This window comes from Algoriphagus sp. AK58 (assembly GCF_014324365.1).
Taxonomy (GTDB): Bacteria; Bacteroidota; Bacteroidia; order Cytophagales; family Cyclobacteriaceae; genus Algoriphagus.
In genome coordinates this window covers 1-57,671 of sequence record NZ_QEIG01000011.1, presented here as the reverse complement: position 1 = coordinate 57,671, position 57,671 = coordinate 1, and the positions used below count along the sequence as shown (strand labels likewise).

35 protein-coding genes and 1 tRNA gene (1 of these 36 running past the window's edge) are annotated in these 57,671 nt (G+C 45.5%); 18 read left to right on the top strand and 18 right to left on the bottom strand.

Going from position 1 to position 57,671, the window contains the following annotated elements:
- Nucleotides 1-500: the 3' portion of a DUF4397 domain-containing protein gene (locus DDT91_RS11960; protein ID WP_187176424.1), read on the top strand. Its footprint begins 220 nt before the window's first position; only the last 500 of its 720 coding nucleotides appear in the window; the start codon falls outside the window, past its left edge; its stop codon occupies nucleotides 498-500.
- A 441-nt stretch (nucleotides 501-941) separates the two neighbouring features.
- On the opposite strand, the gene DDT91_RS11955 is transcribed toward DDT91_RS11960, so the two are convergent.
- The 9 genes from DDT91_RS11955 to DDT91_RS11915 form a co-directional block, all read right to left on the bottom strand.
- The gene (locus tag DDT91_RS11955) at nucleotides 942-2,249 is read right to left on the bottom strand and encodes a hypothetical protein (RefSeq protein ID WP_187176423.1); all 1,308 of its coding nucleotides are present in this window, start codon (nucleotides 2,247-2,249) and stop codon (nucleotides 942-944) included.
- The gene (locus DDT91_RS11950) at nucleotides 2,236-2,784 is read right to left on the bottom strand and encodes an RNA polymerase sigma factor (RefSeq protein ID WP_187176422.1); all 549 of its coding nucleotides are present in this window, start codon (nucleotides 2,782-2,784) and stop codon (nucleotides 2,236-2,238) included. Before DDT91_RS11950 ends, DDT91_RS11955 begins: the two co-directional genes overlap by 14 nt.
- Before the next feature lie 144 nt (nucleotides 2,785-2,928).
- The gene (gene priA / locus DDT91_RS11945; RefSeq protein ID WP_187176421.1) at nucleotides 2,929-5,448 is read right to left on the bottom strand and encodes a primosomal protein N'; all 2,520 of its coding nucleotides are present in this window, start codon (nucleotides 5,446-5,448) and stop codon (nucleotides 2,929-2,931) included.
- 4 nt (nucleotides 5,449-5,452) lie between these two features.
- Nucleotides 5,453-7,477 (bottom strand): thioredoxin domain-containing protein, encoded by a 2,025-nt coding sequence (locus DDT91_RS11940; RefSeq protein ID WP_187176420.1) that lies wholly within the window; start codon nucleotides 7,475-7,477, stop codon nucleotides 5,453-5,455.
- Nucleotides 7,478-7,692: 215 nt separating this feature from the next.
- Entirely contained in the window at nucleotides 7,693-8,667 is a 975-nt protein-coding gene (locus tag DDT91_RS11935) for a GSCFA domain-containing protein (protein WP_187176419.1), read from the bottom strand.
- Between the two features lie 118 nt (nucleotides 8,668-8,785).
- Nucleotides 8,786-9,529: a DUF1835 domain-containing protein gene (locus DDT91_RS11930; RefSeq protein WP_187176418.1), complete on the bottom strand. Its 744-nt coding sequence runs from the start codon at nucleotides 9,527-9,529 to the stop codon at nucleotides 8,786-8,788.
- Nucleotides 9,526-9,951: a DUF1801 domain-containing protein gene (locus DDT91_RS11925; protein ID WP_187176417.1), complete on the bottom strand. Its 426-nt coding sequence runs from the start codon at nucleotides 9,949-9,951 to the stop codon at nucleotides 9,526-9,528. Before DDT91_RS11925 ends, DDT91_RS11930 begins: the two co-directional genes overlap by 4 nt.
- Before the next feature lie 2 nt (nucleotides 9,952-9,953).
- Entirely contained in the window at nucleotides 9,954-10,343 is a 390-nt protein-coding gene (locus DDT91_RS11920) for a VOC family protein (RefSeq protein WP_187176416.1), read from the bottom strand.
- A gap of 274 nt (nucleotides 10,344-10,617) precedes the next feature.
- Nucleotides 10,618-12,834 carry a sodium-translocating pyrophosphatase gene (locus tag DDT91_RS11915; protein ID WP_187176415.1) on the bottom strand — a complete coding sequence of 739 codons (2,217 nt, stop codon included), beginning with the start codon at nucleotides 12,832-12,834 and terminating at the stop codon, nucleotides 10,618-10,620.
- 359 nt (nucleotides 12,835-13,193) lie between these two features.
- On the opposite strand from DDT91_RS11915, the gene DDT91_RS11910 reads away from it, so the two are divergent.
- Entirely contained in the window at nucleotides 13,194-13,469 is a 276-nt protein-coding gene (locus tag DDT91_RS11910; RefSeq protein ID WP_187176414.1) for a hypothetical protein, read from the top strand.
- Nucleotides 13,470-13,591: 122 nt separating this feature from the next.
- Here the strand turns inward: DDT91_RS11910 and DDT91_RS11905 are convergent, their stop codons facing one another.
- The 7 genes from DDT91_RS11905 to DDT91_RS20825 form a co-directional block, all read right to left on the bottom strand.
- Complete coding sequence (locus tag DDT91_RS11905) at nucleotides 13,592-16,234, bottom strand: hypothetical protein (protein WP_255502095.1); 2,643 nt, start codon at nucleotides 16,232-16,234, stop codon at nucleotides 13,592-13,594.
- Between the two features lie 59 nt (nucleotides 16,235-16,293).
- Complete coding sequence (locus tag DDT91_RS11900; protein WP_187176413.1) at nucleotides 16,294-17,124, bottom strand: hypothetical protein; 831 nt, start codon at nucleotides 17,122-17,124, stop codon at nucleotides 16,294-16,296.
- Between the two features lie 51 nt (nucleotides 17,125-17,175).
- Nucleotides 17,176-17,736, bottom strand: a complete 561-nt coding sequence (locus DDT91_RS11895; RefSeq protein ID WP_187176412.1) for a DUF4402 domain-containing protein — start codon at nucleotides 17,734-17,736, stop codon at nucleotides 17,176-17,178.
- A gap of 170 nt (nucleotides 17,737-17,906) precedes the next feature.
- Nucleotides 17,907-18,353 (bottom strand): hypothetical protein, encoded by a 447-nt coding sequence (locus tag DDT91_RS11890; RefSeq protein WP_187176411.1) that lies wholly within the window; start codon nucleotides 18,351-18,353, stop codon nucleotides 17,907-17,909.
- Nucleotides 18,346-18,981 (bottom strand): hypothetical protein, encoded by a 636-nt coding sequence (locus tag DDT91_RS11885; RefSeq protein ID WP_222718637.1) that lies wholly within the window; start codon nucleotides 18,979-18,981, stop codon nucleotides 18,346-18,348. Before DDT91_RS11885 ends, DDT91_RS11890 begins: the two co-directional genes overlap by 8 nt.
- Nucleotides 18,981-19,496 (bottom strand): hypothetical protein, encoded by a 516-nt coding sequence (locus tag DDT91_RS11880; RefSeq protein ID WP_187176410.1) that lies wholly within the window; start codon nucleotides 19,494-19,496, stop codon nucleotides 18,981-18,983. Before DDT91_RS11880 ends, DDT91_RS11885 begins: the two co-directional genes overlap by 1 nt.
- Nucleotides 19,496-21,952, bottom strand: a complete 2,457-nt coding sequence (locus tag DDT91_RS20825) for a T9SS type A sorting domain-containing protein (RefSeq protein WP_187176409.1) — start codon at nucleotides 21,950-21,952, stop codon at nucleotides 19,496-19,498. The genes DDT91_RS11880 and DDT91_RS20825 overlap by 1 nt, the downstream gene beginning before the upstream one ends.
- Nucleotides 21,953-23,022: 1,070 nt before the next feature.
- On the opposite strand from DDT91_RS20825, the gene DDT91_RS11870 reads away from it, so the two are divergent.
- From DDT91_RS11870 to DDT91_RS11860, 3 genes are all read left to right on the top strand, one after another.
- Nucleotides 23,023-23,427, top strand: a complete 405-nt coding sequence (locus DDT91_RS11870) for a DUF4174 domain-containing protein (protein ID WP_187176408.1) — start codon at nucleotides 23,023-23,025, stop codon at nucleotides 23,425-23,427.
- Nucleotides 23,428-23,532: 105 nt separating this feature from the next.
- Nucleotides 23,533-23,769 (top strand): hypothetical protein, encoded by a 237-nt coding sequence (locus DDT91_RS11865; protein WP_187176407.1) that lies wholly within the window; start codon nucleotides 23,533-23,535, stop codon nucleotides 23,767-23,769.
- A 106-nt stretch (nucleotides 23,770-23,875) separates the two neighbouring features.
- Nucleotides 23,876-23,950, top strand: a tRNA-Pro gene (locus tag DDT91_RS11860).
- A 104-nt stretch (nucleotides 23,951-24,054) separates the two neighbouring features.
- Here the strand turns inward: DDT91_RS11860 and DDT91_RS11855 are convergent.
- Nucleotides 24,055-24,891: an alpha/beta hydrolase gene (locus DDT91_RS11855; protein WP_187176406.1), complete on the bottom strand. Its 837-nt coding sequence runs from the start codon at nucleotides 24,889-24,891 to the stop codon at nucleotides 24,055-24,057.
- A 76-nt stretch (nucleotides 24,892-24,967) separates the two neighbouring features.
- Between DDT91_RS11855 and DDT91_RS11850 the strand changes: the two genes are divergently transcribed.
- The 13 genes from DDT91_RS11850 to DDT91_RS11790 all read left to right on the top strand — a co-directional run bounded on the left by DDT91_RS11850 (nucleotide 24,968) and on the right by DDT91_RS11790 (nucleotide 56,420).
- Nucleotides 24,968-26,173, top strand: a complete 1,206-nt coding sequence (locus tag DDT91_RS11850) for a serine hydrolase (RefSeq protein ID WP_187176405.1) — start codon at nucleotides 24,968-24,970, stop codon at nucleotides 26,171-26,173.
- A 98-nt stretch (nucleotides 26,174-26,271) separates the two neighbouring features.
- Nucleotides 26,272-27,387 carry an efflux RND transporter periplasmic adaptor subunit gene (locus DDT91_RS11845; protein ID WP_187176404.1) on the top strand — a complete coding sequence of 372 codons (1,116 nt, stop codon included), beginning with the start codon at nucleotides 26,272-26,274 and terminating at the stop codon, nucleotides 27,385-27,387.
- Nucleotides 27,384-28,640, top strand: a complete 1,257-nt coding sequence (locus DDT91_RS11840; RefSeq protein WP_187176403.1) for an FtsX-like permease family protein — start codon at nucleotides 27,384-27,386, stop codon at nucleotides 28,638-28,640. Before DDT91_RS11845 ends, DDT91_RS11840 begins: the two co-directional genes overlap by 4 nt.
- Nucleotides 28,637-29,329 carry an ABC transporter ATP-binding protein gene (locus DDT91_RS11835; RefSeq protein ID WP_187176402.1) on the top strand — a complete coding sequence of 231 codons (693 nt, stop codon included), beginning with the start codon at nucleotides 28,637-28,639 and terminating at the stop codon, nucleotides 29,327-29,329. The genes DDT91_RS11840 and DDT91_RS11835 overlap by 4 nt, the downstream gene beginning before the upstream one ends.
- Before the next feature lie 430 nt (nucleotides 29,330-29,759).
- A complete protein-coding gene (locus tag DDT91_RS11830) occupies nucleotides 29,760-31,973 on the top strand; it encodes a histidine kinase dimerization/phosphoacceptor domain -containing protein (RefSeq protein ID WP_187176401.1) in 2,214 nt (737 codons plus the stop codon).
- A 69-nt stretch (nucleotides 31,974-32,042) separates the two neighbouring features.
- A complete protein-coding gene (locus DDT91_RS11825) occupies nucleotides 32,043-34,259 on the top strand; it encodes a histidine kinase dimerization/phosphoacceptor domain -containing protein (RefSeq protein ID WP_187176400.1) in 2,217 nt (738 codons plus the stop codon).
- A 182-nt stretch (nucleotides 34,260-34,441) separates the two neighbouring features.
- Nucleotides 34,442-35,176, top strand: coding sequence for a LytTR family DNA-binding domain-containing protein (locus DDT91_RS11820; protein WP_187176399.1), 735 nt, complete (start codon nucleotides 34,442-34,444; stop codon nucleotides 35,174-35,176).
- Nucleotides 35,177-35,433: 257 nt separating this feature from the next.
- On the top strand, nucleotides 35,434-35,622 hold the full coding sequence (locus DDT91_RS11815; protein WP_187176398.1) for a hypothetical protein: 189 nt from the start codon (nucleotides 35,434-35,436) through the stop codon (nucleotides 35,620-35,622).
- 123 nt (nucleotides 35,623-35,745) lie between these two features.
- Nucleotides 35,746-36,471 carry a LytTR family DNA-binding domain-containing protein gene (locus tag DDT91_RS20820; RefSeq protein WP_187176397.1) on the top strand — a complete coding sequence of 242 codons (726 nt, stop codon included), beginning with the start codon at nucleotides 35,746-35,748 and terminating at the stop codon, nucleotides 36,469-36,471.
- A gap of 279 nt (nucleotides 36,472-36,750) precedes the next feature.
- Complete coding sequence (locus DDT91_RS11805; RefSeq protein WP_187176396.1) at nucleotides 36,751-51,882, top strand: non-ribosomal peptide synthetase; 15,132 nt, start codon at nucleotides 36,751-36,753, stop codon at nucleotides 51,880-51,882.
- A gap of 44 nt (nucleotides 51,883-51,926) precedes the next feature.
- Nucleotides 51,927-54,368, top strand: a complete 2,442-nt coding sequence (locus DDT91_RS11800) for a TonB-dependent receptor domain-containing protein (protein WP_187176395.1) — start codon at nucleotides 51,927-51,929, stop codon at nucleotides 54,366-54,368.
- A complete protein-coding gene (locus DDT91_RS11795) occupies nucleotides 54,368-55,756 on the top strand; it encodes an MATE family efflux transporter (RefSeq protein ID WP_187176394.1) in 1,389 nt (462 codons plus the stop codon). The genes DDT91_RS11800 and DDT91_RS11795 overlap by 1 nt, the downstream gene beginning before the upstream one ends.
- 10 nt (nucleotides 55,757-55,766) lie before the next feature.
- Nucleotides 55,767-56,420, top strand: coding sequence for a 4'-phosphopantetheinyl transferase superfamily protein (locus tag DDT91_RS11790; protein ID WP_187176393.1), 654 nt, complete (start codon nucleotides 55,767-55,769; stop codon nucleotides 56,418-56,420).
- A gap of 169 nt (nucleotides 56,421-56,589) precedes the next feature.
- Here DDT91_RS11790 and DDT91_RS11785 read toward each other — a convergent pair whose 3' ends face one another.
- Nucleotides 56,590-57,432, bottom strand: a complete 843-nt coding sequence (locus DDT91_RS11785) for an alpha/beta hydrolase (protein ID WP_187176392.1) — start codon at nucleotides 57,430-57,432, stop codon at nucleotides 56,590-56,592.
- Nucleotides 57,433-57,671 lie beyond the last annotated feature (239 nt).

The window sequence follows — 57,671 nt, the reverse complement described above, 5'->3', positions numbered from 1 at the left end:
TATTGGCGTACAGTGCCTTTTATCCCGGTGAAAGAAATTTCCGAATCGCTCCTTTCAATTCGGCCACTTCATTGGTGGAAAAACAATTCAAATTGGCAGCCGATTCGGTTTACTCCATGTTTGTAGTCAATCAAGCTCCTGCGATCGATGCCCTTATTGTAAAGGATGTGTGGACCGAGCCTGCCACCAACAAAATCCAACTTAGGGTAGTGAATCTTTCTCCGGACGCAGGTCCGATCAATGTTTCTGTTGGGGGTACTGCTGGAAACCTTTTTACCGGATTGAGCTTCAAAGGTGTCTCTGAATTTAAAGAATTACAGTCCGGCAATATGACCTTCACTGTCTTAGACCAATCAGGAGGGGCGCCATTGCTCACCTCCGGCAGTCTGGAACTCAAAGGCAGAAGAGTCTATACGCTCATTGTCCGCGGCTTAAAAAGTGTGAATAGTGGTGACAAAAAGCTGGATCTTCAGCTGATCACCAACTACATCTATTTCTAAGGATTTGCCTCAATTTTTTAGACTATCTGATTCCCGAAGCCTGGGGTGGGCTTCGGGATTTTTTTTGACCCTAACTTTACCAAAGTTTAACACTTTGGTAAAGTTTTAATTTGCCTTCCCTTTGCGACATTCCCGACTTTGCAGTTAGAAAAATTGGGATTTAAAAAAGAGAGATTACGGTAATTTACCCAAAAAGCAGGATTGTAGTCACCATGAGCACTTGAGAGACGAGAATTTCGAAATTGAAGGATCCTCGACTCCGCTCGGACTGACACCCTTTTCGCTTCTAAAATAAATCTGTCATTGGTAGAAAATAAAGCTTTAAAACTTCTTTTGAATCTAGTTAACCTGAGTCCCTTCAACTTTGGAAAAGTATTGTCACAAAAAAACCACCCCAGATCACTCCGGGGTGGCTCGTTGGTTTGGTTTTCAAAAGGATCCTTATTTTTTGATTGCTCCAAAGTTGACTTTGAAAGCAGCCCCTACTACACCCGGGTTTTGGCCTATACCGGATATGTCTTGAATGGGGTAATTGTAGAAAGGCATTACCAAGTAGCTGGTCTTTCGGGACTCATACACCCGGATATTTACCCCCAGATTGGCTGTAGCCAAAGGGAAAAACCGCTGGGAAGGCACATTCAGGTCGGATGTTTGGGAAAGTTGCTCTGTTTTTAGGGTAAATGCGTTGGAAGAACTGTTCAGCGCATCCGCAACATACACTTGGCGAGTAAAAGACACCACCTGCTCGGCCTGCTGATTGAAGGTGATCAGGTTGGAAAAACCAGCTTGAAGGGAAATGGAATTATCCCTGGTCACCGGATAGCGCACATAAAGCGGAATATCTACCTGCACCTGCTGTACCTGCTGAGTCTCTTTGACGGCAGATGAAAATCCTGCTACCTGAGCATAGTCTTGACTCTGGCTGGATTGGTTGAGGTAATTTATACCGAGCCCCGATCCAAGGGATAGCTTCTCTCCAACTTTCAAATCATAATTTACCCCCAAACCCAAACTGGAACCGGAGGTGGCAATGTTATTTTGGGTGCTGTTTCCAAATCCCGGCCCAAAGCCCAAAATCAAAGAGGAATAAGTTTCTTCCTCGGTCACCTCCTCTTTCATCTCTTCCCCGATTTGTGCCAAAAGCTTGGCCTTAGCCTCTTCTTCGGTCATTGCTGGCGCAACAGTCTTCTCCTCCTGAGGCTCAGGTTTTTGCTCCACCTGTGCCAAAGATCCAACCAAAGCAGTTGGATTTTCCGGTTGGGATAGCTGATTTTCTCCTAGCTTGCTGGCTGGTTCTTCAGCATTAGCCAACACCAATTCCTGCTTTGGATTCGAGCTAGTTACCCGACTGCTTTGGACTTTTTCAGTCAGCTGAGAAAGCGTTTTTCCTTGGGAATCCGCCAGCAGATCCCCGGATTTACCTTCTGAAGCAGGAGCAATCCCCAAAGTCTGTTCCTTGACTTCCTCGGATTGAGAAATGGCTTCAGGCAACTTTTGGGTGACTTCTGCAACATCCTTCAGGTCACCTGAAGGATCACCTGAGGAAGAAAACCACAGGTTTCCTACCAGAAAAAGCGCTGCCAGAGAGGCTGCTATCCCACTGATCCAATAAAACATGGGAGAAATTCCCCCAGCTTTTCTTCTTTTCTCGAAAGCCTCCCAGGCTCCCGGTTCGTAAGGAAGAGGGCTGTCCTCCTGCTGCTTTCGCAGAGATTCAGCCAGACGTTTGCTCCAATTATCTTCCTGCATATTCTTTGAAATGAATGTGTATCAACTGACGGAGCTTGTTTTTAGCCCTTGTCAGATAAACTCTCGAGGAGCTCTCGGTGATTTCCAGCCGTTCGGCAACCTCTTTATGACTGTAACCCTCCACCTCGTAGAGGTTAAATACCAGCTGATGATCTTCAGGCAGCTGGTAAAGCAGTTTCAAAATCTCCTCATACGCCAACTGATCAGGGGCGTATTCGGCATCGAAGACCGGAGTTTCCCCGGTGGCTTCCTCATGATTTTGAAACTTTCGATGTCGGCGATAATAATCAATGGCGGTATTGACAGTGATTCTTCTCAGCCAAGGCTTGACGGAAGGGGTATCTTCCAGCTTTTTGACTGAATCGAAAAACTTTAAAAATGCGTCATGGGTGATTTCCTGTGCCAAATCCCTGCTTTTGGAATAAGACATACTGATCCCCATGACATAGCCATAGTATTTTTTGAAAAAAAACTCTTCGTGCTTCCTTGACCGACGTTTGCAACCGTCGATCAACTCTTCGTCAGATAGGGTCAACGCTAAGGTGTATTATTCAGAACTGAATTTTTACTTTGGATTTAAGGAAAAGCCGCTTTGGCCAAGCTTCGCAATTCAGCATGCTTCTCTCTAATCAAGTTTAAAACGGATAGAATTAAAGATACGCTACAAGTGCATAAAAAATTAACTCGGATCCACATCCACCATCCACCTCACGGATCGGAATTCGGGAACGGATTGGAGCTCTTCGATGATTTTTGCCAGACTTTCTTTGAAGACGGCTTGGGTATTTCCCTGCTTATCGAGCTTAATCAATGACTCAAACTGGTATTGGTTTTTGATTCGGGCGATGATTCCTTTTTCGGGTCCCAGGACGATCTTTTTCACGGCGATATTCGCCATCTGATGATGCAGCGCATGGGCGGCTTTCTGGGCTATCTTGGCGTCTGCATGACGGGTAGTGATTTTGACCAGCTTGACAAAGGGTGGGTAATAGTATTTTTTCCGATCGATCATCTCCTGTCGGAAAAACTCAAAATAATCGCCCCTGATCACTTTCTCAAAAAGATCATTTTCAGGATTTCGGGTTTGGATGACCACCTGCCCTTGGATGTCTCTTCGTCCTGCGCGACCGGCTACTTGGGTAATCTGCTGATAAGCCCTTTCCCCTGCCCTGAAATCCGGGAAGTTCAAAATCCGGTCACCATCCCAAATCCCCACCACGGTCACTTTGCCAAAGTCCAGTCCTTTGGTAATCATCTGCGTACCCACCAAAATGTCAATCTGGCCTGCGGCAAACTCATCCAACAAGCGCTGATAGCCATACTTGTTGCGTGTAGTATCCAAATCCATCCGACCCAATCGGGCTTCGGGAAAAAGCAAACTCAAAGACTCTTCGATCCGCTCGGTACCCATGCCTTGAGTGGTAAGCTGAGAACTCCCACAAGCCGGACAGGCTTGGGGAATCTTTTCTTTGTAGCCGCAGTAATGGCAGCGCAGCTCTTCGGCAAACTGATGGTAGGTCAAACTCACATCACACTGCACACACTGCCCGGTCCAGCTGCAATCCTCGCACTGTACATAAGGCGAGTAACCACGACGGTTTTGGAAAATGATTACCTGCTGCTGGTTTTCCAGCGCATGTTGAATTTTCTCCCTGAGCAGTCGAGTCGAGTCTAATTTGAGCAGGTTCTTTTTCCGATCTGCGGAAATATGGGCTAAATGATATTCCGGCAAACTGGCATCTCCAAAGCGATGCGTGATTTCCACGTAACCGTATTTGCCTTGGGTGGCATTGAAGTAGGATTCAAAGGATGGGGTTGCAGAACCCAACAGTGTCCTGGCCTGATGAAAATAAGCCAACATAATGGCCGCATCCCGGGCATGGAAGCGCGGTGCCGGATCAAACTGCTTGAAGCTCGGTTCGTGCTCCTCATCCACGATCACCAAACCCAAACTGTCGAAAGGAAGGAAAATTGAAGAACGCACGCCCACCACAAAGGAAAACCGTCCGCTGAGCACCCCATTCCAGACTTCCACCCGCTCATTGTCGGAGTATTTGGAATGGTACACACCCATCTGTGAACCAAAAACCTGCTTCAGCCTTCCCACGATTTGGGTGGTAAGGGCGATTTCCGGCAAAAGCAAAAGTACCTGCGAACCGCTTTCCAAGACTTCCTGAATCAGCTTGATGTAGATTTCGGTTTTGCCTGATCCTGTCACTCCGTGCAAAAGCACGGTTTGTTTGGCCTCAAAGTGGGTTTTGATTTCTTCGAAAGCAGCCTGCTGGGTTGAAGAAAGTGGGGAAGCTTCCCGCTCGGCGGCCTCCTCTTCGATGCGATTGACCACGTGCTTGAAGGTCTCAAACACTCCGTTTTTGATCAGGGTCTTGAGCGAACTTTCAGAGTCTCCTTCTTCAAGGAGTGTGGCTTTATCTACCCCTTTTTCATTGAGTTGGGGTCGCTGAAAAACAGGAACATCCCGAAGAAATTTCAACAGAATGGATTCCTGTTTCGGCTTTCCTTGGACTGCTTCAAACACCGCTTCCAGGGCAGCTTTGCTAGCCACAATGTTGGGATGAAGGCGAACCCTCGTTTCTACTTTCGGAGTGTACTTTTCCTGTACTTTTTCAAAAATCAGGATGGCTTCCTTGGCCACCAAACTTTTCAGAATAGGGTGAATGGTCTTCACTCCTAAAATCTGCTCGCAATCCTCATAACTGAGTTCGTCTTTTTTCTCCAGTGCTTCCAGGATTTTCTCTTCCCGTACATCGAGAGGATACTTGCTCATTTCCGCATCAAAATTGGGATTGAGCTGAATTTTACTTTCCGAAGATAGTCTTAAACCCGAAGGAAAAGCGGCAAACATCACCTCCCCGATATGGCAAAAATAGTACTCTGCCATCCACACCCAAAAACGAATTTGGAGTGGATTCACACTTGGCTGATGATCCAAGATATCCAGGATCGGCTTGGCTTCATAGGCCTGAGGGGGCTTATTGTGCACCTTGCCAATGATACCGGTGAGCACTTTTTTCTTCCCAAACTGCACAATCACCCTCAGTCCGATCTGAATCTGGGGCTGGAGATTTTTGGGGATTTTATAAGTAAACATCCGCGGAATCGGCACGGGTAGGATGATATCCGCGAAGTTGTTTCCGCTGGATTTGTCCAAAAAATCATGGTCCGCAAACAGAGATTCCACTAAATCAGGATAAATGAGGGAGTTGAGCCAAAGCTTCTTCCACCGAACCTACCGGCCTGCGGCAAGCGCGATCGAAGCAGACGTAAATTAAGGCATTTCCTGTCGGATCGGCGGTTTTTCCCAAAAGAATCGGGACGTTTTCTGTCGGAGTTTCGGACCAAGCCAGGACCAGATTGGGTGAAAATCGCTGCTGAAGTTCCATGGCTTTTGCTTTTGCACCCTTCCCGACGATGGCGATTTCGGCAGTGGGCACAAAACTTTCCAGATAGAAATTGGCCCAATTACAAAGGAACCCAGGTTCTTTGAGTATCAGTTCCTTCATTCCTCCCAGCATTTTTTGGGCGATTTGGCCATACTTTTCTTCGTACGTCAAAAGGGAAAGTCGATGAAATGCCCGGGCCAAAATCGAATTGGAAGCCGGAATCACATTGTCAAAGAGTTCCTTTTTGTTGGCAATCAGCTTTTCGGCTTTAGGATTATTGAAGAAGAAAAAGCCATCACTCTCATCGTAAAACTGATCCAGACAGAAATCCGCAAACCGCTGGGCCACTTCCAATAACTCCCTCTCACCACTGGCCTCAAAAGCCATCAGGTTGGCTTTGATCAAGGCGGCATAATCTTCCAAAAATGCCGGGGTATAAGCTTGACCGTTTTTGTAGGAGCGATGCAAAATGCAATTTACCACCATTTTTTCCTGAACAAACCGGAGGTTTGCCAAGGCTAACTCCAATAAACCCGAATCTCCCGTAGCATAAAATGCCTGAATCAAACCCGCATCGAGAAGACCGTTCCAACCCGCCAGGATTTTATCGTCCTTCCCTGGAAATATCCGCTGATTCCGTACTTCCAGGAGCTTGGATTTAACTATCCTAAGCTTCTCCTTCAACTCGTTTTCCTCCATCCCAAACTCAGCAGCAATCTCTTCATAAGACCGGGTTTGAAAAAGAATATTCACCCCATCTTCCCAGTTGCCGTTGGGCTTGAGGTTATAGAGTTTGCTCAGCCAAGGGAGCTCTTCGGCGACCAAAGATTGCAATTCGGAATAAGTCCAGGTGTAAAATTTCCCCTCCACCCCTTCACTGTCGGCATCTTGGGCGGAATGAAAACCGCCTTCTTCCTGAAGCATTTCGGCTTTCAGCCATTCGTTGGTTTCGGTTACTTTTTCGAGAAAAAAGGCATCTCCGCTGGCTTGGTACGCTTTGGCATAGAGCTCGAGCAGTTGTCCATTGTCGTAGCCCATTTTCTCAAAATGCGGAGCAAACCATTCTCCGTCGACTGAATAGCGAGCAAAACCTCCACGCAGGTGATCGTAGATGCCTCCCATTCCGATTTTTTTCAGGGTGAAAAAGACCTTTTCCTTGAGGGATTCATTTTTTGAAAGAACCGCATAGTCCAAGACAAACAGCCAAATCGCCGGCATGGGGAATTTTGGAATGCGGTTCATGCCTCCCCACTCGGGATCAAACTGGGAAGAAAGCTTGGTAATGATCTCCACCAATTCGTCCAGATCGAGCTCAGATTCACCTGCTGAAATCCCGTATTTCTCCGTTTCTTTCCGACTGAGACTTCTCCCAAAGCCCTCTGCACTCTCGGCCAACTGATCCTCATGCTTGGCAAAGGCATCGGCGATGTTGGCGAGGAGTTGTTTCCACTTCAGATTGGGAAAATAGGTACCTCCGTAAAATGGCTTTTGGTTGGGCATCAGGAAGACATTAAGTGGCCAGCCTCCGTGAATCCCCATCGCCTGCACGGCATCCATGTAGATGTTGTCGATATCGGGACGCTCTTCTCGATCAATCTTGATGCAGACAAAGTGCTCGTTCATCAAGTCGGCCGTCACGGGATCCTCAAAACTCTCCCGCTCCATCACGTGACACCAATGGCAAGCCGAATACCCGATCGAAACCAAAATCGGCTTGTTTTCCACTTCAGCTTTTCGCAGCGCCTCAGGGCCCCAAGGATACCAATCCACGGGATTGTGCGCATGCTGGAGAAGATAGGGACTTTGGGAATGGATGAGGCGGTTCATGGGTGAGAGGTATGGGAGTTAGGGAGCTTGGAGGTTGTCGAGTTGTCAGCTTCGCGTTGTCGAGTTATCTGGTTGTCAAGTTATCGGGTTGTGGGGATTGTTTAAGTTGTCCAGTTATCACTTCGCGTTGTCGATGTTACCAGGACACCTAAGTTTCAAGTCTTGTGTATTTTCTTCAATCTGAAGTCTAGCGTCTTGTGTCTTGATTCTTGCATCTATCGTTTAATTCGACTCTCCACTTCAGCAAGTTCCCTTGAAAAATCAAATTCTTTATTCAATCGTTCCACCTTGACGAGTAAGTTTTGGAGAAATTTTCGGTGGGCTTCGGTGTCGGGATTGAATTGGCGATGGGTGAGCTCAGCTAGGACTTTTTGGATTTCGGATACTTTTTCGCGGGTAGACACTGGGAAAATAGCCTGTTGCCACTTTTGCCAGATATAGTCTTCTGCCTCTTCGGAAGGATGAATCAGGTCAGACTTGTAGAAGCGGTAATCCCGGAGCTCGTCCATGATGATTTCATAAGCTGGAAAGTAGCTAACCGAACTGATTCTCTGCTCCAGATTGGCGCAAAGCACGCGCAGGAGGCTTTTGCTTAACTGGTTTTCAGCTACTCCATCTTTGATATGTCGCACCGGACTGAGGGTAAGGATAATTTTCAGATTGGGAAAAGCACGGGAGAAATTATCGAGCACAGACCAAAGTCCCATTTCCATTTCTTCCAAGCTCAACAGCCTTTTCTCAAACATTTTTTGTGGCTGCTTGTGGCAATTGGCAACCCGCCCGAAAGTCTCATGCACATAAATCCAGGCCGTACCCAAGGTCAGAATCAAGTGCGTTCCCTGTTCGAGGTAAGATCGGGTCAGCCTAAGCTTTTGAGAATAAATTTCGGTGAGTTCTTCGGGAGACTTACCTGCTATATCCGAATGGGTAGAATAGTGAAGAAATAGCCCGTCTCGTTCCAACATCCCTTCCTGATCCAATGGATCCTGAAATAAGGCATGATCCAGCAAATCAGCCAGATTGAGGGGATGAAAGAGTGTGCCGAAGGGATTGACTAAGACGTCAAACTTGGCGTTTTTCATCTTTTGCCCGATCGTCTGTGCAAAGCAGGAGCCCATGCTGAGGATTTTACTCCGATGAGAGATGGGAAAAGGCGATTCGTGAATGGGAAAGTCAATGGACCAGCGCATGAGGTGAAGTTAAAATGAAAAGGTTAGCTGCAAAAAACCAAAACCAACGGTTTGCGATTTAAAGCTCCAAAATCTTATCGGTTTTCTCCGCAATATTCAATACACAACGCTTTTAAAATCATATAATTCCCAGCTCTAGACACATCCTTTTCACCTGCCTATCGCTGAAGCCGTATTCAGGAAGCTGTTTTTGAAATTCCCGGAAAATCAAGCTAAAATCCATGGCTTGGAAGGAGATATTGATCTGCTTGAGTGTCTCTTTGGGCTTCCCCTCATAATCCCCAATGGGCATCATATCTCTCCAAGCATTTACCGCAGGGAGTATAAAAGGGAATCGCTCTATGAATTTTTGAGCAATTTGAGTGGCCTCCAACACCTCCTCTTTTTGAAAATGAGTCCATAATTCGCCTAATACTTCTCTTTCGCGTGGAGAAAGAGAATGAGCTTTATGATAAAATGCATTTTCCAATTCCTTAGGAGGTAGGGTGGAAAAATGATAGGGAGAATCCGGATAAGGAAGCACCAAAAACACCTCTGAAGGATGGGTTTTGAGATAGTTCAATACAAACCAAAGATTGACCTGACAAAACAGATCCTCTTCAAACCAGCAATAAATTTGGTCTTCAGATGTAATTGATTTGATTTTCAGAATCTCATCTCTTACCTGTGTTTGGTAAATCACTTGCTGTTGATCAGGGTAAGTTGCCGATAGATAGTCTTCTCTATTTTTCCAGAATTCTTCTCCTGTATTGGCATTCACAGGCCCTTCGATCAGACATTCTCTAAAAACAATCCGCTCTCCCGGGATAGCATCAGGAAGTTTGAAAGCTAACTCGTCTCCGTTTAGAATATGATAGATCATGCAGTTGGATACTTGGTTTTCATGAATTGGTAGGATTGTTTGATGAGTTCACGGAGGACCGTTTCATTCACATCCGAAAGCTTGTTAATGTAGACGCAGGAAGCCCCTGTCTTGTGTTTGCCGAGTTGAGCAAAAAGGTCCTCAAACTTGGTTTCCATGCATCCCATGAGGTAAAGCGAAAGCGCGGCCTTTCGGGGAGCAAATCCGGCGATGAGGAATTCGCCTTTTCTTCCGCTTTCGTAGTGGTACTTATATTTCCCAAAACCCACAATCGAATCTCCCCACATCACCGCTTTTTCTCCGGTCACTTCTTCCATGATTCTTTTCAACTTGAACGCATCTTCCTTCATTTTTGGGGATGGAGTGGCTTCAAGAAAAGCATCTACTGAAGCGTTTGTGGGTTGGGTTTTATTATCAGCCATGGTCAGTATTGATAAAGTTCGATAGGCAAGTCATCCGGATCTGAGAAAAAGGTGAATTTCTTTCCTGTATACTCATCCACCCGGATAGGTTCGGCCAGAATTCCCAAGTTAGCCAAAGTTTGTGCTTCCTTTTGGATATCCTCTACGGCAAAAGCCAAATGCCGGAGGCCACAGGCTTCCGGTCGGGAGACTCTTTGGGGTGGATTTGGGAAAGAAAAGAGTTCGATCAGATAGGTTCCATTAAGCGCCAAGTCCAACTTGTACGATTGCCTTTCGGCACGATATACTTCCTGAATCGGTTGGAATCCGAGGATTTCAGTGTAAAAGTTTTTGGATCGCTCATAGTCCGAGCAAATGATGGCGATGTGGTGGAGTGCAGAAAGTTGAAGCATTTGGGGTACTGGAAAAGAGGAAATCTAAGTTAAAAATCTTGGCTCTACTTAGATCCTTGAAAGAATAAAAAGACCTGTAAACTCTCATGAGTAAAATTTCATCTTAGTCTGTCCAGATTGAAGTTCCAAATTGGGCAATTCCCCCATGAAGAGGGAATCGCATCAAATTGATCTTCAATCCTAAAACCAAAAATTTGCCTTATTTTGTAATATTCTTCAACAAAAAAGCCATCCAGAAATTCTGAATGGCTTTTAGTAAGAGTTGAAGGGTTGATTATTTGGTAATTGTAATCGTTTCGGTTTCTATCTTTTTACCGTCTACAATCTTGATTTCTTTCTTCACTTCCTTCTTGATCACGTCTGCATCAGCTACCGCAGAATGGTCTTTTTCGGAAATATGAGGAGCAATCACCAAGGCTACGATCGACATCAATTTGATCAGAATATTCATCGAAGGACCAGAAGTATCTTTGAATGGATCACCTACGGTGTCACCGGTTACAGAGGCTTTGTGCGGCTCTGACTTTTTGTAATAAGTCTCTCCGTTGATTACCACGCCTTTTTCGAAAGACTTCTTGGCATTGTCCCATGCACCACCGGCATTGGACTGGAACATTCCCATTAACACACCGGATACCGTCACACCGGCAAGCATACCGCCAAGAACTTCAGGACCGAAGGCAAAACCCACGATCAAAGGTGAAATCAAAGCAATTGCACCCGGAGCGATCATCTCACGGATAGAAGCTTTGGTAGAAATCTCCACGCATTTTTCATACTCAGGCTTAGCCTTATACTCCATGATGCCCGGAATCTCGCGGAACTGACGTCTTACTTCATTGACCATGTCCATAGCTGCACGACCTACCGCCGCAATCGCCAAAGAAGAGAAAATAAACGGAATCATACCTCCGACAAACAAGCCGGCAAGTACATCTGCTTTGTAAATATCAATTGCATCAATGCCCGCAATACCTACGAAAGCCGCAAAAAGCGCCAAGGAAGTCAATGCTGCAGAAGCAATCGCAAAGCCTTTTCCGGTAGCAGCTGTAGTGTTACCTACGGCATCCAAAATATCGGTACGGCCACGAACCTCCTCAGGAAGCTGGCTCATTTCAGCGATACCACCAGCGTTATCCGCAATCGGTCCGAAGGCATCGATCGCCAACTGCATCGCAGTAGTAGCCATCATACCTGCAGCAGCAATCGCCACACCGTACAAACCGGCAAACTCATACGCACCATAGATACCTCCTGCCAATACTAGGATAGGAAGTACAGTAGATTCCATCCCTACAGAAAGACCCCCGATAATATTGGTCGCATGACCTGTACCGGACTGCTTCACGATAGAAAGAACCGGACGCTTACCCATGGCAGTGTAATATTCGGTGATGATGGACATCAAGGTACCGACGACCAAACCTAGGATAATGGCATAAAACACATCCATATTGGTGAACTCATACCCACGGATCGACAAGGTCTCAGGAAGCATGTACATTACTACAAAGTAGGAAGCTATGCCTGTGAAAATAATGGAAGACCAGTTGCCCATGTTCAAGGCTTTCTGCACGTCACCTTTGTCATCTTTTACCGTCACAAAAGCCATCCCCATGATGGAGAAAATGATGCCCAAACCTGCCAACACCATGGGCAACAAAATTGGCGCAATACCACCAAAATTATCCAAGGAAACGATCTCACGACCCAAAACCATGGTAGCCAAAATCGTCGCCACATAGGAACCAAACAAGTCAGCACCCATACCGGCTACGTCACCGACGTTGTCACCCACGTTGTCCGCGATGGTGGCAGGGTTACGCACGTCGTCTTCAGGAATCCCTGCTTCTACTTTACCTACGAGGTCAGCACCCACGTCAGCAGCTTTGGTATAAATACCTCCTCCTACTCGGGCAAAAAGGGCGATGGATTCAGCACCCAAGGAGAATCCTGCAAGTACTTCCAGGGCTTTCTCCATTTCCAGTCCATTCACTCCTGCTCCTACAGACACCACATAGACTTGATAAAATACGATAAACAAAGCGCCAAGACCCAAAACGGCCAATCCTGCTACACCAAGACCCATTACCGAACCTCCGGTGAAAGAAACTTTAAGCGCTTGTTTTAAGCTGGTTCGCGCTGCCTGTGTAGTTCTCACATTGGCTTTTGTGGCGATCTTCATTCCGATATAACCTGCCAACGCAGAGAAAAAGGCCCCGATCACAAAGGAAATAGCGATTACCGGACTGGATGTCTCTACCATCGTACCTGACCAAGCCAACAAAAGGCCTGCGATCACAGCGAAATAGCCAAGAATTTTCCATTCTGCCTTCAAAAAGGCCATCGCTCCATCGGCGATATAGCCTGAGAGTTCCACCATGTTTTTATCCCCTGTGGCCTGCTTGTTGACCCAGGCGGATTTGACTGCCATGGCGAGCAGCCCTACCAGTCCCAGCGCAGGGACTACGTAAATCAGCGCTTGTTCCATATTATATGATGATTCGATTTGGGTTTGTGAAATTAGTTGGGCAAAGATAGAATTTATCGCCTACCTGCCAACTTTGATTTCAAAAGCTTGATTTTGAGAAAATGAAGAAAAGAAAATTGGGATCAATCCAAAAAGTACAAATAGGCAAAAAAGGGCCTCCGGACCTAGATGAGCGTGTTTTTGAATACGCTTATCAACCCCAGAAAAGAGAAAAATCATATTCCTAAAGTCCCAAAATCAATCCCCATTTCTCTTAGAAAGTTTTTCTACTTTGATTCATAGAATTACTGTGTCTTCAGCACCCTGTTTTAGAAATGCGTTTGCTACAATATTTTTGACCCTATCATTCCTCTCCAACCATGACAATAGACGAGTTTAAAAATTTAGCCTCTCCTTCCGGAGATTTTTCACCGGAGCTGAAAGCACTTTGGTATGACTTCAAAAAAGACTGGACCAAAGCCCATGATCAAGTGGATCACTTGGATGGAAAATCAGCAGCCAGAGTACATGCCTATCTACACCGTAAGGAGGGAGATCAATGGAATGCAGACTATTGGTACCGGAGAGCGGGTGAAAAAAAGCCCGCTGTTTCTTTGGATCAAGAATGGGAAGAACTCGTAGGGAGGTATTTGTAAATCTGCGTTCGCTATTCCATGTTCGAGGTTCGAAATTCGACGTTCCTGATTCCGCATCCTACGGAACACTGAATAATGAAGGAAGAATAGCGAAGTAAACGGGTCTAAGTAGTAGCACCTGACTACTCCTTTTTCACCAATACCAAGTTCAATCCCTCCAAATAATCACCATCGGCCAAGGCTTTGATTTCAAACTCCAACTCTCCTGGGACAGATTCTACTTGCATGAATTCCAACTGCTTGGCATCGACTCTGAGCATGTACCTTCCCGGCAACAAACCGTAGGCATAGAAACTTCCGTCAGAAAAAGTACGGAGGATTTCAAAAGGCTCGGAATCTCCTTCTCTTTTCAGTTCCAATCTTAAGCCTCCCTGGCCTTGCTGAACCCCATTTTTCTCTATAAGAACAAATCCATCAATGATTCCTGTCTGATACAAGGGTATATCAATCTGCCGGAATCTGTTGGGTTCCGCTACAAAAGAGAAGCTCTTCAGTTTTGGAGCCAAATTGGGATTGGGAAGGGCAGCCACATCGATGTCTAACCTATACTTCCAGTAGCTTTGGAGCTGGGTGATCCTTAGAATTCCATCTGAACCGATCAATATATTAGCGGAGCGATCCAATCTCACTGCTTTGGCCGGCACTACTTCTTCCCCTTCATCATACACTCCATTTTCATTGGTGTCCACAAAAAGCCGAACTGTAGCTCCGGATCGGGTAATCTGATCACGGTTACTTGGAATCAAAGCTCCGCCTGCAGGATCATAAGCAACCGAACCGCTAAATCCTTGCTGGAAAGCATATCCCTTGGTTCTTTTGGAAAACTGGGTAGACGTCCTCAGGGAATTGAAATCATACAAAAATCCAACCTGAAACTGAGAGAGATTGCGTAATAATTCTTTGTCATATCCCAGGGTAAATCGACCGTTTTTGAAAAGAGTCTGGGACAAAAGAAAACTAACCGATTCTCCCCTGTCAAAAAGGGTTGAATACCTGAATTGTCCACGAAGGAAAAGGCCCCTTACATAGACAGGTATTCCAGGAGAACGGGGTAAAGTATAAGTTAAAGAGCTGGTAAAAAGACCAAACTGGTTTTGGGCAGGATTCTCCGGATCACTGACAAAACCTCTTGCTCCTCCCCGGTAGTTGAATCGGAGAATGACGCGGTTGATCTGGGTATTAAAATCCAGTTGGTAATTATTGACTCCTAAACCGGTGTTGAACCAAATCCTTTCTCCGGTCGCCCTGAACCCTGAAAACTTACCGGCTATTTTGAAAGGATAAAAAACATTGAGGTTGGCATCACGGGTTTGCCCTCTGAAGTTGAATGCCGAATTGGGATTGTATTCTGTAAACTGGGCATTGATACTGGTATTGTCTGCATAGAAGACACTTGCATTGGCGCGGTAGTATCGATCAGGAAGGGCGTCTACATTGAGCAGGTATTGCTGGAAAAGTCTGGCTGAAAGTCCAAAAACCGGATAAATACTTTTTTCTCCGAAAATTTCTCCCTGATCTGCGCCAGCCCGTACAGTCAGGGCATTGGAAATCCCATAGGAAATATCTGCATGGGTAGCCAAACTGGTCCCTAGGCTATCCAATGTGAACTGGGGCAACCCAGCCTGAATATTGTATCCTACAAATCCTTTTGGCAAAAACGTGAACGGGACCTGAATCTGCCTGTCTTGCATGATCACCTCTCCCTGAGGAGTATAAATTCTGGTACTTAGCCGAACTGTGCCATAGGTCACAGGAGCATTGAAACGGTAATAACCCACTTCATCTGCACGGGTAAAATCCACCAGCTGCCCGCCAATCAAAAGCTCTACTTCGGAATCAGGAACCGTCGTTCCATCGATCACAAATACATCTAGGTCCAGTCGGGGAATTACCGGATTGTTGGTAACAGAAATCCCCACCAGGTTGGCGGAATTGGTAAAACTCGTGGTAGAAATCTGTCCCGCCGAAATACTCGCCAAACCAACATTCTTTTCCGGAGTCATACCTCCGGGAAGGACGTACCTCCATCGGAGTCCTGAAAAATTATTCAGAAGGTTCCTATTGTTGACATTGCCCACATAGTTACCCTGAAGATCTCCTCCCAAAAACTCCATCCCCGCGTTGAAACTCATCCCCAAATTATTGCCTAAGTTGGTGGCGGTATAGTTCACATTGTAATCCAAAACCCCCAAGCTCAAGGCTTTTCTTTCGCGGTCATACAGCATTGGAGCTGCTAAAGCTCCTTGACTGGATCGCTGCTGGAGTTGCTTTCGGATAGCTTCTCTTTTTCTCCGCTCCTCGACAGGAAGAGTAAAATCGGATTTCATACTTACGCTCAAGGCATAGGTATTAATCGTAAAAGTGATTCCAAAGATCCGTTGGAAATAATCAGGATGAAGAAAAAGATCCAACTCACCTAAATAGTACTTATCCGCTTCCAGCGTTTCAGATTTTCCTTTGATGGTCAATTGGTTAGTCACCGGGTCAATTGACCAAATATCATTTTTGAAGGGATATGCTCCCTTCAGACCTTTTCCGCTTGGCGTTCTTTCAGTTGGGATATAAAGTAAGCTGAGTACTTCCCCAAGCGGTAGAAATGCCACATCCCCAAAAAACACCCCATTCAGGTACACGTTTCCGACTGCAGGGTAATTGAAATTAAGCAAAACCTCCCCATCCGGCTCTTGCTGGGCAAAAACAGGCTTAAAGGCTCCTGCCATGATTATCAGCAGAATACCTGAAAGAAGTACCTTCAGAGAGTTCAAGCGTCTCAGGAGATTTTATCCTTTGGGTGATGGAGAAGGAAAAAGATCATCCAAACCGATTATTGAATAACCAGACTTACCGATTGGGTGACCAGAGGAGCCTGAACCAAATCAGAGGATGGGATGTCAGATCTCTTGGTCTCGTAGGTCAGTAAGACATTATAAGTGCCTGCCGCAAGATTTTCAGGAAGCTTCAATTCTACTGCTCTTTTTCCGGAGAAATACAATGCAACGGTCTGCTGATTTTCTGCTATCACCTGATTCTGTGAATTTCTCAAGGTGGCGGTTACGCTTCCCAGATAAGGCGAATTTCCCGTTACCTTAAATTCCGGAATTACACGAACCACGCCGTCTTTAACTTGGGCAGCGATCGGGCCAAATTCCAGTCCAGTAGATACTGCACCCACTTTCTGAAATGCGGCAATAACTTGATCAAATTTGAAGTTGACTTGGGTGGACACTCCTTCCGTGGTTGTTTGCTCTACATCGGCAGTTTGTGCATTGGAAGTGATTTTGACACGAGTAAAATATGTGCCTGCTGCCAAAGTCCGGTCCGGTCTCACCTGAAGTCGGACAGTCTGCTGCTGCTGAGGAGTGAGGATAAACGTGCGAGGAAAGGCCCGAAGTCGATCGCCCATACCAAACTGCTTTTCGCTGAGACTGTCACCATAGACCATGGTCAGATTTCCAGCCTCATCATTTCCCGGATAGCCAAACAGAAAACTTACATTGATTTCCTGAGGGGTATCTCCCGGATTGGTGATGAAAAGGGTTCCTATCCCATTTTGGTCAATAAAAACAGTGGTAGGAGCAATTGATATTTGGGCCAAGGCTGAAAAGGAACCAAGACAGAGAAAGAGTGCAGAAATAACTGATAGGATATGTTTCATGATTCTAAAATTTGAAAAAGCCGACAGAGAATTCTGCCGGCTTTTGTAAGATTAATTGTATTCAACACTAATGTTGAATACTCCCGTGTATAAACCGGTAGCTTGGCCAGAAAGTGCAGGAATCGTACCGCCAACCCAGATGAAATATATCGGATCAACCGCTGGGGTTGTGTCAGGATTGTCAACTAAGGTAATGGTAGAGTTATTAGGAACGGGTAATGCTCCTGACTGAGCAGTGGATACTGCAGCTCCTACCACCTCTGGAGTCATGATCATTGTAGCTGGAGTTGGATCCCCATTGGCTAGCTCCACGGTCGCACTATAGGATACCGTTACACTGGCTGCTGCACCTGCCAAATCAAATCGGGCGACATTGGTAATAGTACCTGTATTTGCATTATCGGTTCCATTGGCATCCAGAACTATGGCACCAGGAGTAGAAGCAGAGATGTTACCAAATGCAATTTCATCCTGAGTTCCATCCAAAGTGATGGTCAAATCCGCCAAAATTGTCGCTGAGGCCGGAGCCGTTGCAGTTTTTTGAGCATTTGCTGCCAATCCCAAACCTGCTGCCAGGCCCAGGGTGAGTACTGATTTTAGAATTGTTTTCATGTGTTTGTTTGTAATTGTTTGTTTGTAATTGTTTGTTTTTGAAATAAATAGGTAAAATAATTCTTGTAAAATCTTGAGTTGCTTAGGACATCCTAATAGTCCTTCGCAGGTAGGCTTCATTGTTTTTTCATAGGCGTGAGATTCTTGATTTTGAAGGTTTTCGGTTTATTTTAAGGGTATTCGATTTTGATGCTCATTCCTTGGATGACTGGCAGGCCTAACCAAGCTTTTAAATAAATTGGCCTCGGCGTGATATTCCTGATCAGACTCGACTTATCGCTTATCTTGAGTTGGTGAATACCGGAGGTAAGTCGGTTGGCCCGTTCAAAGTCAGCGCTTCCGTCATTTAGAAAATAAGCCGTCGGAGCAGGAAGGATTTCCTTTTGAGGGAAAGATACATCCACCAAAAAGGTTAAATTTTCCTGAGCCTGCATGCCTACCCACACTTTAGCCATACTATTTTCCCAAGTTCCTCCATCCCTAGATTCTGCTACCTCTGAGTTAAATTGAATCCCGGCCGGGATTTCCAGACGAATGTTGACATACTGAGCTTCCACATGCCCTGTGACCAGCATCAGCAAAAGAACCGGGACCATATTTACCCACTGCTTAGTCATTACTTGTGAAGTAGACATTGATGGTGACATCCCCCAAATACTGACCCGCATTGACCTGACCGATCGGCCCAAGTTCTCCGTAGAGAAATAGCCAAGCGGTAGACTTGGGACGGACATAATCTCCGGAAACCGGCGTCGGTGGCGGGCCGGGAGCTCCTGCTGATCTTCTACTGACAGGAAAGGATACATTATAAAAACCAACCGGAAGCTGTACTGCACCAGCCTTTGCACTCATTTCGTCTCCCGCCAATAGATTATTGTAAGCCATACCAATTCGGAAAGGCACGGTCTCCTCGGAATCTGTTCCGATTCCATTCAAACTCAAGAAAGTAGGTGCATCTACCTCGACAGTAAGGTCAAATCCATCCGGAGCTTCAATCCGAAAAGCAACGGCCTGATTATCGGAAAGATTGATTGTGACTGCCGGACTATTGATTGAAATATTTGCTTGCTTTTGATTGAAATTCAGGGTAGGGCTCGCCAAAACCGGTGTAATCACAATATCATCGCTTCCCGTCCAGGTGCTGAAATTGATTCGCTGGGCAAAGCCATTCCCGGAAGACCAAAGAACTCCCAGGGAAACCAGCAGGATCCCAATCCGTTTTGGATATGTCAGCCCTTTGATCATCAGATGTATTCCAGTTCGATGATAAATTCGGACAAATACAAGCCCGGTGTTGCCTTGTCTAAATCCAGGTTGGCACCAAGCCATAAAAAAAGTACTCCCTGATCACTTAGCCTCACATTGGCTTCCCCGACCTGCAGCAGAGTACTTTGAAATTGGGTATCTTCAAAAGCTTCGCTGACAAAGTATTGAGCAGAGACTTCTCCCAGCCCTTCATTCTGTTCTTTTAAGATTTCATTCTGAAGAAAGGTAACCCTAACTCTAGCCCGGGGATTCCCAAGGATTTTAAACATTCCCGCAAAACCACTACTGATCGGTGAAACCACAATCTTATTATCAATAATTAAAGGACTGATCAAATCGAGATTTCGGATGGTCAGCATTTGAAGATTGTCAGTTACTGTTGCAGAGGCTCGAACCGAAAGAGTGGCCTTTCGGGTATCGTCCACCTGAGCCTTGGAACTTATTGCCCAAAAACAGATGAGAAGGAATAAAATGATGGGTAAAGAATGCTTCATCAGTTTTTGATCAGTTTTTGGGTGAATTGTCCTGAGGATGTAGTTAGGCGAATGATATACATCCCAGTTTGGAGGTCAATGGCTGAGGGCGTCCAAACCAGCTCCTGTATACCTGCTTCATACACTTGGGCAGGGAATTTGGCAACCTCCTGCCCCATAAGGTTGTAAATAACCAATTCGGCCATTTCAGGAGAGGGCAGATAAAAACGGATTTTCGTCTCTTTGCTAAACGGATTGGGGGAGGGTGCAAATAGCTTAGGAAGTTCAGGCAAATATTCCACTTGACCATTAGGGAATGAACCGATATAAATGGAGAAAGGCCTTCTTGGTTTGGTGCTCGATGTACTTCTGGAGTGAATCAGGTTTGGAGACACCTCCTCTTCCTGGCCAATTTCATAGGGTGTCTGAAAGACCACTGCTTGTGGAATAGACATACCATTTGAATTTTTTCGGGAGTTGAACAGGGGAAGTTTTGGGGCTTCGAAATTGAAGGAATAGAGGTTTTCTTTCCTCATATCAATCGCTTTTTGGTTGATATGATCCATCAGGACGATTTCGGTCTCCGGATTCCAGTCCAACGGCAGTTTCCAATCCATCAGGTAGGTCCCCTTGAATGGTTCTCCTTTTTTCGAAGCAGCTAAATGGAGAGGAATAATTCGACTTTGACCTTCCGCAAGCTGAGGCTGGTGGTTGATAACCAAAGGACTCTTTGTCTTGGTGGAACCAAATGAATAGAGCAAAAGCCAATTTTCTGCGAGCGATTCCAATTGGTAGGCATCCTTGGGATCAGCTCCTTCTTTTCCATCCTGTCCAAAGGAGATTAAGGATTGGGCTCTCAATCCTTCTCCAGCCACATTCAATTCGAGGACGGGATTGGAATCTTCCATTTTTCGACCGTAAAAACCAGCTGAAATGAAAGATTTCGCACCATTGCCTGTAAGCCTCAGAATTGGAGATGGAGCATTTGCTTTCACCCAAAAGGCCTGAAAAGGCTGAATCCTCCCATGTCCTAAAGTCCCGGTGGATCCATTCCAAGTAAGGAATTCCCCTACCGAAGGATCCCAGACATAAATTGTCTGGTCAATATTGGTTTTGTTCCAGCCGCTAGATGCGTAAAAATCAATCACACTGGCGGTTGGATTGGCAATGAGATTAAACCCTTCATTGGCTTGGTTTACCTCAATCAACGTATCCGCCTGAGCCACTAAATTGCTGTCTTTGGGAGTATATGTGACACCGAAATCAAAAAATGAAGAAGCCAAATTCACCTCTGTCCCCGTCACAGAGATGTTTTTTGGCAATGCGTCACTGTAATTGCCCCCTCCGGGTTTGGTATCACCATTGAACACATAAAAATAGTGCCCTCTTCCGGCAGGAACCGTATTGGAAAGATTAGTCGGTTGTCTCCATGACTGAAGGCTTGTTCCCTTGTCTGTTTCATCCCACCAGAGAAGATTGGGCTGAAGGGTTGGATTGGTAGATCCGGGAAACCCCTGAGTTTCAAATCCTGAAGTAAAAGCAGAATAAGTGGACGACACGGGTGATCCAATCATCCGCCATCCTCTGTTTCCTGTTAGGTTTTGCCTGACTTCAAGGGTGGGATTGGACGAACTTCTATTGATGTAAAGTGACCCAGGCTGAAGAATAATGCGTCCGGATCCAGTGCTTACTGAACCTGAAGCATTGACTTCCATGGACCTTCCTGTGGAAAGTGTCAGAGTACTTGAACCGCTAAAGACTAGTGCAGTGGCTACTTGCTGAATATTCCCTGTTGGACTCAAGTTGGAGGCTATGGTTTTTGTACCCAATCCACCAAAGGAAATAGTAAAAAAGTCACCCGTACCGGAATTGGTAATCGTTCCGGGACTTGGACCGGCAAAATTAAAGGTAGAAGTACCCGCGTTAAAGGTTCCTTGGTTAGTCCAGTTACCTCCGACCTGATGTGAGAATGCTCCTGCGGAAAAAGAAGTGCCTGTTCCTATGGTTAAATTACCTCCGATAGTCAATCCAACTACCGCTGTAGTAATAGCCGTGCCGGAAAGCGTGAAATTAGAGCAGATGGCGGTAGTGCTGGTTTGAAGCGTCTTAATACCCGATCCGCTCAGGATCAGATTGCCGTAATTAAAGGCTCGAACGGTCTGATTGCCCGAAAAGTTGTAGTTGACCGTACTGGTACAATTCAGCGTGGTCAAACTGTAATTGGTTGGAAAATTGGTGCCATCCTCACCTCCAACCAACATGCCTGCGTTTGCCCCCATAGAAAAGGTTCCTCCGGCCGAAGCCCTATTGACGGTAAAAGTTCCCAAATCCAGAATCCCCGAGATCACACTCAAGTCAGTGGCTATTAATGTATTTCCGACTGGGGTCACTGTATTATTTCCTACCAGTCCTGTGTTACTGATAGTTAGACTATTGACCGTGCCCGGGAGTCCGTTGCCAAATATCTGATTTGACACTCCTGAGTACTGATAGTTGGCTCCTATATTGAAACTCCTTGTTGTTGTCCGGATATTCCCTGTTAGAGCCGGCGTGGCACTTATCCCCTCGGCTGACCCAATGCGGATTGTAGAACCTGCCTCTGTGGTAAAATAGGCTGAATTCGATGTGTTTTGAATTAGACCATTTGGTCCTAAGGAAAGAGCCCCCCTATTAATTACCCCTTGTTCACCAGGATTATTTCGTCCTGAAAGGTTAATTATACCAAAAACATTTGAACTACAATTTACTCCAAATTCTAAACTCAGTCGTCGCTGACCAGTTCCAGGATTAATTTGAAGGGTTCTACCTGCCAACAAGGACAGCGAAGAAGAAATTACCAAGAAATTCTCTGAATTATTGCCTCCCGCTGAGAAAGTAAGGGTTCCACTGGTTCCCTGAATTTCGATACTGTTGACAGTTAGACCTGGAATATTAGAAACATTAGTTACATTAGAAGGTATTATTACGTTATCCTGGCTTCCTGGAACACCACTTGGACTCCAATTAGACGCATTTGTCCATTCCCCATTAGTTACAACAAAAGTTCTGGTTGTTTGCCCCCAACTTACTCCATACACCAACACCAAAAGCCCGACTAACAGGCTCTTATTAATTTTGATAAGATGTACAAACGAGTGTAAAGCTTGACTCATTAATCAGGGTAATATTATTTTTTACTAGCTAATAACTAGCTACTCCAGGGGTGATTGGGCGAAAAAGCATTTATATATATATGAAATACTTTTTATGTTTATTGTACAGTTCAATTATCGATCCATTTTTATTCAATTGGGATAGAAACAAGAGAAAAACCCGTCTTTCCCCAATTTTTCCAATTAAATCAAGTGTAAAAAAATGTAAATAATTTGAATCTTCAAATGGATGGGCGGTTTTTAATTTATCCAAAAAGTAGTTTGTGAAAATTGATTAGTAGGAAATCGATTTCCTACGACATCTTTATAAAAATGATTACTTCAAAATTTCAGATGGATTAAAACATAACTAAAAATTGACAAAACTATTTTCTTCATAAACTGTTGAAAAGAATATGTATTGGATAATCTTCTTTATACTGCTCGTGAATCCAAAAACAGATACCGATCCTTCTACATTTGTTTGGAAGAACAGAATTATTATATATTCCGGAGAAAATGATTTTTCCACTTGGTTATCTGATGGTTATTCAAATGAGATTTCTGATAGGAAACTCCTTTTTTTTCATTTTCATAAAGACAAACTGATCTCCACAAATTATCCGGGAAGTATTGATCAGAAGTCATTTCTAAAGAAACTTTATCCTGACAAGGATAGGCTGGAGAAATGGGTCTTGGTAGGTCTAGATGGTGAAGTCAAAAACAGCGGATACGGAAAGCCTTCACCGACTGAAATTTTTAAGATAATTGATGCTATGCCCATGAGACAGTCAGAACTCCGACAGGGAAAAAACAGGTAATTATTTGGGTTTTCTATAAAAAAACTTCCAAAAAATACCCGATATAGGGTATGTTTTAGAAGTTTAAGCTTTTCTACATTTAGCGGTGTTTATCCCCTCCATTGTATGAAATTCTTTTACCTATCCTCCAAACCCAATTCACAGGGAGAATTTGAAATCCACGACAAAGAATGTCAACACATTCCCGATTCACTGGATCGAGATTACCTAGGCCCTTTTAACAACGGCCTAGAAGCATTGAGGAAAGCCGAACAACTCAAACCCACTGTATCACTTTGCAAAAAATGCTGTCAATCCACCTTTCAGGCTGTTTTCTTCAAATCGAAAGATTCTAAAGACTAAGTCCTTTATTTTCATCTGAAAACCAATAAGATGAAAGAAGATTCTTGGAAAACCTGAGAATAAAATGGCAAAAATTCGAGAAAGTTATAATTTCGCCCTCCTGAATCGGGGTGTGGCGCAGTCCGGTTAGCGTACACGTCTGGGGGGCGTGTGGTCGCAGGTTCAAATCCTGTCACCCCGACTTGATTATCAAGGAGTTACGAGATACAAAATCGTAACTCCTTTTTTATTTGCTTAAAATTTGCCTAAAAAGTCACTTGATTTCGCCCACTTTTACCTCTTAACTCACATCCTCTCCTTCACCCAATCCACCACCGTTTGGATCAGTTCCTCTCGATCAAGGTCATGAATCAACTCATGATACCCACCCGGAAACAGCCTTAGGGTCTTATCCTCGCTTTGTGCCTTCTGGACAAGAAGCTCAGAGCCTTTGGGATTGGTGAGACCATCCTCCGTACCATGCACCACGAGAACCGGCAGCTCAAAGGAGGCCGCATCGGCCTGTATCACTTGCATCATCTGATACACCTCATGGGCTGTGCGGGCAGGAATGGCCTGGGTATAGTTGAGCGGGTCGGAAAGGTAAGACTGTACCTCTTCTGGGATTCTCGAGATCCGCGTAGCGTCAAGTTTGAGGGCTTTTAGCCGAGGTAGCCACTTGCTTATAATTCCCGACACCGCGATCAGGAACTTGGAGGTGCCTTCGGCCTCCTTAATCGCAGGGGAGCTGAGTATCACCCCTGCTGCCTTGGGCTGATACTTGATCACATAGGCGGCCGCCATTCCTCCTCCCATGCTGTGCCCATACAGAAACGTAGGCAGGCCGGGCAAGTAGGCACACACCTTTCCATACAGAGCATCGATATCCTCCAGGTAGTCTTGATAGGAAGCAAAGTAGGCGTCAGGCTTCCAGTCTACCGACCGACCATGACCCCGTCCGTCAAAGGTGAAGACGGCGATTCCTTCGGCCACGAGCTTTTCCACCAAAGGGGCATATCGCCCGCTATGCTCTCCCATGCCATGAATCAGTAAAAGTCCGGCCTTCGGCGCATCAGGCAGCCAGGCCTGAAGGAAGAGTTTGAGTCCGTCGTGGGTCAGGTAGGAGGTTTCGAGGTGCTTCATAGGTATGGATTGATCCTCTGAAAATAAAAATTTGATTTGGATAAAAACTATCTTGAAGCAAAATCAATCTGTACCAATGCTCAACCCAAAATCTCTACTTAGTACTATTTTTACCTTTTTGGTAATCTTCTCCACTTTTAGTCAAGCTAAGGTCTCATCTGAACGCTTGCAGCGCTATGATGCCTATTTTAAAAAAGAAATCGAGTCGGGCCGACTTCCCGGAGTGGTGACCCTGCTCTACCGACATGGAGAAAAAGTCCACGAATCGGCTTTGGGCTACAGTGACCTCTCGGCCAAGACGCCCATGCAGACAAACCAAATCTTTTTTATCCAATCCATGACCAAACCCATCATCAGTACGGCTTTTATGATGCTCTATGAGGAGGGGTACTTTTTCTTGAGCGATCCGGTTGCCAACTACCTACCCGAATTCAAAGAGATGCGGGTACTACTCGATCCGGAAAAAGGCTCTGCTGGCGGCACAGAGCCTGCCAAATCCCCTATCACCATCGCCCAAGTCTTGAGCCACACGGCGGGTTTTCTCCATGGCATCGGCGGCACCAAACTGGACCGTGAAGTTGCCGAGGCGATCTACATGTCCCAACCTAAAACAATAGAGGAGCGGGTAAAAGCACTTGCTACCCAACCCCTAGCCAGTCATCCGGGAGAAAAGTGGAACTACTCTGCCTCTCCCGATATCCTTGCCCGCCTGATCGAAGTATTTACGGGAATGACAGCGGAGGAATTTCTGAAAACACGGCTTTTTGAGCCCCTAGGAATGAAAGACACCGGCTACAACCTCAGCGATGCCCAAAAATCCCGAATGGTCCAACTTCACAACTTCAATGACACGGGTGTACTCGTCAAATCTGCCCGACAAACCCCGACCTCGGGCAATACGGTATTTGGAGGCACCCATGGACTGTTTTCCACCGTGCAGGATTATTCGCTCTTTGCGAGAATGCTCTTGAATGGAGGAGAGTGGAACGGAAAGCGCTACCTCAGCCCAAAAACCATTGAAATCATGGCCATGGATCAGACAAACGGACTTTTCCAGGATCCTGGGAAAGGATTTGGGTTAGGTTTTGCCGTAGTGGATAACTTGGCAGACTCCAAATCATTAGGTTCCGAAGGTACCTTCTACTGGAGCGGAGCGTATTGCACCTATTTTTTTATCGACCCCAAGGAAGAACTCGTTGCGATATTCATGACTCAAGTCAATCCTTTCAGTTCGCATTATGAAAACAAGTTTAGGCAGATGGTCTACCAAGCCATCGAGTGAAATCCAAAAACTGGTCTAAACTCCCCTCCTTCCTGATTTTTCTCAGTATTTTCAGGAAAGTAATGTCATTACTTTGCAATCATTCAGGCTTCTTTCTTATGCGGAAAAATAGTTCATCAAATGCCAGATTGGGTACAGTTCAAGTACTGATACTTTTGTCTCTTGGGCTTTTTTCCTGCAGAAAAACAGCAGAAGAAGTCACCTATCCCGAGAAAAAATCCCTAACCGAATCGGTCTATGCCTCAGGATTGGTCAAAGCCAAAGATCAATATGAGGCTTTTACTCTGGCGAGCGGCCCCATTCAAGAAATCTACCTCGAAGAAGGGGATTCGGTCAAAGTGGGAACTCCGATTCTGCAGGTATTCAGTGAACGGGAAAAACTGGGCCGGGAAAACGCACAACTTTCCCAGGCTTTTGCGGACCAACGAGAAAACCAAAGCCGAATCCGGGATCTCGAGCTCGCCATTGACTTGGCCAAAAGCAAAAAACAAAACGATTCCCTTCTCCTTGTCCGTCAGAGGCGACTTTGGGCACAGGGAATAGGATCAGCGGTAGAACTGGAGCAGCGGGAGCTTAATTTTCAAAACTCCAAAACCGCCTACGAATCCTCCCTACTCCGCTACCGGGATCTGAAGCGGGAGATCGAATTCAACTCCAAAAGTGCCTCCAAGAATCTGGCAATAAGTGATGTCCTACTGAGTGATTATGTCCTAAAAAGCAAGATTGATGGTGTGGTGTATTCGATACTAAAAGAAAAAGGAGAAATGGTCAGCCCACAAACTCCTCTTGCCATCATCGGAAGCGCAGGTGACTTTTTACTGGAACTTCAAGTGGATGAATACGACATTTCCAAAGTGGAAGTCGGTCAGCGGGTTTTGGTCAATATGGACAGTTTCAAGGATCAGGTGTTTGAAGCCAAAATCAGCCGAATCTATCCTATCATGGATTCCAAGAGTAAGAGTTTCACGGTCGAAGCCGTTTTCACCAAGGCACCGCCCAAGCTTTTTCCCAATCTCACCCTGGAAGCCAACATCCTAACTCAGGTAAAGGAAGAAACCTTGGTCATCCCAAGAAACTACCTCTTGCCTGAAGATAGAGTCATACTCGAAAACGGAGACACAGTTTCCGTCAAATCCGGGATCAAAACTTATCAGTTTGCCGAAATTCTGGAAGGGATCGATGAAAAAACCGCCTTAAAAAACCCCATTCAATGACCTGGCAGCTGATCATCGAAATCGCCAAAGCACTCATGATGGCCCGGAAAAAGCAAACCCTGATTGCTGCCACAGGGGTCATGTTCAGCATCACGATGTTTGTGGCGTTGTTGGGTTTCATGAATGGTCTTAATACCATGCTGGACAGCTTGGTACTCAATCGGACTCCACACATCCGTTTTTACAACGAAATACGGCCCAATCCCAATCAACCGATTGACCAAAGTGTAGAATTTGGCCAATCACTAAATGTCATCCGATCCATCAAGCCCAGCACCAGCCGCCTTGCAATTCATAATAGCGCCTCTATCATCCGGGATCTGAAGGCAGATCCCAGAGTCCACGGAGTCAGTGCCAAAATCTTCAGCCAAGTGTTTTTCAACGTAGGTACCATCGACCTCACCGGTGTGGTAAATGGCATCGAGGTAGAGAAAGAGGCCGAACTTTTCGCTTTTACCGACTATGTGACTGCCGGCAACTATGCCGATCTGAACCAGACCAATACCGTCATACTCGGCAAAGGCGCCGCTGACCGAATGATGGCCAATATAGGAGATGTGATCCAGGTGACTACCGCCCAAGGCAACAGAGTGCAGCTAAAAGTGGTGGGGTATTTCCAAAGTGGACTGGGAGATTTTGACAACGTCAACAGCTATGCTTCTCTGACCACTGTCCAAAAAATGCTCGGAGAGTCCCCCTCCTACGTCACCGATATTCAAGTCAAGCTCCATGACCTCAACCTCGCACCTCCCATGGCTCGGGAACTGGAAAGCATCTACCAAATCGATGCCGACGATATCCAAACGGTCAATGCTCAGTTTGAAACCGGTACCCAAATCCGCACCCTGATCAGCTATGCGGTGGGTATTACGCTCTTGGTGGTATCCGGCTTTGGGATTTACAATATCCTGAATATGATGATCTACGAAAAACTCGACACCATCGCCATACTCAAGGCCATTGGGTTCAGCAGCCGGGATGTGAACCGGATTTTCATCGCAATCGCTCTGACCATTGGAATCATCGGAGGAGTTTTCGGTTTGATTTTCGGATATCTTGCGGGACTCACGATTGATCAAATCCCTTTTGAAACACAAGCTTTACCTACGATCAAGACTTTCCCTGTGGACTATAATCCCAAATACTACATTATTGGGGGCACCTTCAGTCTGATCACCACCTATTTCGCAGGATTCTTTCCTGCCCGTAAAGCCAGTATTGTCGATCCAGTAGAAATCATCCGGGGAAAATGAACCATCACGATCCCATTGTGCTCGAGGCGAAAAACATCGATAAGTTTTTCTACAACCCCACCGAAACCCAAGTGCTCAAGCAGGTCAGTTTCCAGATCATGCGCGGAGAATTTGTCTCGGTTGTGGGAAAATCAGGATGTGGAAAGTCAACCCTGCTTTACATCCTTTCCACCATGGATACTGACTACCAGGGAGAGCTATACTTGGACGGAGAGTTGATCACAGGTAAATCCTCTACCTACCTTTCTCAGCTCCGAAATGAGAAAATTGGGTTCGTTTTCCAGTTTCACTACTTGCTTCATGAGTTTTCCACTTTGGAAAATGTGATGATTCCCGCCTTGAAACTAGGTAAATATACAAGAGAAGAGATCGAGCATCGTGCCATGGAAAAACTGCGGATCTTTGACATGCAAGATCATGCGCTGAAAAAGGCCAACCAACTTTCCGGTGGACAAAAGCAGCGTGTAGCCATCGCCAGAGCCCTGATTAATGATCCCCTGCTGATCATGGGAGACGAACCTACGGGAAACCTGGACAAGAAAAACTCGGACATTGTATACAACAAATTCAGAGAGTTAGCCAAAGACTTTGGGCAGACGATGCTGATTGTGACACACGACCCAGAGTTTGCTGCCGGCACCGACCGGACGATCGAGATGGAGGATGGACGCGTGGTGAGTTTTGAGTAGGCACGTCACTGCGAGGAGGCACGAGGAAGCAGTCTCCCAATCGGAAACGTCACTGCGAGGAGGCACGACGAAGCAGTCTCCATATTTTTATTCTCCTCATCGAGACTGCTTCGGGCCAGTTAAGACTGAATTCTATTTTTTTTTCTTCCAAAACGCTCCACGCTATGACGGTCGCTTTACCGCGAACGAACCCTATTTTATGTGATTTATTTTCTACAATATCACCACTTATGCATCAAGTAAAACTCATAGATGGCCAAAATAAAAGTATGAGACCAACCTGAAATCTTAAAGATTATTCTCCTCGGCCTGTTTCAAAATCTGATTGAAGATGTTTACTTTCGAAAAGATTGGTGAACATCATTTTTAACTGATTTATCAGCAAATGACTGTTTAAAGATTCACCAGGCTTCATTTTATAGACCTTGTTATGAAACATTTGATTAAGACCTTGTTCTTTTTGGCAGGGATTTTTACCGTAAACACGTCCTTTGCTTTCCAAAATACTTGGGCGAAAGATTCCTTAGCCTTCTACGAGAAGCAGTTTTGGAAACTAGTGAATGCCAAAAAAAGCGAAGAAGCTCAAAAAATAATTTTCCTTATCGAAGACAAAGCACTGGAAAACCTTGATAGTAAGTACTTTGACTTTTATGAATCTACTTTAAAAAAAGAAAATGAAATTCCTTACCCTGAGCTCCTCGGTGATCTACAACGTGCCCGGGGGACTATGGAATTTTACAGAGGCGATATCCTAGCCTCCAAAAGCGCATTCAAAAAGGCACGAATGCATTATGAAAAAGCCAAACTATCAAATAGAGTGGCGGGCATGACCATGAATATAGGCATCATGCAGGAAAAGGGAGGCTTTTTTGACTCTGCTATCCTGAACTACCGGGAAGCACTCCCGATTTTTGAAAAAGAAAAAGACATCCCTTCCTTGGCAAGCGTTAATGAAAACATAGGATTGGCTTATATCCAAATATCTGAAAATCAGAAAGCACTCGACTATTTCATGAAAGCTGATTCACTCCTCAACACCTATCTAGACTCTATGGACAACCGGTGGATTGGACTGTATCTAAATAAACAAATAGCGCTGAGTTACCTAAACCGACAAGATGAAGGTTTGAAAGTGTTATTGAAAGGGCTAAGGATAGCCGAACACAACAAAAATGATCAAGGAATCGGCAAAATACACTACAAATTGGCTGTGGTCTACCAGTATAAAGGGGAAAAGGAAAAACAATACAAGGCCTTATTGACTGGCAAATCTTACCTTAACAAAACTCAAAACCTCCTGGATATTGCCAATGTCAATTCAGCCTTGGCCCTGTACCATCTCGGCTCCTCCTATTTGGATTCAGCGGTCTATTACACCATGGAGTGTCTTAGCTATTTTGAACCTCAAGGCTTTACACAAGAAGTCGGTACTTCCTATGGGACGTTAGGAAACGTAGAGTTTGAAAGGAAAAATTACGATCAGGCGATCACTTACTTCAGAAAGGCTTTGGAAAAATTCAACAAAGAATCCCAAGATTATGCGGGCTATCTTTTTAACATTGGTTTTGCCTATAACAAATTAGGCAATACTGCTTCCGCACTTGACTATCTCGAACGGTCCCTTGCCATTAGAAAAAAACTCAATATCCCGGTGGATCTTCGGGAGTCTTATCAGGGATTGGCCGAAACCTATCAGAGGAGCGGCGATTATAAAAAAGCGTTCGAAAATCTCACCCTCTTTCAGGCGTACAACGATTCCGTTTTCAATGAGACTAAAAATAAACAACTGGCAGAATTGGAGACACTCTACGAAACGGAGAAAAAAGATAAGGCCATCGCAGATTTGGAACAGGAAAAAGAACTTCAAAATCTACGTGCAGAAAAGCAACAGGCACAAATTTACCTAAGTGCTGGTGGATTGGTGATTTTGCTGGGTGTATCCGGATTGTTTTTCAGACAAGCAACTATGCGTAAAAAGCATAATCAAGAACTTGAGATCAAAAACACGGAAATCGCCAAGCAAAATGCAGAGAGGGAATTGCTACTGAAGGAAATTCACCATCGGGTAAAAAACAACCTTCAGATTATTTCCAGCTTGCTGAGTATGCAAACACGTGGCTTGAAGGATGAAAAAATGAAAGATGCGATGAAAGAAAGTCAAAGCAGGGTCAAAACCATGGCCTTGATCCACGAAAAGCTCTACCAGTATGAAAACCTTTCCAAGATCAATATGCAGGAGTACATCCAGCAGCTCAGTGACTTTTTGACCCAAACCTATCGGTCTGACAAAGAAATCAAAATCACCATTGAGGCGACAGATGTCAATTTGGATATGGATATGGCCATTCCTTTGGGATTGATCACCAATGAACTCCTGTCCAACTCACTCAAATATGCCTTTGAGGAACAGAATCATGGAGAAATCATCATTCATTTTACACAAAAACTACCTGGCTCTTATTCTCTGCTGATTAAAGATTCAGGCAAAGGACTCGCCGAAAATCTGGACATTGAAAATGCAAAATCTCTTGGATTGAAACTGGTAAAGACGCTAACCAGACAGATCAATGGTCAACTCAGAATTGTACCCCAGCCGGGTGCTTCTTTTGAGATTGAGTTTACAGAGCAGGCTTTGGCTGCCTGAGGTCATAGAGGCGGCATGCATGATACCCAAAAAGTTTACCGGATTTTCTTAAATCATTTTGTCCCAATTATGAACCAGTGTATCAAAATTTGTTTTGTCTTTCTTGGTCTATTTCAATTAACTAATGGCTATTCCCAAAGAAGTACTTGGGCCAAAGACTCGTTGGCTTATTATGAAAAAATCTTTTGGTCTCAAATCAAAGCTCAAAAACATTTAGATGCAAGAAATACGATTAAGGACATAGTCAATAATGCCTCTGAGGATCTTGATCCTATGGTATTTGATTTTTTGAAGGTTACTTTAAAAAAATCCAAGGAAATCCGAGATGCTGATGTTTTGGGCAATTTGGAAATGGGACTTGGTACGTTGGAATATTACAGGGGGGATATCACAGCTGCAAAGGAAGCATTTAAGAGAGCTAAAACTATTTATTCCAATGCCAAAATGCTAAATGAAAAAGCCGGAATGGCCATGAATATTGGTGTTATGCAGGAGAAGGGGGGATTTTATGATTCGGCTATTTTAAACTATCAAGAGGCCCTTCCTATATTTCAGCAGGAAAAGGATACCCTATCTATGGCAAGTGTAAACGAAAATATAGGACTAGCCTTTGTCAAAAGATCCCAATACCAGAAGGCACTAGAATTTTTTACCAAAGCGGATTCCTTAATTGCCACTTACTTGGATTCTTTGGAAAATAGGTGGATAGGCCTTTACATCAATACAAATCTCGCTTGGATCGGCTTAAACCGACAAGACGAGGCACTCAAAGTGCTGCTGAAAGCACTACGAGTGGCTGAACATAACAAGAACAAGGTAGCAATCGGAAAAATCAATTATAGATTAGCTGGCATCTACGAATTTTTGGGAGATGATCAAAAGAGGTATAAAGCCTTAATGACGAGTAAAACCAATTTTAAAGACAATCAAAATTTACTTGATATTGCCAATCTCAATTCCTACTTACTTGAATACCACTTTGATTCAAAAGATTTAGACTCAGCTGTAGTCTATGCACAGAAATGTCTGGAGTTCTACGAACCCAATGGTTTTACTTTAGATGCGGGAATCATCTACGGCATGTTGGGAAATGTTGAAATGGAGAAAGAAAATCATAAAGAAGCAATTGGTTATTTCAAAAGGGCCTTGGATAATTTTGGAGATGAAAATCCTCAAGAATCAGCTGGATACCTTTTCAATATTGGCATAGCTTTTAATAAAATAGGAGACTATAAATCTGCCCTGGAATTCATTGAACGCTCTCTTGCAATCAGAAAAAACCTCAATATCCCTGCTGATCTCCAAGAGTCTTATCAGGGTCTGGCTGAAACCTATCAGCTAATGGGCAATTATCAAAAAGCATTCGAAAACTTGACCCTCTATCAAGCCTACAAAGACTCTGTATTCAATGAAACTAAAAACAAACAATTAGCTGAACTGGAAACTCAGTATGAAACAGAAAAAAAGGACAAAGCAATAGCTGATCTGGAACAAGAAAAAGAACTTCAGAATTTAAGATCCGAAAAGCAGCAAGCACAAATCTATCTCAGTGTAGGCGGGCTGGTAATTCTCTTTGGGATAGCAGGATTATTTTTTAGACAATCCACCATCCGCAAAAAATACAATGATGAGCTGGAAACCAAAAACGGAGAAATCGCCAAACAAAGTGCAGAACGAGAACTATTGCTGAAAGAAATTCACCATCGGGTAAAAAACAACCTTCAGATTATTTCCAGCTTGCTGAGTATGCAAACACGTGGCTTGAAGGATGATAAAATGAAAGATGCGATGAAAGAAAGTCAAAGCAGGGTCAAAACCATGGCCTTGATCCACGAAAAGCTCTATCAGTATGAAAACCTTTCCAAGATCAATATGCAGGAGTACATCCAGCAGCTCAGTGACTTTTTGACCCAAACCTATCGGTCTGATAAAGACATCAAAATCACCATTGAGGCGACAGATGTCAATTTGGATATGGATATGGCCATTCCTTTGGGATTGATCACCAATGAACTCCTGTCCAACTCACTCAAATATGCTTTTGAAGAACAGAATCATGGAGAAATCATCATTCATTTTACACAAAAACTACCTGGCTCTTATTCTCTGCTGATCAAAGATTCAGGCAAAGGACTCAGCGAAAATCTGGATATTGAAAATGCAAAATCTCTTGGATTGAAGCTGGTAAAGACGCTGACTAGACAAATCAACGGAAAACTCAAAATTGTACCTCAGCCGGGTGCTTCTTTTGAGATTGACTTCTCAGACCAACCCATAGCTGCCTAAATCAATTTGACTCCTAAGAATTTTTCAACCCACGAACAAAATTATCCGGAAGTTCTTGAAGAGTCGAAGATGAAATTTTATAACCAAAACTGATCAGTCCATCTGCCATAAACTTGATCCACAGCAAAATCAAATCAGAAAGAAAAGGAAATCAAATATTCTAATAAACCATACCCAAGAAATTGAGCAAGTTGAAAATATTGATCGTGGAAGATGAACTGGTCATTGCAGAAGACCTGAAAGAAATCCTGGAAGAACTGGGCTATGAAGTATGCGGAATCGCCATCAGCAGTCGGGAAGCCTTGGCCCTGATCGATGAAAAATCCCCTGATCTCGCACTGTTGGATATTCAGATAAAAGGTGGCAAAGACGGCATAGAACTGGCGGCAGAAATCAACGAAAATTACCATCTGCCCTTTATCATGCTGACTTCCCATGCAGATATCCATACCATCAACCGAGCCAAGGAAGTAAATCCCTACGGATACTTGGTAAAACCATTCAATGAAAAAGAAATCTTGGCTGGGATCGAACTGGCCATGGCCAACTTTGCCAAGGATCAGACGAGAAAAAAGGAAGAAGAAAATTCACAGGATTTTGTACTTAGCGATAGTCTTTTTATCCGTACCAATGGGATGCTGGTCAAGCTTAAGCTTCAAGACATCATCTACCTGGAAGCGGATGCCAACTATACCCAGGTCCATTCCAAAGACAAGAAGTTTGTGATCAGGTCTACCCTGAAGGAACTGGAAGGAAAGTTGGACCCAAACCGATTTGTACGAGTTCATAAATCCTTTTTAATCAACCTGGCAGAAATAGACAGTATTCAGGCAGAGTCGGTCCACATCTCTGGGAAAGAGATTCCTATCAGCCGAAATCAATACAGCTGGCTTCTCCAGCAAATCAAAATGCTGTAAGTGGCAGATTGACATTTTTTCACCTTTCTTTCACATTCTTTGTGTATTACTCCCTGAAAAGGTTACACTTATCCGGATTGGAAATAGATTCGATTGCTTTGAAAGATTAAATCAATTGAATCATGAAAATTCCAAAATCTATTTTGAAAAAGAGGTTCTGACCTCTTTGTGATGAGATCCAACTTGTGGTTTGAACTACACCTTAGTTGAGAAGGGACGCCAGACTTCTTTTGCTTTTCCTAAAAAGCTGATAGCTCTTGAATCCCGGAGACAGATTCTTCCCTCCAATTCGCTTTGACGGAGGGATGGCTCTCCAGAAAATGGAACCAAAAGATGGCATACAAACAGGATCATTTTTGACTTCTTCCTTTTGGATGGAGAAAGCTTGGGCCATGCTCGAAAGTAAAGTAGGTATCAGACCTTGGTATGTTTTTGCATCAGGTTAAATGGGCATTAAGGAAGATCATTAAAAGGTTTAATTCTTAAAACACATAAAAACAACCTAATATTTTACTGATAAACAATCACTTAGCATCTAATTCATCTAACTCAGTCCAAAATTGAAAGCAGTGAAGATTTTTATTCTTGAACATGAAATTCCTCAAGCCGACCGAATCAAAATTCTGTTGGAATCCTCAGGATATGACGTAACATGGACTATTCTGAGCAAAAAGGAAACCCAAAAGACCTTAAGTCAAAACATCAACACTTGTAAAGTTTTGTCAGTTGAGGTTGATGGAAATCAAAAAGTAAAAGGAATTTTGGACATCCCAAAAACAGCGCATCAAGAGGGTGTACTTCCGTGCAAATCGACCCCATTGAAAGGAGTCATTGATGGTGAATACAACCCTTTTGGTTCTACTGCCAAAGAGAAGGATTTGGAATCGGATGAACCTGATAACACAAGAAAAGTCTTCAGCTCCAGCAAAACCAAACAGGGCTTTTTTCCAACAGGAATCCAGTCCTCACATAGCTTCATTTTCGAAGACAGTTTTTTTATTCGATCCAACAGTGCCTTGGTAAAACTCAAATTTGAGGACATCATCTATTTGGAGGCAGATGCCAATTATACCCAGATTTTCACAAGTGGAAAGAAATATAGTATTCGTGCGTCCTTAAAAGAGCTGGAGGAGAAAATCAAAGATAAACGATTCGCGAGAGTGCATAAATCGTTCTTGATCAATTTGGAAAAAATAGAAAGCATACACGCTGAATCAATCCAAATTGACAACAGAGAAATCCCAATAGGAAGGCAACAATACAGATGGCTTCTAAGCCAAATCAAAATCCTGTAATCTTCCAGATTGACATTTTTTAGCACTTCTTCGACAAGAAATGTAAGTTCTTCCCAAGGCCAAAATACAGGCTAGTATTGAGGGTAAATTCAGTCAAATGAAAACGATTTGACTATGAAATTTAAATCATCCTTTTCTCAATCAGCATTCTGGGCCTCTATTCCAAGATTTTTTACCTAACCCTCTGGCTGATCCTCGGTCCTGGATTGGCCAAACTTGTCAATCCTATGTATTCAGAATTCCTCTTATCAACACAAACCCTTGATTAGAACTTTTAACATGCTTTTCGACTCCATAAATACCGAAAAAACCGCTACCCATCAGCTCTTTGAACAGGTCGCTGATCAATACTCCAATCACACCGCACTGGTCTTTGAACACAAGGCTTGGACCTATGCACAAGTCAACCAGCAGGCCAATCAGCTTGCACATTGCCTCATGGCCAACGGAATCGGAACAGAAAGCCTCGTCGGTATCTGCATGGACCGGTCTCCGGAACTTATCATCTCCATCCTTGCCGTCTGGAAGGCCGGAGCTGCCTATCTCCCCCTCGATCCCGATTACCCTACTGACAGACTACACTTCATGATTCAGGATGCTAATCCTAAGCTGATCCTAACCCATTTTCAAGTTCAGAATTCCAAGTCCCCTTTGGAGCTCTTCTCGGGAAAGATCCTTGTTTGGGAAGAATTCCTCGGAAACAGCTTCCTCTTCTCCGACCAAAACCCCAATCGCCAAACCTCCCTCTCCGACCTCGCCTACGTCATCTATACGTCCGGTTCCACCGGAAAACCAAAAGGTGTCCTACTCGAGCACCGGGGACTGGCCAATCTCATCCCAGCTCAGACCAAGCGATTCAGGGTCACGCCCGAATCCAGATTCCTCCAGTTTGCCTCCCTAAGCTTTGACACCTCCCTATGGGAAATCCTCCTGCCGCTCGCATCCGGCGCCACTCTCGTCATTGCCAAAGCAGATCAGCTCCTCCCCGATCTGCCTCTTTCTCATACCCTCAACACCTATCAAATCACCCACTTCACTGCACCTCCTTCCGTACTCGCTCTACTCGACCCTTCAGGCTTACCCGAGCTTCAGGTCGTCGTCTCCGGTGGTGAAGCTCTCCGAAAAGAAATCGCCCAAAGATGGGTCAAACACACCAAACTGTTCAATGCCTACGGACCCACCGAAGCAACCATCGAGGTCTCTGCCTCCCTTATTCAGCCCAACTCAGACCGTATCACGATCGGAAAACCTCTGCCAAACACCCAGTTCTACATCCTCGATCAAGAAGGTGCTCAGCTGCCCGTTGGAATCTCCGGTGAACTCCATATTTCCGGCGACGGGCTGGCAAGAGGATACCTCAACCGTCCCGAACTCAACGCCGAAAAGTTTGTCCCAAACCCTTTCAATACGGGAGAACGAATGTACCGTACCGGAGACCTCGCACGATGGCTGCCAAACGGGGAAGTCGAACACCTCGGAAGAATCGATCAGCAGGTCAAACTCAGGGGATTCCGGATCGAACTTGGAGAGATCGAAAGCACACTACTCACTTTCCAAGGGATAAAAGACGTCGTCGTTACTGTCCTTCAAGGAGAATCTGGAGCAGACTTTCTCTGTGCCTACTACGTCGCTCAAGAAGAACTGCCCATGGTCGAACTCAGGAATTTTCTTGCCCGATCCCTGCCTGCCTACATGATCCCTGCTCGCTTTATGCACTTGTACCAATTCCCCCTCACTCCAAACGGAAAAGTAGATCGAAAGGCCTTACCTGATCCGGGGTATACTGTGCTGACAGGCGTGGAATTTGTTGCCCCGGCAACTGAATTGGAAATAGCCATTGCCCGACTTTGGGCGCAACTGTTGGGTCTGAATCCAGAATCCATCAGCACGCAGGACAGCTTCTTCGCCCTCGGAGGAGATTCTCTCAGGGCCGCTCAGCTCGCCGGAAGACTTGCTCAGGAAACCCAGACTGCCGTGTCGGTGAAAGATATCTTCACCAATCCTACGATCGAAAGTTTATCCCAACTCATCGCCAAAAAGGATAAAAGTGCCTCATCGGTGATTGCCAAAGCACCTGTACAAGACAGCTATCCACTCGCATCGGCACAGAAGCGTGTCTACCTACACCATCTTCGACAAGGAGAGGAATCAATACTCTACAATATGCCCGCAGTCTATGAGGTGGAAGGCTCTTTGGATCTTGATCTTCTGAAAAAGGCTTTCCAGCAAGTAGTGGACGCCTATGATTCCTTCAGGGTTTCTTTCGGCCTAGTCAATGGCGAACTACGCCAAGAAGTGAAAGATAAGTTGGTAGTGGATATTCCTTTTCACAGTTTCAGCGAGGATAATGTCCATTATGCTCTGAAAAACTGGGGAACAACCCCCTTTGATCTGGAAAAAGCTCCCCTCGTCCGGATGGAGCTCTGGCAGACTCCCTCCAGGCAGCTTTTGGCCATCGACACCCACCATATCATCATGGACGGAATGTCCTATGGACCCTTCTTCAAGGCTTTGGCGGATGCCTATCAGGGAAAAGAGCTAAAGTCCGACACACTTGGTTTCATCGATTATGCCTATTGGCAGCAGGACCTAGCTCAACAGTCTTTCAGAGAAGGACAGTCTGCCTTCTGGAACCAGATGTTTGCCGACGGCATTCCCACTCTGGAACTTCCGGTCGACTTTAATGAGCCAGTACTGAGAAACTACCTCGGTGAAACCCATTCCTTCCGGATCCAGGGAGACCTGTTGGAAAATATCCAAAGCCTCTGTGCACAGACCGGAACCACTCCCTTTATCTTCCTTTATTCTGCCTTCACTCTGCTGATCAGCAAATACGCCCAGAGCCAGGATCTGGTGATCGCGACCACCTCGGCGGGAAGAAGCTTTCCCGAGACTGAGGATATGATCGGCATGTTTGTCAATACACTGGCTGTTCGCAATCAAATTGATCCTTCCCTATCGTTTAATGGATTTCTGGAAAGCACCAAGCAACTCCTGCTATCTGCCTTTGAAAATGATGCTTACCCGTATGACGAACTGGTCGCCAAACTGAGGGCACAGGGCCATCAGGAGAATCTTGTACGGGTCATGTTCACCATGCTCAAGGAAAGCGAAGAAAGCCTCGCCCTGGACGGATGCAAACTCAACGCCCTGCCTTTCGGAGGAGAATCTCCCGCCAAGTTTGACCTCACCTTCAGCGGTACGGAAAATCAAGACCGCATCGACTTTGACATCGCCTATGCAGCAGAACTGTTCAGCATGGAAAGCATCACTCTCCTGGCAGAGCGTTTTGTAAACCTGCTGGGCCATATCTGTGCATCTCCACTGGCCTCTTTATCGGCCTTGCCGATCATCCTGGAAAAGGAATCCGAACAGATCAGAAACTGGAACAGCAATATCGTGGAAGTACCCCAGAAAGCTCTGGTCCACGGACTCTTTGAGGCTAAAGTGCTGGAGTACCCCGGGAACACTGCCCTGGTGTTTGAGAATGAGGAGTTGACTTATTCGGAGCTGAATCAAAAAGCCAACCGGCTCGCCCATTACCTCAGATCCTGTGGCATCGGTCCCGAGCAAAGGGTCGGTATCTGTCTGGAGCGTTCCGCAGAACTGATCATCAGCATCCTTGCCGTATGGAAGTCCGGCGGTGCCTATGTTCCCCTGGATCCATCCTATCCCGAGGACAGACTGGCCTATATGATCGGGGATTCCGGTCTGGAACTTATCCTGACCCAAAACTCCCTCCTTCCACTATTGGAGGAGATCTGCCAAAACACGCAGGTAAAGCCGGTGAGCAAAGAGGAATTGGGAACTATCTTGACAACTTACCCAGATCAGAATCCAATACCTGTTAACGGCCCGGAGAATCTAGCTTACATCATCTATACCTCAGGCACAACGGGTAAACCAAAGGGTGCCATGATTGAACATCGCAATGCGGTCAATCTGGCTTTTGGCCAGTATAAGTCGGTAAAAATCACTCCCAATGACCGTGTTTTGCAGTTTGCCTCTACCAGTTTTGATGCCTCAGTTTGGGAGATACTTATCGGCCTTACCACAGGAGCAGCATTAGTTGTTTCACGCCGAGAGGATATTATGCCGGGTATAGCACTGACGGATACTTTGAACCGTCAGGGAATCACCGTCACCATGTTGACGCCGACGGCATTAAACCACATGGAGCCCAAGCAGGTACCATTGCTTCATACGGTTTTGAGTGCCGGAGAAGCTCTGCCCTTGAGTATTGCTCTCAGATGGGCAGGTGGCACGACACTGATCAACGCCTACGGCCCTACAGAAGTAACCGTGCTTACCACAAGAGGAGAGATTACAGAAGGGGTTGATCGAATAGTGCTTGGAAAACCACTACCCAACTACAAAACCTATATCCTCGATGCTCAGGGCAATCAGCTTCCCATCGGAATTGCCGGTGAGCTCTGCATCGGAGGTGCGGGTGTCGGAAGAGGCTATCTGAACCGTCCCGAACTGACAGCCGAAAAGTTTGTCCCTGACCCATTCAATCCCGGAGCAAAAATGTACCGATCCGGGGACCTCGCCCGTTGGCTCCCAACCGGAGAGATCGAGTACCTGGGCAGAATCGACCAACAGGTCAAAATCCGCGGATTCCGAATCGAACTAGGGGAGATCGAAAGTGCCCTCCTTTCTGACAGCACGATCACCGAAGCCGCCGTCACCGTCCGTCAGGATCACTTGGGCGAAAAGTACCTCTGCGCCTATTACGTCTCCGAAACGGAGAAGACTGTGGAAGAACTCAGAAGCTTCCTTGGCCAGACCTTACCAGAATTCATGATTCCTGCCCGCTTTGTGGCCATGGAAAAACTCCCCTTGAGCCCTTCCGGCAAAATTGACCGCAAAGCCCTGCCCGATCCCGGGGAAAAAGTGTGGACAGGCGCTGAATTTGTTGCCCCGGCAACTGAACTGGAAATAGCCATTGCCCGACTTTGGGCGCAACTGTTGGCTCTGAATCCAGAATCCATCAGTACCCGGGACAGCTTCTTTGCCCTCGGAGGGGATTCTCTTAAATCTGCCCAGCTGGCAGGAAGGCTCTCTCAGGAAACACAGACCTCCGTATCGGTAAAGGATATCTTTACCAACCCCACCATAGCGGACTTAGCTGTTTTGATTGCTTCCAAAGAGCAATCGGCAGCTTTGAAAATCACCAAGGCGCCGATACTGGACAGCTATCCCTTGGCCCCTGCTCAAAAACGAGTCTACCTCCATCAACTGCAGCAAGGGGCTGAATCCACACTCTACAATATGCCCGCAGTCTATCAGGTAGACGGCACATTGGATCATGCCCTGCTGGAAAAGGCTTTCCAACAGGTCGTGGACTGTTTCTCCTCTTTTAGAACTTCATTTTCATTGGAGGACAGTGAGCTCAGGCAGCAGGTTGCCTCAGCTGTAAAAGTCACTGTTCCTGCCAAGGATTTATCGGACTCAGAGCTGTTGGATCAGCTCAGGAACTGGGGAAAAAAACCTTTTGACTTGGAATTTGCCCCCCTCATCCGGATGGAGCTCTGGCAGACTCCGTCCAGGCAGATCTTGGCCATCGACACCCACCATATCATCATGGACGGAATGTCCTATGGACCATTCTTCAAGGCTTTGGCGGATGCCTATCAGGGAAAAGAGCTAAAAACCGACACACTTGGTTTCATCGATTATGCCTATTGGCAGCAGGACCTAGCTCAACAGTCCTTCAGAGAAGGGCAGTCTGCCTTCTGGAACCAGATGTTTGCCGACGGCATTCCCACTCTGGAACTTCCGGTCGACTTTAATGAGCCTGTCCTGAGAAACTACCTCGGTGAAACCCATTCCTTCCGGATCCAGGGAGGCCTGTTGGAAAATATCCAAAGCCTCTGTGCACAGACCGGAACCACTCCCTTTATCTTCCTTTATTCTGCCTTCACTCTGCTGATCAGCAAATACGCCCAGACCCAGGATCTGGTGATCGCAACCACCTCGGCGGGAAGAAACTTTCCCGAGACTGAGGAAATGATAGGCATGTTTGTCAATACACTGGCTGTTCGCAATCAAATTGATCCTTCCCGATCGTTTAATGGATTTTTGGAAAACACCAAGCAGCTGTTGCTATCTGCCTTTGAAAATGATGCCTACCCGTATGACGAACTGGTCGCCAAACTGAGGGCACAAGGCCATCAGGAGAATCTTGTACGGGTCATGTTCACCATGCTCAAGGAAAGCGAAGAAAGCCTGGCTCTGGACGGATGCAAACTCAACGCCCTGCCTTTCGGAGGAGAATCTCCCGCCAAGTTTGACCTCACCTTCAGCGGTACGGAAAATCAAGACCGCATCGACTTTGAAATCGCCTATGCAGCCGAACTGTTCAGCATGGAAAGCATCACTCTCCTGGCAGAGCGTTTTGTCAACCTGCTGGGCCATATCTGTGCATCTCCCGATACATCATTATCGGACTTGCCGATCATCCTGGAAAAGGAATCGGAGCAGATCAGAAACTGGAACAGCAATATCGTGGAAGTACCCCAGAACGCTCTGGTCCAAGGACTCTTTGAGGCTAAAGTGCTGGAGTACCCCGGGAACACTGCCCTGGTGTTTGAACAGGAGGAGTTGACTTATTCGGAGCTGAATCAAAAAGCCAACCGGCTCGCCCATTACCTCAGATCCTGTGGCATCAGTCCCGAGCAAAGGGTCGGTATCTGTCTGGAGCGCTCTCCGGAGCTGATCATCAGCATCCTTGCCGTATGGAAGTCTGGCGGTGCCTATGTTCCCCTGGATCCATCCTATCCGGTGGACAGACTAGCCTATATGATCGAGGATTCCGGTCTGGAACTTATCCTAACCCAAAACTCCCTCCTTCCACTATTGGAGGAGATCTGCCAAAACACGCAGGTAAAGCCGGTGAACAAGGAAGGATTAGAGAAGGTCTTAGCCGCATATCCAGAGACAAACCCTGCTTTGCTGAATACTGCCGATAGTTTGGCTTACATGATCTACACTTCAGGTACCACCGGAAAGCCAAAGGGGGTGATGCTCGAGCACCGCAATGCAGTGAATCTGGCCATCGCGCAGCAACATACCATCTCGGTAAAGTCCACCGACCGGGTTCTGCAGTTCGCTTCCTCCAGCTTTGATGCTTCTGTTTTTGAAATACTACTGGCTTTGGCCTCCGGGGCAGGGCTAGTGGTCGCTTCCAAAGAAAACTTAGTACCAGGTCCTTCGATCGTCCAAACCATGATGAAGCAGCGAGTTACGATGGCGGTTCTCACCCCAGTCGTGCTGAATCACATGGATCCTCATCAGCTGCCTTTGCTTCACACGGTGCTTAGTGCAGGCGAACCTCTCCCTGTCACCATTGCAGAAAAATGGGACGCAACCAAAAATCTGATCAATGCCTATGGCCCGACAGAGGTTACCGTCTGTGCGACAATGGGGAAAGTACAGGAAGATTCTGACCGGATTACCATCGGAAGTCCATTGCCCAACTACAAAACCTATATCCTCGATGCTCAGGGCAATCAGCTTCCCATCGGAATTGCCGGTGAGCTCTGCATCGGAGGTGCAGGTGTCGGAAGAGGCTATCTAAACCGTCCCGAACTGACTGCCGAAAAGTTTGTCCCAGACCCATTCAATCCCGGAGCAAAAATGTACCGATCCGGGGACCTCGCCCGTTGGCTCCCAACCGGAGAGATCGAGTACCTGGGCAGAATCGACCAACAGGTCAAAATCCGCGGATTCCGAATCGAACTCGGGGAGATCGAAAGTGCCCTCCTTTCTGACAGCACGATCACCGAAGCCGCCGTCACCGTCCGTCAGGATCACTTGGGTGAAAAGTACCTCTGCGCCTATTACGTCTCCGAAACGGAGAAGACTGTGGAAGAACTCAGAAGCTTCCTTGGCCAGTCCTTACCAGAATTCATGATTCCTGCCCGCTTTGTGGCCATGGAAAAACTCCCCTTGAGCCCTTCCGGCAAAATTGACCGCAAAGCCTTGCCCGATCCCGGGGGAAGTATCCTGACAGGCGCTGAATTTGTTGCCCCGGCAACTGAACTGGAAATAGCCATTGTCCGACTTTGGGCGCAACTTTTGGCTCTGAATCCAGAATCCATCAGTACCCGGGACAGCTTCTTTGCCCTCGGAGGGGATTCTCTTAAATCTGCCCAGCTGGCAGGAAGGCTCTCTCAGGAAACACAGACCTCCGTATCGGTAAAGGATATCTTTACCAACCCCACCATAGCGGGCTTAGCTGTTTTGATTGCTTCCAAAGAGCAATCGGCAGCTTTGAAAATCACCAAGGCACCGATACTGGACAGCTATCCCTTGGCCCCGGCTCAAAAACGAGTCTACCTCCATCAACTGCAGCAAGGGGCTGAATCCACACTCTACAATATGCCCGCAGTCTATCAGGTAGACGGCACATTGGATCATGCCATGCTGGAAAAGGCTTTCCAACAGGTCGTGGACTGTTTCTCCTCTTTTAGAACTTCATTTTCATTGGAGGACAGTGAGCTCAGGCAGCAGGTTGCCTCAGCTGTAAAAGTCACTGTTCCTGCCAGGAATTTATCGGACTCAGAGCTGTTGGATCAGCTCAGGAACTGGGGAAAAGAACCTTTTGACTTGGAATTTGCCCCACTCATCCGGATGGAGCTCTGGCAGACTCCGTCCAGGCAGCTTTTGGCCATCGACACCCACCATATCATCATGGACGGAATGTCGTATGGACCCTTCTTTGAATCATTGTCGAAAGCTTATGCCGGACTGGGACTCTCTGTTCCTTCGGTCCAGTATACCGACTACGCCTATTGGCAACAATCTGAAGAACAACAAGCTGTGATTGCCAGGCAGAGAGCTTACTGGCAGAGGATTTACGCCAAAGGAATCCCAGCGCTTGAACTGCCCTATGACTTCCCTATTCCCACCAACCGTACCCATGCAGGGGGCACGCTCCATTTCCAACTTGGATTAAGTACCGTGGAAAGTGTACAACAACTGGCAGCCCAAACGGGCACCACCCCTTTCATGGTGCTTTATTCTGTCTTTGCACTATTGGTTGGAAAGTATGCAGGCCAATCAGAATTGATTGTGGGCACGACCTCTTCAGGTAGAAACTTGCCCGAACTGGAAGACATGGTGGGCATGCTGGTCAATACGTTGGCGATCCGCACGGATTTACCGGAAGACTCATCATTCATCGCCTATCTGGATTCTAACAAAAAGGTTTTGTTGGAAAGTTTTGAGAACGACAGCTATCCGTATGAAGACCTGGTGACCGATCTGCGACAGAAGGAAAACTTCAAAACTCCTGTCCGCGCGATGTTCACAATGATGCCTCAAGGGGTCGAGAAGACGTCCATAGACAGTTTGAGATTATCTCCCTTGGATGCAGGAGGTGCGCTGCAATCCAAGTTCGACCTGACCTTCAGTGGAATAGAAGGGGCCGAGTCCATCGACTTTTCCATCATTTATCCTTTTGAACTTTTTGATCCTGAAACCATCTCCCTATTGGCATCACGATATGAGTTCCTGCTGCAGCAGGCTATTCAAAGACCAGATAAGTCATTGAGGGAATTCAGTATCCTGGTGGATCAAGAAAAAAGAATGATTTCAGAATGGAACCACACATTCCAGAAATACCCTACTAGTCAAACCCTATCCGAACTATTCGAATCCACTGTCAGGCTTTTTCCAGAGAACATGGCATTGGTATACAAAGACAGAGAGCTTAAGTATAAGGAATTAGAAAGCAAAGCCAACCAACTGGCCCGATTGCTCATTGTCAGGGGAATAAAACCAGGAGAACTTGTCGGTCTGTTAATGAAGCGGTCTCCTGAATTGATTGTAAGCATTTTGGCAGTTTGGAAAGCCGGAGGTGCGTATGTCCCACTCGATCCATCCTATCCGGTAGACCGATTGCATTACATGCTCCAAGATGCAGAGGTGGGTTTGCTACTTACCCATGAAGCTGCCATTACTGTAGCTGAAAAGGCCTCGGAAGGTTTGCCTACACGCATGCTTATTCTCGAACACTTGGGTTCGGAATTAAAATCATTCTCAACTACCAAAATACAATGCCCTTCCCGTCCTTTTGACTTAGCCTACATTATCTATACCTCTGGCTCAACGGGCAAGCCCAAAGGGGTGATGGTGGAGCACCGTACTGCTGTAAACTTGGCTTTTGCATACAAAGACAGCATGGCATTGGTTGCAATGCCTAGAATATTGCAGTTTGCTTCGATCTGTTTTGATGTATCAGTTGCAGACCTTTTGATGGCATTTGCTAACGGTGGGACCCTTGTCATCGCAGATCATGAAAACCTAATGCCAGGTCCGGCCCTAACCGAGACGCTGAATCACTATCAAATATCCCATATCAAACTTACTCCTACCGCATTGGGGTACTTATCACCTGATGATTTACCGCATTTATACACCGTCTACGCAGGAGGTGAGGCCCTGTCCATGGAATTAGCTCGTCGTTGGGCATCCAAAAAAAGACTCATCAATGCCTATGGGCCTACAGAAGCGACTGTAAACACAACCCTTCGACCTATTCAAAGTGATGTGAAGCGAGTGGTTCTAGGGCGTCCTCTTCCTAATTATCAAATCCACATTCTTGACCAATCAGGCAATCCTTTACCGATAGGAATGGCAGGTGAATTATGCATTGGTGGTGATGGACTTGCCCGCGGCTATCTCAACCGTCCTGAACTCACCGCCGAGAAGTTTATTCCAGATTCTTCCCGTGAAGGAGGACGGCTATATCGATCCGGCGATCTGGCACGATGGCTGTCAAATGGAGAAGTAGAGTTTTTGGGAAGAATAGACCATCAGGTCAAAATCCGCGGGTATCGAATTGAGTGTGGTGAAATCGAAAGTGCGCTCTTGGCCATAAAGGGGGTCGCAACAGCAGCAGTAATCGCCCGAACCGATGCACAGGGTGAAAAGTACTTGTGTGCCTATTTTGTAGCTGATGAGGAAAAAACCATTCATGAGTTGCGAGAAGCCCTTTCCCTTACCCTGCCTGAGTTTATGGTTCCCTCACGCTTTGTACAATTGGATAAGCTTCCCCTTACCGGCAGTGGTAAGACAGACCGTAAGGCATTACCAGAGCCCGATGCCAGTATAAAAACAGGAACTGAATTCGTGATGCCTAAAACAGAAACAGAAAAGTGGCTTGTGAAATTATGGGCTTCAGTATTAGGGCTTAATTCCGAAGAGATCGGTATTAATGATGACTTCTTCTCATTGGGAGGAAACTCGCTAAGGTGTGTGCAGCTTGTAGGCCGGATCGGCCAAACTTTTCAATTAAAAGTCTCGGTCAAAGATATTTTCATGAACCCGACGCTAGAGAGTCTTTCGAGATTGATCGATTCTAGGGAAAAGGTTGCCGTACCAGGTATCGGGAAAGCACCGATACTGGAGAGCTATCCCCTAGCCTCAGCCCAAAAACGAGTCTACCTCCATCAACTGCAGCTGGGAGAAAATTCCGTGCTCTACAATATGCCGGCAGCCTATGAGGTAGATGGGTCCTTGAATCATGCCCTGCTGGAAAAGGCTTTCCAGCAGGTGGTGGATCACTATGATGCCTTCAGGGTTTCTTTCAGCCTGGTTGAGGGGAAACTGCGTCAGCGTGTGGCAGACAGGGTTACGGTTGATGTCCCGGTTCACAGTCTCAGTGAAAGTGATGCCCAAGACGCGCTTAAAAACTGGGGAACCAAGTCCTTTGATCTGGAGCAGGCTCCCCTGATACGGATGGAGCTGTGGCAGACTCCTTCAAGGCAGATTTTAGCAATCGACACCCACCATATTATCATGGACGGAATGTCGCATGGTCCCTTCTTCAAAGCATTGGCGGATGCCTATCAGGGAAAGACGCTGAAAACCAATACACTTGGTTTCATTGATTATGCCTATTGGCAGCAGTCCGAAACCCAGCTGACGGCACGTTCTGGACAGGCGGAATTCTGGAAACAGATGTTTTCCAACGGCATTCCCGCTCTGGAACTTCCTGTCGACTTTAGTGAGCCTTCCCTAAGAAACTACCGTGGAGGGATCCATTCCTTCCGGATGGAGGGAGATCTGTTGGAAAGCGTCGACCGCCTATGCGCACAGACGGGCACCACTCCTTATATCTTCCTTTATTCTGCCTTCACCCTGCTGATCAGCAAATACGCACAGTCCCAAGATCTGGTGATAGCAACCACCTCAGCGGGGAGAAATCTTCCCGAGACTGAGGAAATGATCGGGATGTTTGTCAATACACTGGCAGTGAGGAATCATATTGATATTTCCCTTTCGTTTTTTGAGTTTTTAGAAAGCACAAAAGAGCTTTTGCTCACAGTGTTTGAGAATGATTCTTATCCTTATGACGAACTGATAGCAGATTTGAGATCGAGCCAATTGGGGGATCATGCAGTCCGTGTGATGTTCACGATGTTGAAGGAGGGAGAACTTTCCCTGTCACTTGGTGAAAGCATACTTCGTCAACTACAAATATCGGATGATGCGCAGGCTAAATTTGATTTAACCCTAAGTGTTTCGGAAGGGGAACAGTTCATGGGTTTTGATATGGTGTACGCAGAAGAGCTGTTCAGTAAAGAAAGTATTGAAAGACTTTCGCATCGTTTTGTCAACCTGCTGGGCCATATCTGTGCATCTCCCGATACATCATTATCGGACTTGCCGATCATCCTGGAAAAGGAATCGGAGCAGATCAGAAACTGGAACAGCAATATCCTGGAAGTACCCCAGAACGCCTTGGTCCACGGACTCTTTGAGGCTAAAGTGCTGGAATATCCTTACAATACCGCGCTGGTGTTTGAGAATGAGGAGTTGACTTATTCGGAGCTGAATCAAAAAGCCAACCGGCTCGCCCATTACCTAAGATCCTGCGGAATCGGTGCCGAGCGAAGGGTCGGCATCTGTCTGGAGCGCTCCCCGGAGCTGATCATCAGCATCCTTGCCGTGTGGAAGTCCGGCGGGGCCTATGTTCCCCTGGATCCATCCTATCCGGTGGACAGACTGGCCTATATGATCGGGGATTCCGGTCTGGAACTTATCCTGACCCAAAACTCCCTCCTTCCGAAATTAGAAGAGATCTGCCAAAACACGCAGGTTCAACTGGTGAGCAAAGAAGAGTTGGCTGACAGAATGATCATTTTCACCGCATCCAATCCGGTATGGATCGGTAAAGCGCCTGACTTGGCATACATCATCTACACCTCAGGTACAACTGGTAGGCCCAAAGGCGCAATGATCGAACATAGAAATGTTGTCAATTTGGCTTTTGCGCAGCAACAAAAAATCAAAGTCAAAACGGAAGATCGGGTTTTGCAGCTTGCATCTTTCAGTTTTGACCCTTCCGTTTCCGAAATCCTTTTAGCATTCTTGGCTGGAGGGACACTCGTCATGGGGTCCAGGGAGAACCTCTTGCCTGGCCTGCCTTTGACAACAACGATCAATAAAAACCGGATTACGATTGCTGCCATGACACCCGTGGTGCTAAACCAGCTGGATCCTTACCAGATTCCCTCTCTGCATACCGTGGTTTGTGGAGGCGAAGCTTTGCCAGTGCATCTCGCCAAAAAATGGCACAATATCAAAAACCTGATCAATGCCTATGGCCCAACTGAGGCCACCGTCTGTGCGACAATGGGGAAAGTACAGGAAGACTCTGACCGGATTACCATCGGAAGTCCATTGCCCAACTACAAAACCTATATCCTCGATGCTCAGGGCAATCAGCTTCCCATCGGAATTGCCGGTGAGCTCTGCATCGGGGGTGCAGGTGTCGGAAGAGGCTATCTAAACCGTCCCGAACTGACAGCCGAAAAGTTTGTCCCAGACCCGTTCAATCCCGGAGCAAAAATGTACCGATCCGGGGACCTCGCCCGTTGGCTCCCAACCGGGGAAATCGAGTACCTGGGCAGAATCGACCAACAGGTCAAAATCCGCGGATTCCGTATCGAACTCGGGGAGATCGAAAGTGCCCTCCTTTCTGACAGCGCGATCACCGAAGCCGCCGTCACCGTCCGTCAGGATCACCTGGGCGAAAAGTACCTCTGCGCCTATTACGTCTCCGAAACGGAGAAGACTGTGGAAGAACTCAGAAGCTTCCTTGGCCAGACCTTACCAGAATTCATGATTCCTGCCCGGTTTGTGGCCATGGAAAAACTCCTCTTGAGCCCTTCCGGTAAAATTGACCGGAAGGCTTTGCCGGCACCAGATGAGAATTTTAAGACCGGGAAAGTTTTTATTGCTCCGGAGACTGACCTAGAGAAAGCAATGATTGAAGCTTGGGCAACCACATTGAGCATCAGTCCAGATGTTATTGGAATGGAAGATGATTTTTTTGCCTTGGGCGGAAATTCATTGAAAGCTGTCATGCTGATCTCAAAAATTCACCAAGGCCTTAAGGTTCAGATACCTATTCCAATCATTTTCCAAAATCCTACGCCCAAGTCTTTGATGGATCATATTCACTTAGGTAAAGCGGAGAATTTTCTATTCAATGAGCATTTGATTCCACTTCAGCCCAATGGAGACAAAAGACCACTTTTTATAGTCCCTGGGATGGAAGGCAAATCCTATTATTTGGCAGATCTAGCCAAGGCACTCGGAAAAGATCAGCCGGTTTATGGATTCCAATATTTTGGTTTGTTGAACAGCGAGGATCCATTTGAATCAATAGAAGAGATAGCAGCTTTCAATATCCGCCTAATGAGAAAGGTCCAAGCCCAAGGCCCTTATCAGTTAGCTGGTCACTCCATGGGTGGTTGGGTTGCTGTAGAAATGGCAAATCAACTTCTCCAACAAGGTGAAAAAATTGACTTTATCGGGTTAATGGACTCGTTTAGCCCACAAGTTCTTGCAGATTTAGGAGGCTTCACACTTCATTCAAAGCAACAAGAGGTCAATGATTTGATCATGCTTGTCGAACGACTGGTGGAATACATGAGCCCCGATTTGAATTTCTATGAGCTAAAAGAAAAGCTTGAGCAAATTGATTCCAAAGAACGGCTTTCATTGGTTCATCAATGGACTGTTTCAAAAGGACTGATTCCCGATTCATTTTCTCGGCAAGAACTGGGACAATGGGCAAAGCTTATCGGCACAAATAGCAGGATACATTTTGAACCGACGAAAATCGATCAGATCACACACCTTTTCAAAGCTGAAAGAAGTAGTCGGAAAGATGAAAATATCCCCGAATGTCACGGTTGGACAGCAACAGTGAGTTCCGATCTAATAATCCATGGAACTCCAGGAAATCACTATACCATGATGCTAAGTCCTCATGTACAGTCCTTGGCCAAAGCAATCCAAGATTGCCTTCAAAAATCAGGGATGAAGACTACAGATACCAGAAATACTCAACATGCAAGAGAACTGGAAACCCTGATAAACAGAATATAACACAAGCAGAAATTTTTATATAAACTCTAAAAATCAACGCAATCATGAAACGAATTCTATGTCAGCTGACGGCATTCACCTTACTATTTATTTTCATTTTTTTAAGTAATGTGACAGCACAGCAAAATTTATCAAGTATTAAGGGTAAAGTAATTGATAATGATAATCAGCCCATTGCCTATACCAACGTGGCGCTGTATACAGCAGCCGATTCCAGCTTGACAAAAGTCGGTTACACATTAGCTGATGGAAGCTTTGTTTTACCTGACTTGGAAGCTGGAAAGTATTGGCTAAATATCAGTTTTGTCGGATTCAAATCTTACCTCAGCGATCCGTTCGACTTGCCGGAAAACAAGGAAGTTTCTTGGCCGGAAGTGAAAATGGAAGCTACCGATAGTGAACTTGATATGGTTGTCGTACAAGGTCAAGTGCCGATGTTGGAAATCAAAAAAGACCGGGTGGTCTTTAATGTAGAACAAAGTATCAATTCAGCAGGAATCAGCTCTTTAGACCTACTTCGAAAGTCTCCCAATGTCTTCATCGATAATTCCGGAAACATCAGAATGATGGGAAGGAGCGGCGCTTTTGTCGCAGTGAATGGAAAAATCGTACCCTTAACAGGTGGAGACCTAGACTCCTATCTCAGATCATTACAATCCGACCAAATTGAGGCCATAGAACTGATCCCTGATCCTGGTGCTAAATATGACGCTGTAGGAACTGCCGGAATAATTAATATTCGATTGAAAAAAAGCACGGAGATTGGAGCGAACGGAACCTTCAACTCTGGCTATTCCATCGGCAACAAATCCCGTTATAACGCTTCTTTGTCAGGAAACTACCGAAACAAATCACTTAATCTTTATGGCTCTTATGGGTTTAATCGTTACCAGGATCCTTATAAAGAAGAGGTCACCATTCAGCAAGGCGATCAATTTGTCAACTTGGCAGCAACTGGAAATATCGATCGAAAAATCCATTCTTTGAGAGGTGGGATAGATCTTAATTTATCACCAAACAGCATTATTGGATTTTTAGCAACTGGAAATTTCACAGAGGGATTATGGAATGTCTCTGACCGCGCCAAATTCGGCAATGTTTCGGATGGTATTGTCGATGGACAGCTTTGGGCAGAGAGTAATACCATCATCGATCGAACAGATCTTTCTTTTAACCTCAATTATCGATATGCTAATAAAAAAGGTACGGTCTTAAACATAGATGCTGACTATGCTTTTTTTGAAAATCTCAGAAACAATACACAACCTAATGAAATAAGAGATCCTTCTGGGTCAACTTTGATTTCCGAGACTACTTATTTTTCAAACCTCCCTACTACAATTGATATCAAAAGTTTCAAAGTTGACTTTGAACGCCCCCTTGGTGAAGGTAAACTAGGTGCCGGACTTAAGTATTCGGCGGTCGGATCTGATAACACATTTGATTTCTTTAAGGAAGAGGAAGGAGAATTCGTTCTAGATCCTACGCGTTCCAATACGTTTTTTTATGATGAAAAAATAAGCGCAGGGTATCTTTCCTACTCCATCAGCTTTGGTGAAAAGGTTAACCTGCTCACTGGTCTTAGGGCAGAACACACCCGCTCTGTTGGTGATCTTCAAGATCAGCAAAACACTGAAAATCAAGTTGTAAATCGAGATTACCTTGACTTTTTTCCTTCCCTAAACTTAGAATATGCTGCCAGCGAAAACCACAATTGGTCGATAGGTGCCAATCGGCGAATCAACCGACCAGCCTACCAAAGACTAAACCCATTTCAATTACTACTGAATCAATTATTCTATTCGCAGGGCAATCCTTTTCTACTCCCAGAGTATGCGACAGCGGCCACGCTTACCCATACCTTTAAAAACACCCTCACTTCCTCCTTTACCTTTAGCCATGTCAAAAATCTAATGACTGAATTATACTTACCTGGTGAAGATAATGTCAGCATTTACTCCTTTGTCAATCTGGATGATCAATACCAATATACACTCAACTTTAGCGCCCCGCTTACCTTAACTGACTGGTGGGAAACCTACAGTACGCTGACAGCTTTTTATATTGAAAATAAAGCTGAACTATCAGGAGTAAGTTTTGATGAAAAAGCAACTGCAGCCACCTTCTCTCTCCAAAACACATTTACGCTTCCCAAATCTTTATCCCTGGAATTAACCGGATTTTACAATTCCCCAACCCTTTGGGGTGTCAATCAGAGATTAGGCACGATCTGGTCTGTAGATGTAGGAGCAAGAAAATCGATTTTGAAAAATTTAGGATCTGTTTCGGTAGCTGTCTCGGATATCTTCAGAACCAACGTTTGGCCTTCTACAAGTGATTCACCCATTATTTATGTCAATGAGTTTCGGGTACAGGACACCAGACGGCTCTTATTTACCTTCACTTATAACTTTGGGAATAGGGAAATCAAGGGATCGAGAAGGAGAGTGACGAGCATGGAAGAGGAAAAAAGGAGGAGAAACTAATGAATCGAGCAAATGCTATTGACCTTTCTTCTCAACCCAACAGTTTTGTAGAAGAAATAAAGCTCACTGCCAACTTAGGTTGGCCGATCGTCCTTAGTAACCTAACCCAAATCTCTTTGCCCATTATCGATGGGGTGATGGTGGGATCTATCCACAGTAATCAATTGGCAGCGGCCTCTTTGGTCATTAATTTGATTTCGATTCCAGTCCTTCTTTGTATGGGACTGACGATGGCGATCTCTCCTTTGGTTTCTGCTTCTTTGGGCAAATCAGACTATAAATCTCCACTCGAAATCCTGGTAAATGGGATGTTTATTGGAGGGATTTTTTCACTTCTTCTTGCATTGATTTTTCATTTTGGAAAGGAAGTGGTATTTCATTTGGGTCAGGATCTTGAGGTAGCCCGGATTGCACAAGACTATTTGGTAATTATCGCATGGAGATTGGTTCCTTTTGCCTTATTTTCAAGTATCTCCCGATTTGCACAGGGTTTGGGACATACCAGGGTGGTAATGACACTTAACCTTATCACGATTCCTCTCAATATTCTTCTAAACTACATCTTGATTTTTGGACATTGGGGGATGCCAGCTTTGGAACTGAAAGGTGCAGGCTATGGGACTTTGCTAACCCAATTGATTGCGCTGATCCTATTTATTGTCATGATTTTGCGGTCGGATAGATTTGGGGATTACCGGAATGATCTGAGTCAGACTTTTCGGATCAAGCTGTCCAGGATAAAAGAAATCATCAAAATCGGAGTGCCCGTCGGGATTCAATTGTCCCTTGAAAGTGGAGCATTTGCTTTTTCCGGCTTGATGGCAGGTTGGCTAGGTGTGCAGCAGCAGGCTGCTCATCAAATCGGAATCTACATTTCATCGCTTACCTATGTCGTTTCTATAGGGATCTGCACGGCAGGATCCATCCGGGTGGCTTTCTTTTTTGGAAAGAAGGACTGGGATTCGGTCTTTGCCATCGGGAGATCTACGGTCTTTTTAGCTCTTATTTTTGGACTTATTTTCTCCGTATTGCTCATTGCTGGATACGTGAATATTCCATTTTTATTTACCAAAGATTGGGATGTCATCCAATTTGCCAAGATAGTCTTGTTGATGACTGCTTTATTCCAGCTTTCTGATGCATTGCAGGCGACTTCTGCCGGAATACTCCGAGGAATCCAAGATGTAAAAATTCCTACCTACCTCTCACTAATTGCCTATTGGGTGATCGGAATACCAGCAGGTTATCTTTTTGCCTTTACGATGGGTTGGGGGATCTCCGGATTATGGACAGGATTGATTTTGGGTTTATCGTTTAACGCCCTTCTTTTGACGATTCGGTTTTTCAGAAAAGTAGGGCAACTTAGAATAGAGTCAGAATTAGCTTAAAAGAATTCCTATGCTTTACTTGAGTTATACCCGGATACTTGAACCCTTTTCAAGTCAAGTATTTGAGGATTATTTGGTTCAATTGCCTGCGACCATGCAGTCCAAAGTCGTCCAATATAGAAGGTGGCAAGATTCACACACCGCTCTGATGGGGAAAATCATTTTGAAGGAGATGGCTTGTACTTATTATAAAATCCCTGACATCTTACACCAAATCAGCTACTCCCCCACCAAAAAGCCTGAAGTATCCGGTTCACTTTCTTTCAATATATCGCACTCAGAGAATTTGGTGGTTTGTATCATCGGTGAGGGCCAAGGGCTGGGAGTGGATGTTGAAAAGGTTACTAAGGTTAATTTTACGGACTTTCAAGATTACATGTCAGCGACCGAATGGAATCAAATTCAGCTTGCCAAAGATCCTAACCATGCTTTTCTTAACTATTGGACCCAAATAGAAGCAGCAGTCAAAGCGGATGGTCGAGGATTAAACATTCCATTAAAGGAGGTAAATATCCAAAACTCCATGGTTACCATCGGTTCCAGCTCTTGGTTTACACTTGAAGTCAACCTGATCGAAGGCTATACATGTCACATTGCTACCAGTGATAGATTGACCTCTGACGAATTGGCCTGCTTTAATTATGAGAATTTAAAACCATTCTAATGGTTTTAAAGACATTAAACTAATGGCCATTTTTAGCCAATTCCAAAAATGCCTCTACTTCTCCAAATACGATTAAACCGATCAGGAAGAAAGACCAAGGGTAACATCGTTCGGTCACTGAAATAATACGCAACCATCCGCAAAAACGACTCAAGGATGCTTGGAGGTTCTATTTCTCCACTTCCATAAATCCCAATATATCCTCATACCCTTTACTCCAAGCCCAGAAAAACTGCGTAATCATCGGGATATGCTTGGTTTTGGGATAAAAGGAATAGGTAAGATCAGATCCTTTTGTTTCAGCTTCTTTTCGAAATCTTTCCACAGTCAACCGAATACCGGGGTAGGTCTTTTCTCCCTCCATCACCAGCATCGGAACTTCGTTTCCTTCCAAAAAATAGATCGGGGAGTAAGCTTTCCATACTTCCGGATTGTCCGTGAAGGCATCGTAATTGTCTTCGGCATTGTATTTTTCCTTACGCTCAGTCAAAAACCAGTACCAATCCAAACCCGCCGGATCATTGAGAATGGCACCTTTTAGCGGATTGGAAAGTCCCAACTCCGCCCAAGGCTCCTTTTTGATGGCCACCAAAGCAGCCAAATGTCCACCAGCCGAGTGACCGGAAATGAAGATATTTTCCGGATCACCTCCATATTGGGAAATGTTGTCCTTCACCCACTTGACCGCCAGAAAACTGGCTTTTTCCATTGCCTGAACTTGATAATCCGGCGCCAAAGGATAATCAATGATGACCGTCACCACTCCCCTTCTCGCCAGGCGGCTACCCATGAAGTCGTAAATTTCCTTGCGTCCACTGTGCCAGCTTCCTCCATGGATGAATATCAACACTGGAGATTTTTCCGCTTTTCGTGGAGCAAAAACATTAAGCTGCTTTGTCGGAAGATCAACAGAAGGCTCTAAGTAGGTCAGATTTTTTGATCGGGTGACCGACTTGAATGCACAACTGGAAAAAGTGGCTAAAATGAATAGGGAAAGGAAAATGGATTTCATGAAAACTGTTTTTTGGAGAAAGCTATTTTTGAAAAGTTTTGTTTCGTGAAAAGTTTAGAATCTCAAAGATTACACGATGTCTCATCGTCACTACGAATGAAGCATGAATAAAGCAGTTTCCTATCTTTAGGACGTCACTGCGAGGAGGTACGACGAAGCAGTCTCACGATTTTAACTAGTCCATCATGGAGATTGCTTCGGGGCTATTATGCAGTCCTTAATATCAATTTCTTTCATAT

Bases quoted from the DNA above. Each gene is read 5' to 3' on its own strand.
- DDT91_RS11955 (WP_187176423.1), bottom strand. From the start codon at position 2,249: ATGCAGGAAGATAATTGGAGCAAACGTCTGGCTGAATCTCTGCGAAAG.
- DDT91_RS11940 (WP_187176420.1), bottom strand. From the start codon at position 7,477: ATGAACCGCCTCATCCATTCCCAAAGTCCCTATCTTCTCCAGCATGCG.
- DDT91_RS11935 (WP_187176419.1), bottom strand. From the start codon at position 8,667: ATGCGCTGGTCCATTGACTTTCCCATTCACGAATCGCCTTTTCCCATC.
- DDT91_RS11930 (WP_187176418.1), bottom strand. From the start codon at position 9,529: ATGATCTATCATATTCTAAACGGAGACGAGTTAGCTTTCAAACTTCCT.
- DDT91_RS11925 (WP_187176417.1), bottom strand. From the start codon at position 9,951: ATGGCTGATAATAAAACCCAACCCACAAACGCTTCAGTAGATGCTTTT.
- DDT91_RS11920 (WP_187176416.1), bottom strand. From the start codon at position 10,343: ATGCTTCAACTTTCTGCACTCCACCACATCGCCATCATTTGCTCGGAC.
- DDT91_RS11915 (WP_187176415.1), bottom strand. From the start codon at position 12,834: ATGGAACAAGCGCTGATTTACGTAGTCCCTGCGCTGGGACTGGTAGGG.
- DDT91_RS11910 (WP_187176414.1), top strand. From the start codon at position 13,194: ATGACAATAGACGAGTTTAAAAATTTAGCCTCTCCTTCCGGAGATTTT.
- DDT91_RS11900 (WP_187176413.1), bottom strand. From the start codon at position 17,124: ATGAAACATATCCTATCAGTTATTTCTGCACTCTTTCTCTGTCTTGGT.
- DDT91_RS11895 (WP_187176412.1), bottom strand. From the start codon at position 17,736: ATGAAAACAATTCTAAAATCAGTACTCACCCTGGGCCTGGCAGCAGGT.
- DDT91_RS11890 (WP_187176411.1), bottom strand. From the start codon at position 18,353: ATGACTAAGCAGTGGGTAAATATGGTCCCGGTTCTTTTGCTGATGCTG.
- DDT91_RS11885 (WP_222718637.1), bottom strand. From the start codon at position 18,981: ATGATCAAAGGGCTGACATATCCAAAACGGATTGGGATCCTGCTGGTT.
- DDT91_RS11880 (WP_187176410.1), bottom strand. From the start codon at position 19,496: ATGAAGCATTCTTTACCCATCATTTTATTCCTTCTCATCTGTTTTTGG.
- DDT91_RS11870 (WP_187176408.1), top strand. From the start codon at position 23,023: ATGTATTGGATAATCTTCTTTATACTGCTCGTGAATCCAAAAACAGAT.
- DDT91_RS11865 (WP_187176407.1), top strand. From the start codon at position 23,533: ATGAAATTCTTTTACCTATCCTCCAAACCCAATTCACAGGGAGAATTT.
- DDT91_RS11855 (WP_187176406.1), bottom strand. From the start codon at position 24,891: ATGAAGCACCTCGAAACCTCCTACCTGACCCACGACGGACTCAAACTC.
- DDT91_RS11850 (WP_187176405.1), top strand. From the start codon at position 24,968: ATGCTCAACCCAAAATCTCTACTTAGTACTATTTTTACCTTTTTGGTA.
- DDT91_RS11845 (WP_187176404.1), top strand. From the start codon at position 26,272: ATGCGGAAAAATAGTTCATCAAATGCCAGATTGGGTACAGTTCAAGTA.
- DDT91_RS11840 (WP_187176403.1), top strand. From the start codon at position 27,384: ATGACCTGGCAGCTGATCATCGAAATCGCCAAAGCACTCATGATGGCC.
- DDT91_RS11835 (WP_187176402.1), top strand. From the start codon at position 28,637: ATGAACCATCACGATCCCATTGTGCTCGAGGCGAAAAACATCGATAAG.
- DDT91_RS11830 (WP_187176401.1), top strand. From the start codon at position 29,760: ATGAAACATTTGATTAAGACCTTGTTCTTTTTGGCAGGGATTTTTACC.
- DDT91_RS11825 (WP_187176400.1), top strand. From the start codon at position 32,043: ATGAACCAGTGTATCAAAATTTGTTTTGTCTTTCTTGGTCTATTTCAA.
- DDT91_RS11805 (WP_187176396.1), top strand. From the start codon at position 36,751: ATGCTTTTCGACTCCATAAATACCGAAAAAACCGCTACCCATCAGCTC.
- DDT91_RS11800 (WP_187176395.1), top strand. From the start codon at position 51,927: ATGAAACGAATTCTATGTCAGCTGACGGCATTCACCTTACTATTTATT.
- DDT91_RS11795 (WP_187176394.1), top strand. From the start codon at position 54,368: ATGAATCGAGCAAATGCTATTGACCTTTCTTCTCAACCCAACAGTTTT.
- DDT91_RS11790 (WP_187176393.1), top strand. From the start codon at position 55,767: ATGCTTTACTTGAGTTATACCCGGATACTTGAACCCTTTTCAAGTCAA.
- DDT91_RS11785 (WP_187176392.1), bottom strand. From the start codon at position 57,432: ATGAAATCCATTTTCCTTTCCCTATTCATTTTAGCCACTTTTTCCAGT.